Annotated in this window: 52 protein-coding genes (2 of these 52 cut by a window edge); 16 read left to right on the top strand and 36 right to left on the bottom strand. The window is 51.2% G+C overall.

The features are described from left to right. Window positions 1-193: the start of a 4-hydroxy-tetrahydrodipicolinate reductase gene (dapB, locus tag PsAD26_RS02335; protein WP_063309110.1), read on the bottom strand. Its footprint begins 623 nt before the window's first position; 193 of the gene's 816 nt are visible here — the first part of the coding sequence; the start codon lies at window positions 191-193; its stop codon lies off the left edge, out of view. Between the two features lie 915 nt (window positions 194-1,108). On the opposite strand from dapB, the gene PsAD26_RS02330 reads away from it, so the two are divergent. Beyond that, on the top strand, window positions 1,109-1,999 hold the full coding sequence (locus tag PsAD26_RS02330; protein WP_063309109.1) for a DMT family transporter: 891 nt from the start codon (window positions 1,109-1,111) through the stop codon (window positions 1,997-1,999). Window positions 2,000-2,057: 58 nt separating this feature from the next. Here the strand turns inward: PsAD26_RS02330 and pnp are convergent, their stop codons facing one another. The 30 genes from pnp to PsAD26_RS02180 form a co-directional block, all read right to left on the bottom strand. Continuing rightward, window positions 2,058-4,196, bottom strand: a complete 2,139-nt coding sequence (gene pnp / locus PsAD26_RS02325; protein ID WP_063309108.1) for a polyribonucleotide nucleotidyltransferase — start codon at window positions 4,194-4,196, stop codon at window positions 2,058-2,060. Window positions 4,197-4,570: 374 nt separating this feature from the next. Then, on the bottom strand, window positions 4,571-4,840 hold the full coding sequence (gene rpsO, locus PsAD26_RS02320) for a 30S ribosomal protein S15 (protein ID WP_057463067.1): 270 nt from the start codon (window positions 4,838-4,840) through the stop codon (window positions 4,571-4,573). Window positions 4,841-5,149: 309 nt separating this feature from the next. Continuing rightward, a complete protein-coding gene (truB, locus tag PsAD26_RS02315) occupies window positions 5,150-6,127 on the bottom strand; it encodes a tRNA pseudouridine(55) synthase TruB (RefSeq protein ID WP_063309107.1) in 978 nt (325 codons plus the stop codon). Window positions 6,128-6,225: 98 nt separating this feature from the next. After that, window positions 6,226-6,663 carry a 30S ribosome-binding factor RbfA gene (rbfA, locus tag PsAD26_RS02310; RefSeq protein WP_063309106.1) on the bottom strand — a complete coding sequence of 146 codons (438 nt, stop codon included), beginning with the start codon at window positions 6,661-6,663 and terminating at the stop codon, window positions 6,226-6,228. A 107-nt stretch (window positions 6,664-6,770) separates the two neighbouring features. Beyond that, the gene (gene infB / locus PsAD26_RS02305; protein ID WP_063309105.1) at window positions 6,771-9,791 is read right to left on the bottom strand and encodes a translation initiation factor IF-2; all 3,021 of its coding nucleotides are present in this window, start codon (window positions 9,789-9,791) and stop codon (window positions 6,771-6,773) included. Between the two features lie 7 nt (window positions 9,792-9,798). Next, window positions 9,799-10,446, bottom strand: a complete 648-nt coding sequence (locus PsAD26_RS02300; protein ID WP_084403542.1) for an RNA-binding protein — start codon at window positions 10,444-10,446, stop codon at window positions 9,799-9,801. A 130-nt stretch (window positions 10,447-10,576) separates the two neighbouring features. Next, complete coding sequence (nusA, locus tag PsAD26_RS02295; protein ID WP_063309103.1) at window positions 10,577-12,274, bottom strand: transcription termination factor NusA; 1,698 nt, start codon at window positions 12,272-12,274, stop codon at window positions 10,577-10,579. Between the two features lie 118 nt (window positions 12,275-12,392). Continuing rightward, window positions 12,393-12,983 (bottom strand): ribosome maturation factor RimP, encoded by a 591-nt coding sequence (gene rimP / locus PsAD26_RS02290; protein WP_063294306.1) that lies wholly within the window; start codon window positions 12,981-12,983, stop codon window positions 12,393-12,395. A gap of 243 nt (window positions 12,984-13,226) precedes the next feature. Then, window positions 13,227-13,928, bottom strand: coding sequence for a tRNA (guanosine(46)-N7)-methyltransferase TrmB (trmB, locus tag PsAD26_RS02285; RefSeq protein WP_063309102.1), 702 nt, complete (start codon window positions 13,926-13,928; stop codon window positions 13,227-13,229). 66 nt (window positions 13,929-13,994) lie between these two features. Then, window positions 13,995-15,179 carry a methionine adenosyltransferase gene (gene metK, locus PsAD26_RS02280; RefSeq protein ID WP_063309101.1) on the bottom strand — a complete coding sequence of 395 codons (1,185 nt, stop codon included), beginning with the start codon at window positions 15,177-15,179 and terminating at the stop codon, window positions 13,995-13,997. A 148-nt stretch (window positions 15,180-15,327) separates the two neighbouring features. Continuing rightward, on the bottom strand, window positions 15,328-15,738 hold the full coding sequence (locus PsAD26_RS02275; protein ID WP_057463247.1) for a helix-turn-helix domain-containing protein: 411 nt from the start codon (window positions 15,736-15,738) through the stop codon (window positions 15,328-15,330). A gap of 237 nt (window positions 15,739-15,975) precedes the next feature. Then, window positions 15,976-17,586 (bottom strand): apolipoprotein N-acyltransferase, encoded by a 1,611-nt coding sequence (lnt, locus tag PsAD26_RS02270; RefSeq protein WP_063309100.1) that lies wholly within the window; start codon window positions 17,584-17,586, stop codon window positions 15,976-15,978. 45 nt (window positions 17,587-17,631) lie between these two features. After that, a complete protein-coding gene (locus PsAD26_RS02265; RefSeq protein WP_063309099.1) occupies window positions 17,632-18,783 on the bottom strand; it encodes a hemolysin family protein in 1,152 nt (383 codons plus the stop codon). Window positions 18,784-18,825: 42 nt separating this feature from the next. Further along, window positions 18,826-19,332 (bottom strand): rRNA maturation RNase YbeY, encoded by a 507-nt coding sequence (ybeY, locus tag PsAD26_RS02260; protein ID WP_063309098.1) that lies wholly within the window; start codon window positions 19,330-19,332, stop codon window positions 18,826-18,828. Next, window positions 19,329-20,393, bottom strand: a complete 1,065-nt coding sequence (locus PsAD26_RS02255; protein WP_084403540.1) for a PhoH family protein — start codon at window positions 20,391-20,393, stop codon at window positions 19,329-19,331. The genes ybeY and PsAD26_RS02255 overlap by 4 nt, the downstream gene beginning before the upstream one ends. Before the next feature lie 90 nt (window positions 20,394-20,483). Further along, window positions 20,484-21,896 (bottom strand): tRNA (N6-isopentenyl adenosine(37)-C2)-methylthiotransferase MiaB, encoded by a 1,413-nt coding sequence (gene miaB / locus PsAD26_RS02250; RefSeq protein ID WP_063309167.1) that lies wholly within the window; start codon window positions 21,894-21,896, stop codon window positions 20,484-20,486. 156 nt (window positions 21,897-22,052) lie between these two features. Then, window positions 22,053-22,868, bottom strand: a complete 816-nt coding sequence (locus PsAD26_RS02245) for a lysophospholipid acyltransferase family protein (RefSeq protein WP_063309097.1) — start codon at window positions 22,866-22,868, stop codon at window positions 22,053-22,055. Between the two features lie 9 nt (window positions 22,869-22,877). Continuing rightward, the gene (locus PsAD26_RS02240; protein ID WP_057463079.1) at window positions 22,878-23,303 is read right to left on the bottom strand and encodes a Fur family transcriptional regulator; all 426 of its coding nucleotides are present in this window, start codon (window positions 23,301-23,303) and stop codon (window positions 22,878-22,880) included. A 149-nt stretch (window positions 23,304-23,452) separates the two neighbouring features. Beyond that, window positions 23,453-23,938, bottom strand: coding sequence for a ribosomal protein S18-alanine N-acetyltransferase (gene rimI / locus PsAD26_RS02235; RefSeq protein WP_063309096.1), 486 nt, complete (start codon window positions 23,936-23,938; stop codon window positions 23,453-23,455). After that, window positions 23,935-24,615, bottom strand: a complete 681-nt coding sequence (gene tsaB / locus PsAD26_RS02230) for a tRNA (adenosine(37)-N6)-threonylcarbamoyltransferase complex dimerization subunit type 1 TsaB (RefSeq protein WP_063309095.1) — start codon at window positions 24,613-24,615, stop codon at window positions 23,935-23,937. The genes rimI and tsaB overlap by 4 nt, the downstream gene beginning before the upstream one ends. Window positions 24,616-24,746: 131 nt before the next feature. Then, window positions 24,747-25,307, bottom strand: coding sequence for a NifU family protein (locus tag PsAD26_RS02225; protein WP_063294769.1), 561 nt, complete (start codon window positions 25,305-25,307; stop codon window positions 24,747-24,749). Between the two features lie 116 nt (window positions 25,308-25,423). Beyond that, window positions 25,424-25,918, bottom strand: coding sequence for a universal stress protein (locus PsAD26_RS02220; protein WP_063294958.1), 495 nt, complete (start codon window positions 25,916-25,918; stop codon window positions 25,424-25,426). A 93-nt stretch (window positions 25,919-26,011) separates the two neighbouring features. Further along, window positions 26,012-27,316, bottom strand: coding sequence for an ATP-dependent protease ATPase subunit HslU (hslU, locus tag PsAD26_RS02215; protein WP_063309094.1), 1,305 nt, complete (start codon window positions 27,314-27,316; stop codon window positions 26,012-26,014). 11 nt (window positions 27,317-27,327) lie between these two features. Then, on the bottom strand, window positions 27,328-28,389 hold the full coding sequence (locus PsAD26_RS02210) for a hypothetical protein (protein WP_063309093.1): 1,062 nt from the start codon (window positions 28,387-28,389) through the stop codon (window positions 27,328-27,330). A gap of 140 nt (window positions 28,390-28,529) precedes the next feature. After that, entirely contained in the window at window positions 28,530-29,078 is a 549-nt protein-coding gene (gene hslV, locus PsAD26_RS02205) for an ATP-dependent protease subunit HslV (protein WP_057463084.1), read from the bottom strand. Between the two features lie 124 nt (window positions 29,079-29,202). Further along, on the bottom strand, window positions 29,203-29,793 hold the full coding sequence (locus tag PsAD26_RS02200; RefSeq protein WP_063294315.1) for an NAD(P)H-dependent oxidoreductase: 591 nt from the start codon (window positions 29,791-29,793) through the stop codon (window positions 29,203-29,205). 160 nt (window positions 29,794-29,953) lie between these two features. Then, a complete protein-coding gene (locus PsAD26_RS02195; protein ID WP_208860003.1) occupies window positions 29,954-30,559 on the bottom strand; it encodes an rRNA adenine N-6-methyltransferase family protein in 606 nt (201 codons plus the stop codon). 66 nt (window positions 30,560-30,625) lie between these two features. After that, the gene (gene dnaJ / locus PsAD26_RS02190) at window positions 30,626-31,753 is read right to left on the bottom strand and encodes a molecular chaperone DnaJ (protein ID WP_057463086.1); all 1,128 of its coding nucleotides are present in this window, start codon (window positions 31,751-31,753) and stop codon (window positions 30,626-30,628) included. A gap of 353 nt (window positions 31,754-32,106) precedes the next feature. Beyond that, a complete protein-coding gene (dnaK, locus tag PsAD26_RS02185; RefSeq protein ID WP_063309166.1) occupies window positions 32,107-34,023 on the bottom strand; it encodes a molecular chaperone DnaK in 1,917 nt (638 codons plus the stop codon). 292 nt (window positions 34,024-34,315) lie between these two features. After that, a complete protein-coding gene (locus tag PsAD26_RS02180) occupies window positions 34,316-35,809 on the bottom strand; it encodes an FMN-binding glutamate synthase family protein (RefSeq protein WP_063299160.1) in 1,494 nt (497 codons plus the stop codon). A gap of 135 nt (window positions 35,810-35,944) precedes the next feature. Here PsAD26_RS02180 and PsAD26_RS02175 point away from each other — a divergent pair, with 135 nt between their 5' ends. Beyond that, entirely contained in the window at window positions 35,945-36,565 is a 621-nt protein-coding gene (locus PsAD26_RS02175; protein WP_063309165.1) for an alpha-ketoglutarate-dependent dioxygenase AlkB, read from the top strand. Window positions 36,566-36,573: 8 nt separating this feature from the next. Here PsAD26_RS02175 and PsAD26_RS02170 read toward each other — a convergent pair whose 3' ends face one another. The 3 genes from PsAD26_RS02170 to ubiE form a co-directional block, all read right to left on the bottom strand. Then, window positions 36,574-37,236, bottom strand: coding sequence for a helix-turn-helix domain-containing protein (locus PsAD26_RS02170; RefSeq protein ID WP_057463089.1), 663 nt, complete (start codon window positions 37,234-37,236; stop codon window positions 36,574-36,576). A gap of 300 nt (window positions 37,237-37,536) precedes the next feature. Beyond that, a complete protein-coding gene (ubiB, locus tag PsAD26_RS02165; RefSeq protein ID WP_063309092.1) occupies window positions 37,537-39,120 on the bottom strand; it encodes a 2-polyprenylphenol 6-hydroxylase in 1,584 nt (527 codons plus the stop codon). A 6-nt stretch (window positions 39,121-39,126) separates the two neighbouring features. Next, window positions 39,127-39,930, bottom strand: a complete 804-nt coding sequence (gene ubiE / locus PsAD26_RS02160; RefSeq protein ID WP_063309091.1) for a bifunctional demethylmenaquinone methyltransferase/2-methoxy-6-polyprenyl-1,4-benzoquinol methylase UbiE — start codon at window positions 39,928-39,930, stop codon at window positions 39,127-39,129. A gap of 108 nt (window positions 39,931-40,038) precedes the next feature. Here ubiE and mutM point away from each other — a divergent pair, with 108 nt between their 5' ends. The 10 genes from mutM to PsAD26_RS02110 all read left to right on the top strand — a co-directional run bounded on the left by mutM (window position 40,039) and on the right by PsAD26_RS02110 (window position 49,956). Beyond that, entirely contained in the window at window positions 40,039-40,941 is a 903-nt protein-coding gene (mutM, locus tag PsAD26_RS02155) for a bifunctional DNA-formamidopyrimidine glycosylase/DNA-(apurinic or apyrimidinic site) lyase (RefSeq protein ID WP_063309090.1), read from the top strand. A 122-nt stretch (window positions 40,942-41,063) separates the two neighbouring features. Beyond that, the gene (locus PsAD26_RS02150; RefSeq protein WP_063309089.1) at window positions 41,064-42,008 is read left to right on the top strand and encodes an L-lactate dehydrogenase; all 945 of its coding nucleotides are present in this window, start codon (window positions 41,064-41,066) and stop codon (window positions 42,006-42,008) included. A gap of 201 nt (window positions 42,009-42,209) precedes the next feature. Beyond that, window positions 42,210-43,637 carry an NADP-dependent phosphogluconate dehydrogenase gene (gene gndA, locus PsAD26_RS02145; RefSeq protein WP_063309088.1) on the top strand — a complete coding sequence of 476 codons (1,428 nt, stop codon included), beginning with the start codon at window positions 42,210-42,212 and terminating at the stop codon, window positions 43,635-43,637. A 163-nt stretch (window positions 43,638-43,800) separates the two neighbouring features. After that, window positions 43,801-44,445, top strand: coding sequence for a GntR family transcriptional regulator (locus tag PsAD26_RS02140; protein ID WP_057463095.1), 645 nt, complete (start codon window positions 43,801-43,803; stop codon window positions 44,443-44,445). Window positions 44,446-44,646: 201 nt separating this feature from the next. Then, complete coding sequence (locus PsAD26_RS02135; protein WP_063309087.1) at window positions 44,647-45,429, top strand: DeoR/GlpR family DNA-binding transcription regulator; 783 nt, start codon at window positions 44,647-44,649, stop codon at window positions 45,427-45,429. Then, a complete protein-coding gene (locus tag PsAD26_RS02130) occupies window positions 45,426-46,517 on the top strand; it encodes an ABC transporter ATP-binding protein (protein WP_063309086.1) in 1,092 nt (363 codons plus the stop codon). Before PsAD26_RS02135 ends, PsAD26_RS02130 begins: the two co-directional genes overlap by 4 nt. A 61-nt stretch (window positions 46,518-46,578) precedes the next feature. Then, window positions 46,579-47,868 carry an ABC transporter substrate-binding protein gene (locus PsAD26_RS02125; protein ID WP_063309085.1) on the top strand — a complete coding sequence of 430 codons (1,290 nt, stop codon included), beginning with the start codon at window positions 46,579-46,581 and terminating at the stop codon, window positions 47,866-47,868. Between the two features lie 77 nt (window positions 47,869-47,945). Next, entirely contained in the window at window positions 47,946-48,824 is an 879-nt protein-coding gene (locus PsAD26_RS02120) for a sugar ABC transporter permease (protein ID WP_063309084.1), read from the top strand. Next, on the top strand, window positions 48,821-49,678 hold the full coding sequence (locus tag PsAD26_RS02115) for a carbohydrate ABC transporter permease (RefSeq protein WP_063309083.1): 858 nt from the start codon (window positions 48,821-48,823) through the stop codon (window positions 49,676-49,678). The genes PsAD26_RS02120 and PsAD26_RS02115 overlap by 4 nt, the downstream gene beginning before the upstream one ends. Window positions 49,679-49,761: 83 nt before the next feature. Further along, window positions 49,762-49,956 (top strand): hypothetical protein, encoded by a 195-nt coding sequence (locus tag PsAD26_RS02110; RefSeq protein WP_063309082.1) that lies wholly within the window; start codon window positions 49,762-49,764, stop codon window positions 49,954-49,956. Between the two features lie 39 nt (window positions 49,957-49,995). On the opposite strand, the gene PsAD26_RS02105 is transcribed toward PsAD26_RS02110, so the two are convergent. Both PsAD26_RS02105 and PsAD26_RS02100 read right to left on the bottom strand, forming a co-directional pair. Continuing rightward, the gene (locus PsAD26_RS02105; protein ID WP_063309081.1) at window positions 49,996-50,394 is read right to left on the bottom strand and encodes a hypothetical protein; all 399 of its coding nucleotides are present in this window, start codon (window positions 50,392-50,394) and stop codon (window positions 49,996-49,998) included. A gap of 25 nt (window positions 50,395-50,419) precedes the next feature. Beyond that, the gene (locus PsAD26_RS02100) at window positions 50,420-52,270 is read right to left on the bottom strand and encodes a glycerophosphodiester phosphodiesterase (protein WP_063309080.1); all 1,851 of its coding nucleotides are present in this window, start codon (window positions 52,268-52,270) and stop codon (window positions 50,420-50,422) included. Window positions 52,271-52,704: 434 nt separating this feature from the next. On the opposite strand from PsAD26_RS02100, the gene PsAD26_RS02095 reads away from it, so the two are divergent. From PsAD26_RS02095 to PsAD26_RS02080, 4 genes are all read left to right on the top strand, one after another. Beyond that, on the top strand, window positions 52,705-53,973 hold the full coding sequence (locus tag PsAD26_RS02095) for an imelysin family protein (RefSeq protein ID WP_063309079.1): 1,269 nt from the start codon (window positions 52,705-52,707) through the stop codon (window positions 53,971-53,973). Between the two features lie 129 nt (window positions 53,974-54,102). Next, window positions 54,103-55,647 carry a di-heme oxidoredictase family protein gene (locus PsAD26_RS02090; protein WP_084403538.1) on the top strand — a complete coding sequence of 515 codons (1,545 nt, stop codon included), beginning with the start codon at window positions 54,103-54,105 and terminating at the stop codon, window positions 55,645-55,647. After that, window positions 55,647-56,744, top strand: coding sequence for an imelysin family protein (locus tag PsAD26_RS02085; RefSeq protein ID WP_063309078.1), 1,098 nt, complete (start codon window positions 55,647-55,649; stop codon window positions 56,742-56,744). Before PsAD26_RS02090 ends, PsAD26_RS02085 begins: the two co-directional genes overlap by 1 nt. Then, window positions 56,734-57,671: the 5' portion of a DUF1513 domain-containing protein gene (locus PsAD26_RS02080; protein ID WP_063309163.1), read on the top strand. It continues 226 nt past the right edge of the window; only the first 938 of its 1,164 coding nucleotides appear in the window; the start codon lies at window positions 56,734-56,736; its stop codon lies off the right edge, out of view. The genes PsAD26_RS02085 and PsAD26_RS02080 overlap by 11 nt, the downstream gene beginning before the upstream one ends.

The following is a 57,671-nucleotide window of genomic DNA, read 5'->3' as shown; positions in this document are numbered from 1 at the left end:
CAAGATCATCGGTGATTGCAACCCCGAGTTTACCGCATTCTGCGAGTTCGCCAGCATCTGTGCCCAGAAACTGGGAGTGTTTGCGCTCGATCGCGGCTGACACCACAACTCCGTCCATTTCGGTCACTGTGCGTACCAGTGCACGCCCCATTCGGCCTGCTGCGCCTACAACAACCAGTCGCATGTCACTCATCACGTCCCCCAAGTCTACGAAAGCCCCTCAAATTATAGTGTGGAGGGGTATAGCAGGCGCACTAAAGAGTTTCAAACTCATATGGCAGTTGGTGTCCTTGAGTTTGCTCTGTCTCGCGAAGGTGGTTCTCGTTTTATGCATGTTCGCAGACAGCCTGACGTGCGTAAAAATCTGAAAAAACTTATCCCCCTGCCCTCAACCACGCTTATTCTCAGTTTTGTGCTCACGTATTCGGGCAGCTGATGGACCGTCCATCAGTGCGGCGTGGGCTGGGCGGGGCTACCGGATGAAGTAACGCATCACCCGGCGGGTTCGTTGAAACACCCCTTGAAAGTCTTTAGTGCAGGGACCAAGCGGAAGCTGGTCACCCGATGGGCGTCTACACTGGCAGGCGTTTAGCTATCACCTACACTCACATTTGCCTCTGGCCGGCGTGCTTGTTGCTGATGGTGCCTGCTCCCAATGCCTTTCGGAGGAGATCTTGTTTCATACAAAAACGCCCGGGCAAGGCGAGCAGCCAATGCCGAAGAAACTAATTTACTTACAATGCGCAGGCACTGCCTGCTCGCCTTGCTCACTCCCGAACTTTCGGGGTTCAACTCAACACCGCCGGCAAAGCTGCGCGGTGCTAAAACTGCTCCAGCTATGAGGAATTCTCAAGTCCACCTGAATAGAAACCCGCGTGGAGCTCATATTCTTGCGCTAAGATAGCGGATAGCTTACTCAGAGTACGGTGTGTTCACACCATGCACGCATCAGACTCTAAATCTTTGTTTTAACGCGTACTCCTGCTCGAAAACCAAGATCTGTTTTCGAGAATGCGCTCTCATCTTTACAGAACTTAAAAATGCAGCAGGGTTGCGTTTTCACGCGTTTCCGAGACCCTGGCAGCTGCTCCCGCAAGGGGATACTATTATGGATAATATTCGCGGCAGCGCCTGGATGGTGCTTGCAATGCTGGGGTTTGCCATTGAGGATACGCTGCTTAAGACGGCGACGGCTTCAGTGCCCGTTGGGCAAACACTGATGTTGTTTGGTATCGGCGGCACATTCGGCTTTTTGCTGTTGACCTGGAGACGCGGTGAACGGGCTTTTACGCCGGAAGCGTTGAAGGCAACACTTTACACGCGTGCGATTTTTGAGATTACGGGGCGGCTGTTTTTCCTGCTGTCACTGGCACTGAACACGCTTTCCAGCACCTCTGCTATTCTTCAAGCCACTCCAATTACAGTCACTCTGGGCGCTGCCGTGTTGTTTGGCGAGCGCGTGAACTGGCAGCGGTGGCTTGCGATCCTGATCGGTTTCATCGGCGTGCTGATGATCATCCAACCAAGTTCAGAGAGCTTTCAGGTGACCTCAATCCTCGCCATCATCGGCATGATCGGCTTTGCTGGTCGTGATCTGGCAACGCGAGCGGCTCCTCCTGCCCTTTCCAACATGCAGCTTGGGGTTTACGGCTTTGCGGTGCTTATCCCAACTGGTGCAGCTTACTCATTCTGGTCTGGCGGGTTTGTCTGGCCGGATCTCTTCAGCGGATTGGTCATCGCTGCGGGCACTCTTGTCGGCATTGGCGCTTATTATTCGCTGACTGTCGCCATGCGCACCGGGCTGGTATCAGTCGTCACCCCCTTCCGATATTCCCGATTGCTTTTCGGCCTCCTGCTTGGCTTCCTGATTTTTGATGAGACCGCAGACGCCATGACACTGGTAGGCTCCGCGATTATCGTATTGAGCGGGCTGTATATTCTGGCAGGCCACTCACGACTTAAAGCGCAGACCTCTAAGGGGCTGAGGGAGCGAGCTTGAAACGAAAAAAAGGCCGATCCATTTCTGGACCGGCCTTTTTGAACTTAGCTAGAAAAGCTTAGTCTTTTGCAGGAGCTGGTGCAGCTTCTTCGCGAGGAATTTCCTTACCAGTTTCCTGATCGACAACTTTCATGGAAAGGCGAACTTTACCGCGCTCATCAAAGCCCATCAGCTTAACGAAGACTTTGTCGCCTTCTTTGATCACGTCAGTTACTTTCGCAACTTTGCGTGGAGCCAGCTGGGAGATGTGAACCAGACCGTCGCGTGCGCCGAAGAAGTTTACGAATGCACCGAAGTCAACAGTCTTAACGACTGTGCCTTCGTAGATTACGCCAACTTCTGGCTCAGCAGCGATGGAGTTGATCCAGTTTAGAGCAGCTTTAATCGCTTTACCGTCAGAAGAAGCCACCTTAACGGTGCCGTCGTCTTCGATGTTCACCTTCGCGCCGGTCTTTTCAACGATCTCGCGGATAACTTTACCGCCAGAACCGATCACTTCACGGATCTTGTCTACTGGGATCTTGATCACTTCGATGCGTGGAGCATGCTCACCCAGCTCAGAACGAGCTTCGGTGATTGCATTTGCCATCTCATCAAGGATGTGAACGCGACCACCTTTAGCCTGCTCCAGAGCAACAGTCATGATCTCTTCGGTGATACCGTCGATCTTGATGTCCATCTGCAGCGCAGTGATGCCGTTTGCAGTACCTGCAACTTTAAAGTCCATATCGCCGAGGTGATCTTCGTCGCCAAGGATATCGGAGAGAACTGCGAAGCGCTCGCCTTCCTTGATGAGACCCATTGCGATACCAGCCACAGGAGCCTTCAGAGGAACACCAGCGTCCATCAGGGACAGGGATGCACCACAAACGGAAGCCATGGAGGAAGAACCATTGGACTCAGTGATTTCGGAAACAACACGCAGGGTGTATGGGAAATCATGGTGTGCAGGCAGCATTGGGTTAACAGCGCGCCATGCCAGTTTACCGTGACCGATTTCACGACGTCCTGGGGAACCCATGCGACCAGCTTCACCTACAGAGTATGGAGGGAAGTTGTAGTGCAGCATGAATGCAGACTTGGTGGTGCCTTCGAGCTTGTCAACGAACTGCTCGTCTTCACCAGTACCCAATGTTGCAACAACCATTGCCTGAGTTTCACCGCGTGTGAACAGGGCAGAACCGTGTGCACGTGGCAGCATGCCAACTTCAGAAACGATAGAGCGAACAGTGGAAAGGTCACGGCCATCGATACGGGAACCAGTATCCAGGATACGGCCACGAACGATTGCAGCTTCTGCCTTTTTGAACAGGTCAGAGATGACAGTCGCGTCAGGAGCGCCTTCTTCACCAGTTACAAGAGCTGCAACAACTTTCGCCTTCACAGCATCAACAGCGTTTTTACGCTCTGTTTTCACAGTGATGGAGTAAGCAGCGCCAAGCTCTTCAGCAGCCAGTTCCTGAACTTTTCCGAACAGATCAGAATGATCTGGCAGGTTCAGTTCACGTGGCTCTTTAGCAGCTTTTTCAGCCAGCTGGATGATAGCGTCGATCACTGGCTGGAAGCCTTTGTGACCGAACATCACAGCGCCGAGCATTACTTCTTCGGTCAGTTCCTGAGCTTCGGACTCAACCATCAGAACAGCGTCATTCGTACCTGCAACAATCAGGTCCAGATCGGTTTCTTCCATCTGGTCAACTGTTGGGTTCAGAACGTATTCGCCGTTGATGTAACCAACACGAGCGCCACCGATTGGGCCCATGAATGGAACGCCGGAGATGGTGAGTGCTGCGGATGCGCCAACCATTGCCAGAATGTCTGGAGCGTTCTCGAGGTCATGAGACAGAACAGTAAGAACAACCTGAGTTTCGTTCTTGTAACCATCTACGAACAACGGACGGATCGGACGGTCAATCAGACGGGATGTCAGGGTCTCGTGCTCGGAAGGACGGCCTTCGCGCTTGAAGAAGCCACCTGGAATGCGGCCAGCAGCGTATGCCTTTTCCTGATAATTTACGGTAAGTGGGAAGAAATCCTGACCTGGCTTTGCGGTCTTCGCGGACACGACTGTCGCGAGAACTTTTGTCTCGCCGTATGTTGCGATGACTGCGCCGTCTGCCTGACGGGCAACCTTGCCGGTTTCAAGGATGAGCGGACGTCCGCCCCAATCTACTTCCACGCGATGTATATCAAACATATCTTTATCCTAACGTTCGCCTCAGTGCCTGATGGTCGTCATCAAACTTGAGGCTGTCATTTGCCGGCAATGCGCGCACCAACTCCTTGAGTACCAAGGGCGCGATGCCTTTTCAGGTCGAACGATTGCAGGCAAGACAGCGAGAAGCTTTTGTTTGATTGTGCGTACCTTTGACCAAAAACCGGTCTCCACTTTTGGGAGATACGCTGTAAGCTTCTGGCAATCCTGCCAGGTCTTCATTCGCCTGCGTTCATTCTGGAAGAGAACGATCTGATCCAGAATATACCTCTCGCAATTTCCCGAAATACCTTGGAAATAGGAGAGGGTAAGGAAAACGCGGCGAGCTTTCGCTGCCGCGCTTTGAATTCTTCGTCTTAGCGACGAATGCCCAGACGCTCGATCAGGGACTGGTAACGAGCAACGTCTTTACCCTTAACGTAGTCAAGGAGCTTACGACGAAGTGCAACCATTTTAAGAAGACCACGACGTGAGTGGTTGTCTTTCTTATGACCCTTGAAGTGGTCAGTCAGAACTGTAATGCGGTGCGTAAGGATAGCAACCTGTACTTCCGGAGAGCCAGTGTCACCTTCTTTGATCGCAAATTCTTTGATCAGTTCAGCTTTTTTTTCAGGCGTAATCGACATCGATTTTTCCTTATCTAATGGCAGTCATACTGCCTCTTATTAAATACCCATAAGGCATGCGCTCTTTTACAGAGCTATGTGCTGAGCTCGGGCCGTGCCAAGATGTCGTCTAGCAGGGTCAGGCCAACACATAATAACCGGGCAAGCAGTAGCTTCCCAGCGGCGGGACTATGACTGAAAAACTCTCAAAAAACCAGAAGAATCTTGAGAGGCTTGCAGCCATAAATCCCAGTAGAACAGTTTGCCTTTCAGCGATCGTCCCCCGCGATGATTTACATTCACGTGTGGCGCTCCACTTTCAGAAAGGCTTCAGAGATTGAAAACTCGCTTTGGCTTGAACTGACCTTTTGAGACTTCACCAAAGGCAATCAGCTTGCCTCCAGAAACCACATAGATTTCCTCGGGCCCAATCGGTGCATTCGCACCACGTAGTAAAACAGGATTACCACGCTTTACCTTCGCAGCAGCATCAGAGGTGATTGGCACCTCTGCAAACTGATGGAGTGCGACTTCAACTGGCTTGATGTGTCCGATCAGTTCTGAATTTTCGTGGGGGTCGAGAACAGGTGGCTCTTCCCCTTCTTCAACTTCTACCGCCATAGTTTCTTTAGCAGCACGAAGTTCATCCAGAGTAACCATCTGTTCTTCACCGAATGGTCCTACCAGTAACCGGCGCAAGTCAGTGACATAGCCACATGTGCCAAGGCGTTCACCAAGGTCACGGGCCAGTGAGCGAACATAGGTTCCCTTGCCGCATTCAGCTTCAAAAACCGCACGGTTTTCATCTGGACACTCGACCAGATCCAAGCGATGCACCACAATCGTACGTGCATCCAGCTTTACGTCTTCGCCTTCCCGGGCAAGATCGTAAGCGCGGTTTCCGTCAACTTTGATTGCTGAGAAAATTGGCGGAACCTGCTCAATGGCGCCACGGAACTCAGGCAGAACCGCCAGGATCTCATCTTGTGTCGGACGGACGTCGGAGGTCTTGACCGGTTCGCCTTCAGCATCATCAGAGGTGGTTTGCGTGCCCCAGGTCACCTCAAAGCGGTAAACCTTGCGTCCATCCATGATGTATGGAACTGTTTTGGTGGCCTCCCCAAAGGCGATCGGCAGACAGCCGGTCGCAAGCGGATCAAGCGTTCCTGCGTGTCCAACTTTTTCAGGATGAAAAATCCTCTTCAACTGCCCCAATGCATCATTGGAGGTCAGGTTTAGAGGTTTATCCAACACAAGCCATCCGTTTACAGGGAAACGGGGTCTACGTCGCTGCTGTTTGCGCGCCATACTTCTCAGCTCTTAATTCTTTGCATGCGTTGCGCTTCTGAGCGCGTACTCTGGTCTGAAACCCACGACTTCTTCTTTGGCAATCTGCTCTGTAAAGCTTAGTCGCGGTTATCACCTTGATCATCATCGTCATCGATGCCGCCATCAGCAAAGTCCTTGCGGATGCCAGGCTCATGCAGCAGTCGAGTGATTAGATCATCGTCGTCAAAACGCGTATCGGCTACAAAACGTAGATCACAAGTGTATTTCATCGTGACGCGTCGAGCGACTTGTCCACGAAGGTATTTTGCGTTGCGTTTAAGTGCAGCGAGGACAACGTCAATATCGCGACCACCCATAGGCATGACGAGAACGTCAGCCCATCTTAGATCAGGCGACATGCGTACTTCCGGGACCGTGATAATAACACCATCTAGGTCAGGATCGGTGATCCGACCACGTGTCAGAATGTCTGACAGTTCTTTGCGGACAATCTCACCTACACGCAACTGGCGCTGAGACGGCTGACCTGCAAATTCATCGCGTGCTTTTGCCATTTTTATCTCTCAATTTGCTTTGAGTTTGGAACAACAGAGCGCCGACGGGGATAAATCCGCGCCGGCGCTGCTGAATGTTCATTTCGCTCGTTTAGCTCTTCACTCTGTTAGAGGGAGCGAGCGATCTCTTCTACCTGGAAGCACTCGATGACATCACCGACGCGCATATCCTTGTAGTTTGTGAAGTTCATGCCGCATTCAACACCGGATTCAACTTCTTTGACTTCGTCTTTGAAGCGCTTAAGTGTACCCAGCTCACCTTCGTGGATGACGACGTTGTCACGCAGCAAGCGAACCTGTGCGCCACGCTGAACGACACCTTCGGTGACCAGACAACCTGCAACACGACCAATTTTGGTGATGTTGAAGATTTCTTTGATGTCTGCGTAACCGAGGAAGGTTTCGCGACGTTCTGGAGCAAGCATGCCAGACATAGTGGACTTCACATCGTCGATGAGGTCGTAAATCACGCTGTAGTAGCGGATTTCGACGCCTTCGCGACGTGCAGCTTCCTGAGCCTGTTTGTTTGCACGAACGTTGAACGCCATGATTGGTGCTTTGGACGCAATCGCCAGAGTGATGTCGCTCTCGGTGATACCACCAACGGAAGCTGCCACAACACGTGCGCCGACTTCGTCGTTGCCAAGTTCTTCAAGCGCACCCTGGATTGCTTCGGCGGAACCCTGCACATCGGATTTTATGATGAGCGGGAATTCTTTTTTGCCTTCTTCCTGCAAGCCCTTCATCATCGCTTCCAGAGAGCCACGAGACCCAGCAATACGTGCCGCCATCTTGTCGCGCTTCTGGCGGTGACGATATTCGGAAATCTCGCGAGCACGGCCTTCGTTTTCTACAACTGCAACCATGTCACCAGCGGATGGTGTCGCCTGGAAGCCAAGAACTTCAACCGGTTTGGAAGGACCAGCTTCCTTAACTGGCTTGCCATTCTCATCAAGCATCGCACGAACACGACCCCATTCGGAACCAGCAATGACAACATCACCAACCCGGAGTGTACCCTTCTGAACCAGAACAGTAGCAACTGGACCGCGACCTACGTCAAGCTTAGCTTCGATAACGGTACCTTCAGCGGAACGGTTAGGGTTAGCTTTCAGCTCAAGAACCTCGGCCTGCAGCAGGATCATTTCGATCAGCTTATCAAGGTTAGTGCCTTCTTTAGCAGAGACCTCAACATCGATAACGTCACCACCCATGGTTTCTACAACGAGATCTTCACGAAGAAGGTCGTTGCGAACGCGGGAAGGGTCAGCGCCTGGCTTATCCATTTTGTTGATCGCGATGATGAGCGGAACGCCAGCAGCTTTTGCGTGAACAATAGCTTCTTTGGTTTGTGGCATCACACCATCATCAGCAGCAACAACGAGGATCACAACATCAGTGGACTTAGCACCACGAGCACGCATCTGAGTAAATGCTGCGTGACCAGGGGTATCGATGAAGGTGACCTTCTGGCCATTCTGCTCGACCTGATATGCACCGATATGCTGTGTAATGCCGCCAGCTTCACCGGAAGCAACGTTTTCCTTGCGGAGCGCATCGAGAAGGGACGTCTTACCATGATCAACGTGACCCATGATTGTAACAACCGGTGGACGGTTGGACAGATCAGTGTCGTTGTCTTCAACGGTGAAGAGACCTTCTTCAACGTCAGCTTCAGACACACGTTTTACGGTGTGACCCATCTCTGCGGCGATCAGTTCAGCGGAATCAGCATCGATCACGTCGTTGATTTTCATCATCTGACCCTGCTTCATAAGCAGTTTGATGACGTCAACAGCACGTTCAGACATACGCTGAGCAAGGTCCTGAATGGTGATCACTTCCGGAAGCACAACTTCACGCGCTACCTTCTCACGAACAACCTTTTGACCCTTACGTTTTTCTTTCTCACGACGACGGCGCATGGATGCCAGTGAACGATTACGACTTTCATCACCACCAGTGGCGCGGGTAATCGTTAGTTTTGACTTACGGCGGTCATCGTTGCCTTTAGGTGTTGGCTTAGCAGCCACAACAGGCTTTTTAGGACGTAGCGCAGGCTTTAGAGCCTTTTTGCTCACTTCCTTACCAGTTTCCATACTTTCTGCCGGAGCTGCAGAAATTCCACCTGGACGCCCGCCACCTGGACGAGGGCCATTCAGGTTTGGCGGCTTGCCATCACGCATTGGTGGACGACCACCACGATCACCACCTGGACGAGGACCACGATCACCTGCTGGGCGTGGACCACGGTCACCTGCCGGACGAGGACCACGGTCACCACCTGGACGAGGACCACGGTCACCTGCCGGACGAGGGCCACGATCACCTGCCGGACGAGGACCACGGTCACCACCTGGACGAGGACCACGGTCACCACTGCGCTGAGGACGATCACCGGAACGTGCCGGACGCTCTTCGCGCTGTGCAGGTTTTGGAGCTTCAGCAGCTTTTGCAGCCGCCTCAGCTTCACGCTTTGCTTTCGCTTCAGCTTCGGCCTTAGCACGTACAGCAGCTTCTTCAGCTTCGCGCTTAGCGCGAGCTTCGTCTTCTACACGTTGTTTTTCTGCTTCTACAGCGCGCTGTGCAGCCAAGATTTCCTGACGCTTCGCTTCCTCAGCGCGGCGTTTGGCATCTTCGACTTCGCGAACCTTAGCCATTTTAAGCGCTGCGAGACGTGCGTCTGCTTCGCCCTTAGTCAAGGTTTTCAGAACGGCACCACCGCCCTGACCGCCGCCGCCACCGCGACGCTGACCGCCACGTTGGCTGTTATTATTGTTACGGTTGCCACCGCGACCGCCGCCTTCACCGCGCTTCTGAGCATCACCCGCACCACGGCGAGCTTGCTGAGGACCGCGCTCTTGCTGCTGTCCCTGACGCTTTTCCGGGCGTGACTGGGAGGCTGCAGGAGTTGAAGAGGAAGCTGCAGCAGGTGCAGGTGCCGCGGAGCCTTCCTGGCCCGGCACAACTACACGGCGCTTCTTCTTTTCCACGACGACTGCCTTGGAGCGGCCGTGGGAGAAGCTCTGCTTAACAGTGCCCTTCTCAACACTGCCTCCGCGTTTGAGGCCCAGCGTTTTCTTTTCCCCGCCGGTGGGATTGTCGTGGTTGTCTTTGGTATCGCTCATATTGCCTTCAGTCCTGCGCCACTGCACCCTTTGTACCGTCGTCGTCAGCCATGACAGAAACTTCCCGGAATTGCGCAAGGCGTTGCGCGTGCTTCACGAAGTTTCTGCCTGCCTCGCCGGCCAGCAGTACAGCATGTATAACGTTATCCCGATCCAGATGCGTACTCATCTGTTCCGAGGTAAACAGGCGGATCACGCTGAGACGATCCACCTTGCCAAATCTAGAAGCGGCTAGGGCCGCCAACTTACGCACACCATCTTCAGAGGCTTCAGTGGCGTGCACCAGAGCAAGAACACTCTCCTTTTTGAGAGCTGCCTCGACTTTCGAAAAACCAACATGTAGGTTGCCAGCTTTTCGGCTCATGGACAGTGCGCCCAGAGCTGCCTGCTCCAGCAGTTTGTCGGTGTGGTCGGCCAAACCGTCTTCAGCGTTTACCTGCTCCTTAAAGCCTCTCGAGAAAGCGCGCCTTTTTATCGCTTCCTGCAAAACAGACTTCTTTGCCGACACCCAAACCCCACGTCCCGGGAGGGTGCCTTTCACATCAACTACAACAGTTTTGTCAGGAGCCATAACGAATCTGAGAAGGTCTGTCACCGGTAGAACTTCACGCGTTACCGCGCAGGTACGTTCTGTCGGCTCATTTTTTCTCGGCACTTCGTATTCCCAACCCTACTATTGTTGTTATTTTTCATTCAGTTACGGGGATGTAGAAACCCGCAGCCTTATGCTGCAACTTCAACACACCCCCGTATAAAACTTTTTTCTGCAGTCAAGCGGCTACAGATTATTCAGAGGACTGCTCGCCTTTTGCGTCTTCTGCACCGCTCTCTTGCGCCAATTCCTCGTCGGCGTCAACCACAGTCTCTTCAAATGTTTCGCCTTCGAAGTCTTCTTCTTCGACTTCCAGCTCTTCTTCAGAGACTTCCACAAGGTCTTCCGCAGAGATCCATCCAGCAGCAACACGTGCTGACATCACGACAGCTTCCGCATCAGCACGAGACAGATCGAAACTGCTCAGAGTACCTTCCACGCGAATGGTTTCTTTATCCTTGCGTTCCGTCCAGCCAACAAGGTCGTCAGCTGCACAGCCTGCGAGGTCTTCCATGGTTTTGATTTCGTCTTTACCCAATGCAACAAGCATTGCGGATGTAAGACCTGGGACCTGAACCAGCTCATCGGAAACACCAAGCTGACGACGCTCTTCTGCGAGTTTTGCTTCCTGCTCTTCCAGGTACTCACGTGCACGAGCTTGGATTTCGTCGGCTGTTTCTTCGTCGAAGCCTTCAATGGACGAGATTTCGTCGAGGTCAACGTACGCGACTTCTTCTACAGAAGTAAAGCCTTCTGATGCGAGAAGCTGAGAAACCATCTCGTCAACATTCAAGGTGTTCTGGAAGAGATCGGAACGAACCTGGAATTCTTTCTGGCGACGCTCGGACTCTTCCGCTTCCGTCATGATGTCGATGCCCCAGCCTGTGAGCTGAGAAGCAAGGCGTACGTTCTGACCACGGCGACCAATTGCCAGAGACAGCTGATCGTTAGGAACAACAACTTCGATACGCTCGGAATCTTCATCGAGAACAACCTTAGCAACTTCAGCAGGCTGAAGCGCATTTACGATGAAGGTTGCCGCATCATCATTCCAAGGAATGATGTCGATTTTCTCACCCTGAAGCTCACCAACAACAGCCTGAACACGGGAACCACGCATACCAACACACGCACCAACCGGATCAATGGAACTATCATTAGACAGGACTGCAATCTTAGCGCGGGAGCCTGGATCACGAGCAACAGCTTTGATCTCGATAACGCCATCATAGATTTCTGGCACTTCCTGCGCGAACAGTTTTGCCATGAACTGAGGGTGTGTACGAGACAGGAAGACCTGTGGACCACGCTGTTCGCGGCGCACATCAAAGATCAGCGCACGAATACGGTCACCATTGCGGAAGATTTCGCGCGGGATCAATTCATCACGACGAACGATTGCTTCACCCTTACCGGTGTCGACAACAACGTTGCCATATTCAACGCGCTTCACAACAGCATTGAGCACTTCACCAATACGGTCTTTAAACTCATCGTACTGCTGATCACGCTCAGCTTCGCGTACCTTCTGAACGATGACCTGCTTAGCGGACTGAGCAGCGATACGTCCGAAGTCGAGCGGTGGCAATGGATCTGCCATGAAATCGCCGACTGTTGCATCCGGGTTGCGCTCCTGCGCATCAACCAGAGCAATTTCAGTCGAAATGTTCTCGACAACCTCAACAACCTGCAGCAAACGCTGAAGACGGATTTCACCGGTTTTCGGATTAATCTCGGCACGAACTTCAGTCTCGGTGCCATAACGGGAGCGAGCGGCTTTTTGGATTGCATCCTCAAGAGCAGCAATCACAATGCTACGGTCGATCGACTTTTCGCGGGCGACCGCTTCAGCGATCTGCAGCAGCTCCAAACGGTTTGCGCTGATAGCCATTCCTCGTCAACTCCTTCCACGCCCTGCCTTCCTTCACACCAGCAGGAACATCAAAACAAAAGGGTGGCTCTTTAAAACCGGAACCGCCCATAACCCATTGCGCAACAAGAACAGCTAATCAGTGATTGAGGTAACTGTCGTCGTCCGTAGGCTCCCCACGGGCTGCTTTTGCGGCTTTATCGGCTTTCAATGCCGCATCGACCAGTTCATCAGTCAAAACCAATACGGCTGACCCAATCTCATCCAACGGAAGACGAGCTGCCTCATCCTGACCTTCCTGTACATCGGTCATTCTGATAAGCGCGCATCCATCTTCCACACCGATGATGTGTCCACGATATCTCTTACGCCCAGCTTGCGGCACAGACATTTCGATTTTCGCAACATGTCCGACCCAGCGCTCGAAATCGCCTGCGCGAACGAGTGGGCGGTCAATACCTGGAGATGAAATTTCGAGATGGTAGGCACCAGAGATTGGATCGTCCACATCCAGCGCCGGGGAAACTGCGTGGCTGATTTCTTCACAATCTTCAACAGCCATCGTCCCATCCGGGCGCTCTGCCATGATTTGAAGGGTGCAGCCATTGTTTCCGTTTACACGGATGCGCACCAGCCGATAGCCCAGATCAGCAACGACCGGCTCGACAATTTCAGCTACGCGGGCTTCTAGGCCCTTTTCCTTTATAATCCGGGGATCGGTTTCGTCCACTTGGTACCTATCGTCTTAATGCAAAGACATGCTTAGTGTCTTTGGCAGTTATTTCGGATACCTGAATTTCGACAGTCAGGCATCACTACCGACTTAGCTAATAAAAAAGAGCGGGTCCTTTCGGGGCCCACTCCTCAATGCTCTTAACTGAGCCGATAGAGAACTCTTGCTCTGCAATATAGTCATTTGACCACTGTATGCAACAGAAAATCAAAGATGAGCGCAGACAAAAGCGAGTCCCCTTTAGGTTTTCGTCTCTTGAACCCGTAAAAATGTCAGGTAACGGCCAATTCTACCTTCACGGTGCGCCTTGCGTTCGTACCGCGTACCTGGCCAATTACTCCATGGTGTACGCCAGTCAGAAGCACATTCGGCACCCCACTCAAAAGCCGGATGCCTGCGACAATGGGACAGCGTCCAATCCACATAGGTGTCGATATCGCTGGCAAATCGATATTCACAGCCCGGCTTTAGAGCACGTGCAATGCGCGTCAGATTGATCTGGTTCACAAAGCGACGCTTCCAGTGCTTCTTCTTTGGCCATGGATCTGGGTAAAGCTGATAAGCCATATCCAATGATGCAGCCGGAAGCCAGTCGAGCAACTTACCCGCGTCATCATCATACAAGCGGATATTCTTGAGACCATGTTCTTCAATGCTGGAGACAGCCTTGATAATGCCAGAGCTAAACGGCTCACACCCGATAAATCCGATTTCAGGGTTTTCTCTGGCGCGATGAATTAGGTGCTCAGATCCCCCAAAGCCAATTTCAAGACATACGCTCTTTACTGGGACGGGGAATAACTCTGCCAGATTTTCTGGAGGTGTTTGTGTCAGGTCCAACGCCACTTGTGGCATAACATCCTGAAGCAACTGCGATTGTCGCGGACTTGCTGGTTTTCCGACGCGGCGGCCGAAAAAAGAGCCTTTGTAGTGATCTACCATCGTTCTCATAAACACAAGCTGGCCAGAGGTTGCCCCGGCCAGCTGTTCATTCTCTAGCGTTAGAGGTTAAGCGTAGGCTCTCTCTACAGCATCACGTAGGTTATGGACAAGGTCGATTTTCTCCCAAGAGAAACCACCATCACCTTCAGCTTCGCGGCCAAAGTGGCCGTAGGCTGCTGTACGTGCGTAGATTGGCTTGTTCAAATTGAGGTGCTCGCGAATGCCGCGCGGGGTCAAGCTCATGACTTCACGGATTGCAGCTTCAACGCGCTCGCCTTCAACACGGCCCGTACCATGCAGGTTGACGAAGACAGATTGCGGTTCAGCGATACCAATCGCATAAGCCAGCTGAATGGTGCACTTGTCTGCTAAATCAGCGGCCACAACGTTTTTCGCGAGATAGCGAGCAGCATATGCAGCAGAGCGATCAACCTTGGTTGGATCTTTACCCGAGAACGCACCGCCACCGTGTGGAGCTGCGCCGCCGTATGTATCCACGATGATCTTACGACCTGTGAGACCACAGTCGCCATCAGGACCACCGATCACGAACTTGCCGGTTGGGTTGATGTGCCAGATGGTGTTGCTGGTCACCCAGTCACCCGGCAGTGCTGCGCGGATGTACGGTTCGACAACAGCACGCACATCGTCAGAGGTCATGGTTTCATCCAGATGCTGAGTGGACAGCACGATCGATGTTGCCTCTACCGGCTTACCATCCTCATAGCGAATGGAAACCTGGCTCTTCGCATCTGGGCCGAGCATCGGCTCGTTGCCAGATTTGCGAGCATCTGCCAGCAAACGCAGGATCTTATGGGAGTATAAGATTGGAGCAGGCATCAGCTCTTCAGTTTCGCGACATGCGTAACCAAACATAATGCCCTGATCGCCGGCGCCTTCGTCCTTATTGTCAGCAGCGTCTACGCCCTGAGCAATATCAGCGGACTGGCCATGCAAAAGAACCTGAACATCCAGGTCTTTCCAATTAAAGCCGGCTTGCTCATACCCGATATCCTTTACAGCAAGGCGGGCAATGTGAGCCAAATATTCTTTTGTGAGAGAGGCCGGACCGCGGGTCTCACCTGCAATAACAAGCTTATTTGTTGTTGCAAGCGTTTCACACGCTACACGGGCTTCTGGCATTTCCTTGAGAAATGCGTCTACAATCGTGTCTGAAACGCGATCGCAGACTTTGTCGGGATGGCCTTCTGAAACCGATTCCGACGTGAACACGTAGTTCTGACGAGCCATTGGCAAACGTCCTTCTGGGAAGAAAAATATAATTGAAGCGACGGCATATCCGTCGCTTCTGGTGTTACATCAAACAAGGAATGTCGATTACGTCAAGAGATTTAGATCAAAATTGCCGGAGAATTGCGAAATTTTACGGATCACAAACTTAATCTTCATCCCCAGCAAGACTCTTGACGAGCTCTACAACCTTTTTGCGAACTTTCGGGTTTTCTATGCGAACGAAAGCCTTATTGAGAGCCAAACCATCAGAAGATGACAAAAAGTCGACGACGTACGTGGTTTGTGGGTTATCACCAACGCCAGGCGTCTCATCCGGGGTTCCTGGAGCATCTTCGAAGAAAAAGGCGACAGGCACTTTCAGAATGGTAGCAATGTGCTGCAAGCGGCTTGCACCAATCCGGTTGGTCCCTTTTTCATACTTCTGAATTTGCTGAAATGTAATACCAAGGCTTTCGCCAAGTTTTTCCTGACTCATGCCAAGCATCATGCGGCGCAAACGTACACGGCTGCCGACATGAATATCGATAGGGTTTGGTGCTTTTTTGCTGGGCATTATCAAAGGCCCTCTTCTTTGGTTTTTTACGGTGCCTTACCGTGGGTTTTTATTTAAACGAGAGCGCATTTCAGCAACTCTCGCAAGAACGCAATTCATCAAACCTGCATTTCGACAATTGCCAAAACAACCTCTGACGGAGGCATCGGTGGCAGGCCCATAAGGTTTTTTTGAGGCCAAATCTGACGATCCAGACGAAAACCTTTACGTGTATTAGATGACGACATTTGCGTGCATTCGTCAATCTCTACGGGTAGGTAATAATTTCTCCATCACCAATAGGAGACTAACAACTACTAGAATAATTCCCCAAAAAATTGAATCACCCACCCTCACGTAAGGCGTGGATCTTAGTATTTTAGGCAATTCACTACTGAAACTACCTTTTTTATTTAGAACAACTTCTGCGAGTATTCTACCATTGGAATCTACTAGACTGGAAATACCAGTATTTGCAGCACGCACCAACGGCACGCCTTGTTCAACTGCTCTAATTCTTGCCTGAGCCAAATGTTGATATGGACCTGCTGTTTCGCCAAACCATCCGTCATTCGTTAGATTTACGAGCAAGTTAGGTCGCTCAGATTCTGGAAGAACAGTTTGCGGAAAGATTGCCTCATAACAAATCAGGGGCTGGAAACTAAGTGAATTTTTTAAATCTATTTTTTTGTGTCGTGTCCCTGCAGTAAAATCTGCTGGAGCCGGAACGAGGCGCTCCACACCAATGGATTGTAGAAGCCAGCGCTTTGGCAAATATTCCCCGAACGGAACCAGACGCACTTTGTCATAGATATCTATGAGTGCACCTTCGTCTGACACAACAAAAGTACTGTTAAAAAAGAGATTCCCGTTCTCGGACAGTTCGCGGCGAATACCACCTGTAATCAACATAGTATTTTGGGGAAGCATGGCTCCGATGGCCTCCAGAGCCCCAGGTTCCTCATCCAGCAGGAATGGAAAAGCTGATTCAGGCCAGATAATGAGCGTCTCGGTATCCAGTTTCAGTTCAGAAAGTGCCTGCTGTGTTTGCTGCAGATAGAGCGGTAGGAGCCTTTGCCTGTTCTCGGGCTTCCACTTGTCCGCTTGAGGTACATTGGGTTGTATTACCAACACCTGAAGCCCCTCAACCGCCTGTTGAGAAGCCTGCAACCTATTCGTTCCGTATGCAACCACGCCGGCCCATATCAGAACACACGCGGAGATATAGGCAGCAGCAGCCTTACGCCTCTGGTCAATCAGCACAACAGGCATCGAAAACAGGAACAATACAAGAAAACCGACACCGTAAATTCCCAAGGCAGAGAAGCTTTGCATCAGCGTCAGGTTTTCGGCAAAGGCATAGCCCCATACATTCCAAGGGAAGCCTGTGAGCATGTGCCCACGCAGCCAGTTGGAAAGAGCCAAAGCAACCACAAAAAGCAGAATACGCGAGACCCCACGCGTCCAAAATAAGGAGGCTCCACCCAGCACCAATGACGGGATCAAAGCAAGACCACCGGGCAGTATGACCAGCGCGAAAGGGATCATCCAAGCGTAGCTCTTGGCATCAACCAGAAACGCTTCTGCAATCCAGAACAATCCGATCAGGAAGAACCCGAAGAAAAACGCCCAGGAAACACGAAAGAACGCAAAAAAACGGGCTTTACGTTGACCTACGGTTTGATAAGTAACTCCATCGAGAAGAATGATCAGTAATGGCAGTGCCACCCAAAGGATGGGAAAGGCGCCGTACGGAGGAAACGCAAAGGCAGATGCAATTCCTCCTGTAAAAGCAAGAAATCCGCGTCTCCACCCTGATAATTCCCGAAGACTGCTTATCAGAGTTCGAGACTTATCAATGGCAGAGACCATTCCCCACTCCCGAATATCATAGGTAAAAATTCAAATTTGCGCTGCTTATTCTGCAGCTTCCGGCCTGCGTGGGCGTATTCTCTGAACTGCCACGCGCTGATCAACTCGGCGCTTGGAGATACGAAGGCGTTTAATGCGGCGTAAGTCAGCATCAATTACTTCGAACTCGAAGGCTGGCAAGGTTTTATCTATGATCAGCTCTCCGCGGACCGGGACCCTGTCCAGAATAGAGAACAAGAGACCACCAAGGGTATCCACTTCTTCCGTCTGCTCTTCGACGAGCTTGAAATCCGCTCCGAGCTCTTCCTGAAGGTCTTCCAGATCAATTCGAGGATCAACTACCCAAACACCTGGGCTGACATTCATGATAAGTTCTTCTTCGTCCTTATCATGCTCATCTTCAATGTCGCCGACTACAGTCTCAACGATATCCTCAAGGGATACCAAGCCGTCGGTTCCACCGTATTCATCGATCACAAGCGCCATCTGCACACGGGTTACCTGCATCTTCTTCATCAGGTCAGAGGAAGACATGGATGGAGGTACAAAGTGCAGAGGCCGGATCAGGCCTGTCGCGTTCAATGGCGTTGAGAGATCAACACAAGACAGATCGAGCAGAGACTTTTCTTCTGTCGACTTCTCGGAAGAGTTCTTTTCTGGTTTCACCAAGGTCAAAGGCACATCCGTCTTCTTGGCTTTTACAGCCAGCTCGACGAAATAAGACATCAAATCCTTGATGTGGACCATGCCTCGCGGATCATCCAGATTGTCGTGATAAACAGGCATACGAGAGTGACCAGATGCCCTGAACAAGGCCATCACCTGACCGATTGTCGTTGTATCTTCCACAGCCTCAATATCGGCCCGTGGAATCATGACATCTTCAACTCGAGATTCGCGCATTTGGAGGATATTTGTCAGCAGCTCGCGCTCTTCTTTAGTAAAGGCAGCATCAGCACCTTCACTATCGCGGGCGAGTTCATCTTCCAAATCTTCGCGCAATGAAACAGCCGCGCTTCTTCGGAAACCTCTAAACGGGTTCAGTTTTGATTTCAGCCTGGTCAGGACACCAGGCTTCATCGCTTGTGGCTCAGAGGTATCTTCGGCAACAGCTGTGCCGGTACTACTTGCAGGCTCTACAGTTTCAGCCTGAACGGAGGTGCTTGCACCTTCTGTACTTCGAGGTTCCGGGCTCATCTCTCTCTCGTTGTTCCCCATATTCACCGTGAATACCGGGGGTTACTTATCTGCCGATAATGGCGCATCTTTGTATGGATCGGGGATTTGTAGGCTCGCCAAAATCAGGCGTTCTTCCGCTTCCATTTCTTCCGCTTCCTCATCTATTTGGTGATCATATCCAAAAAGATGAAGGGTTCCATGAACAATAAGATGAATCAGATGGTGTTCAAATGGAATTTCAAGCTCTACAGCTTCGCGCTTTACCGTCTCTTTTGCAATAATAATATCACCTAATAGCGGGCCGAATGGTGGCTCTTCGCTATCATCTCCCGGAAAAGACAAGACGTTCGTTGGCTTGTCCTTCTCGCGCCACATCTTATTCAGATCCTGAATATGGGCATCATCGGTGAAGACGAGAGAAACTTCTGTGTTTTCTATTACACTCAGCTCACTTGTTTCAAAAGCGGCTGCGATTGCCTTTTCAGCAATCGCTTCCAATAGTTCTTCACTCTCCCAATCGCCTGCTTCAATCAGCAGGTCGATGTGTACCGGGCAAGCTGTGTTCATTCCTGGGAGCCTTGTTCTTCATTTTCCTTGGCAGCCTCTTCAGCTTGCCTGCGTTCTTTGGCTTCCAACCGACGGCGACTCTCGCTGTCGTACGCGCCTACGATACGCGCCACTAGCTCATGACGAACAACATCACTTTCTGTGAAGTCCACACGAGAAATGCCTTCGACGCCACTCAGAATTTTCAAGGCTTCACGCAGACCAGACATCTGGCCCGGAGGCAGATCGACCTGGCTCGGATCCCCTGTCACGATCATCTTGGAGTTTTCACCCAAGCGCGTCAGGAACATCTTCATCTGCATTGTTGTCGTATTCTGGGCTTCATCGAGAATAACGATCGCGTTGGAGAGCGTACGACCACGCATGAATGCGAGGGGTGCGACTTCAATCATGCCACTTTCCAAGCCGCGTTCCAGCTTTTCCGGTGCCATCATCTCATTGAGACCATCGTAAAGCGGGCGCAAATACGGATCGACCTTATCCTTCATGTCGCCCGGCAAGAAGCCGAGGCGTTCACCAGCTTCAACAGCTGGACGAGACAGGATCATCCGATCAATCTCACCACGCTCCAACAATGCAGCTGCGTAAGCAACCGCAAGGAAGGTTTTACCTGTACCAGCAGGGCCAACGCCAAATGTCAGGTCAGAACGATCCATTGCCCGGATATAGGCATCCTGAGCGGCGGTTCTGGCGACCAGCGTTTTGCGGCGCGTTGCGATCTGCGCGAATGCCATACGGGATTTGGGTTCCATCGTTGGCAAGGAGAGCTGAGCTTCAGCGACCTCTGCCAGACGGATAGCGCCATCAACATCGCCAGGTGTGATGTCGTGACCACCCTGAAGACGCGTATAAAGCGACTCCAGAGCAAGCTTAGCCTGCTCTGTTGACGTTTTATTGCCGCGAATGGTGACCTGATTGCCGTGCGCGACTGCCTCAACACCTAACCGCTGTTCAATCAGCGCAAGGTTCTGGTCGAACTGACCGAACAGATCGCTCACAAGCCTGTTGTCTTCGAATGCCAATACCACATGCATCATATCTGATGCCGCAATGGGGCGCATGGCCGTCCTTGAAGCGGACGTTGTCTGGGCTCTGCCCTTCAAATAATGCCTCCGTTCGCTTTTACGCGAGAATCTGGGAGCATCATGCACCTAAACAAGGCGGCCTTCCAGACTATTTGCGCTGGCAGCGACAATTTCTACTGATCTGATTTCACCATACAGGTCCAACGGCGCATTTACATGAACTGGCTGGAGCCAAGGTGAACGACCTGCAAGTTGACCTTCTCTGCGGCCTTCCTTCTCAAACAGTACATCAATTGTTTTGCCAATCAATGACGCATTGAAGTCTTTTTGCTGGGTGCTGAGCAGATCTTGCAATTCAGCCAAGCGCTCGGATTTCACCTGCTCGTCGATCTGCTCTTCTAATGTTGCACCCGGAGTACCCGGACGCGGGCTGTATTTGAAGGAGAATGCGGAGCCATAAGTGACGCGGCGGATCAGATCCAGAGTGTCTTTGTGGTCTTGATCAGTTTCACCTGGAAAACCAACGATAAAGTCGCCGGAGAGAGCGATATCATCACGCGCTTCACGAATACGGTCGATCAGACGGAAATAGTCATCACGCGTGTGTTTGCGGTTCATTGCTTTCAGGATCGCATCGGATCCAGACTGAACTGGCAAATGCAGATAAGGCATCAAAATATCGAGATCGCGATGAGCTGCAATCAGGCTGTCTTCCATATCCCGTGGGTGGGACGTGGTGTAGCGCAGGCGCTCAATGCCGTCGATCTTTGCCAAGCGGAACAGAAGCTCACCAAGGCCCCATTCACGGCCATCAGGACCTTCACCGTGCCATGCATTGACGTTCTGGCCGAGCAGGGTCACTTCACGGACACCAGCAGCTGCCAAGCGCTCGGTTTCCATAACAATCTGCTCAACCTTACGGGAGACCTCAGCACCGCGAGTGTAAGGCACCACACAGAAGGTGCAAAACTTATCACAACCTTCCTGAACGGTCACAAATGCAGTTACTCCGCGCTTACGGACTGCTTCCTTGGAAGGTGTTGCAAGGTGCTTGAATTTTTCCTGAATATCAAACTCGGTCTCGACGACCTTTGATCCGTTGGATGCACGGTTCAACAACTCTGGAAGGCGGTGGTAAGACTGAGGACCAACAACAAGGTCAACGATAGGCGCTCGACGGGAGATCTCCGCACCTTCAGCCTGAGCGACACAGCCAGCGACAGACACCATCATCTGCTTGCCGTCTTTGGCTTTCGCTTCCTTTAACTTACGGATACGGCCAAGTTCGGAATATACCTTTTCTGCCGCCTTTTCCCGAATGTGGCAAGTATTCAGGATAACCAGATCCGCATCATCCGGGCTTTCTGTTTTGACGTAACCATCGTTGGTCAGTGCATCGTTCATACGATCGGAGTCGTAGACGTTCATCTGACAGCCATAAGTCTTGATGAAAACCTTACGGGTCGCTTCGTTCTTTTCGAGCGCCTCCGCAGTATTTTCGGATTGGCTCAGGTTTTCGTTCTCTACTAGATTATCCATTAAATCCTCAAGTGGATCTGCTGCTGGAGTATCTTCTTTTTTTAATGCCCAGCAATTCGAGCGCATCTGCCTGATTCATCAGCAACGTCAGCCCGTCATTTTCAGAATTTGGAGAGCTTTACTCTGTTTTACGCAGAAAGAGAAGCCTTGTCTTGATCAGGCTTGAGCCTGCTCTTCTCGTTTGGGACCATTTCCCTGCAATGCTTCAATGGTCATCCCTCTGACTTGCTCTTCCAAGTCCCGTGTTAAGCGTTTGCGATTGGTTGCTTTTTCGATAGGAACAGGAGTTCCCCATGTCAAATCAACGTCCAACCCGCCTTCTTTGACGACAGACCAGAGATGACCGGCCAGTTCCATGTCTCCATACCAGGCAACATGAGCGCGCCAGAAACGCCCCATTGGCATGCCTTGCAGGCGCGTATAGGCAATTGAGAGAGGCTGCACATAAGCAACGTCTTTCTCGCCTACATTCATTGCGTGATGAACGGCTCCAACAAGTGCAGACCGGAATGGCAATACTTCGTTGCCATTGCTGGATGTACCTTCGGCGAACAACACCATCGCATCGCCTTGAGCCATACGCTGAGCGACTTCCTTGGCGACACGCCCAGTGTCAGTTCTGCGTTGTCGATTAACAAAGACCGTCCGCTGGAGCTTGGCAAACTGGCCAAAGACTGGCCAACCGGCAACTTCAGACTTAGCAATAAAACTCAGTGGCTTGGTACATCCGATAACGACAATATCCAACCAGGAGCAATGATTAGACGTGACGAGAAGAGGGCGTTCCAACGCCATCTCTCCATGCTGCCGGATGCGCAGTCCAATCAAACGAGAGGCAGCCTTGTGCCAGAGCAGAGGGATTTGCCGCTGTATTGGCCAACCTAGCTTCATTGCTACCCACTGTGGGGGAACGAGGGTCAGCGTTAAGAGTGTTAGTGCGGCAAGTATGCAAACTGCTCTGACAGTTGCCATGCACGGCCCCTATTTTTCGTCTAACGGAATACCGTAGAGCTCTAGGCGATGATCAACCAGTTTGAAGCCCAGCTTACGCGCGACTTCTTCCTGCATTTTTTCGATTTCTTCACTGCGGAACTCAATCACGTCGCCCGTGCGCAAATCAATCAGGTGATCGTGGTGTTCATCAGAAACGGTTTCGTATCTGGAGCGGCCATCGCGGAAATCGTGGCGTTCAATGATACCGGAATCTTCGAAAAGCTTCACTGTGCGGTAAACAGTTGAGATAGAGATCTTCGGATCGATCTTGGAGGCTCTTCTGTAAAGCTCTTCCACATCTGGGTGGTCTTCAGCAGACTGAATTACATCAGCAATCACGCGGCGCTGTTCTGTCATCCGCATACCCTTATGAGCACACATTTCAATCAGCGTCATTTTTTCTTCTGCCGTCATTTGCCCCAATTCCTCAAAATCACACAGGCACCACAGTTCCAGTCTGCGTTGGTATCCTAGCCCTCAAAACTGTGAGAGAAAAGAACCAGTTTCACTGTTACGCGGTTTGAGCGTGAGCTAAAAGCCTCATCTCACATGCGTAGTGTCGCTTAAACGAGATCGCAACGCATAACAAGCGCTGTTCCACTGCCTTCGCTAGCCGCATAATACGCTTTTCTTTCTCCAACCTGCTTGAAGCCCAAGTTTTTATAAAGCTTCAGTGCGGAGCTGTTCGTGTCATCCACTTCCAAGAACAGTGCTTCGGTACGATCAGAGTAAAGCTGGAAGATGGCGGCTTCCATAAGTTTCCGTCCTATCCCCTTTTTTTGATGCTTTGGGGAGACTGCAATAGTCAAGACTTCGGCCTCACCTGCAATCGAACGGATCACGACAAAGCCCAGATCGGCTTTTCCAGTCACACCAGATGTGCGGGCAGACAGGAAGAAAACGCCTTTTTGCTCAAAGATTGCGGCAAGTTCCGCTGTACCCCAATTCTGCTTGAAGCACTCGGCATGAAGTTTCGCCAGTTTAGGCAGGTCGTCTTTCTCAGCACGCTCGATAACCGGCGGCTTTTCTGATGTCCACCAGGACTTCATTGACGACGAACCTTTCCTTTCTCACCCGGAATAGCATCAGGAGCCCGAAGATAGAGCGGCATCGGAGCTTTATCCTGACGCTTTGCACCTTTACCGAGCTTTGCGATGTAGTCAATCGATGCAGCAGCGGCATCATTGCAAACGCGAGACTTATCTACGCCTGCAGCATTGGCGACAGCCTGTGCAGCAGAGCCTGCCAGAAGAGTCTCTGCATCGAGATTGTGTGCGAGGTCCTTGACGGTTGAAACGCGAGCCTCTCCAATCGGAGCTCCAGTTTCATCAAAATTTTGACAGTAGACTTCATTGCGACGCGCATCGAGAACCACCAGAATTGGTTTTCTGACGGGAGCAGCGTCCAAAGACTCGTGTGCAATTGCGGCTAATGTTGTGACCGAAACAACAGGCTTTTCGAGAACGAGACCAAACCCACGCGCGATGGAAAGGCCGACACGTAGACCTGTAAAACTGCCCGGACCAACATTCACAACAATGCGGTCCAGTGAGTTAAACGTTGTCGAGGAGTCGGTCATGACACTCGCAACCATGCCCATAATGCGTTCAGCATGACCTCGTCCAAGATCTTCGCATTGGGAGACAATATCCGGCGCTCCGCCTTCATCGGTTAAAACGGCGGCAGCACAGGTACTTAGTGCGGTATCAATAGCAAGCAACTTCATAAGTTCGGCTTATCGTTAGGGCAGCTGGTTGTCGAGCAACCAATTCGTTTAACACCCGGAGTATTTTCTGGCCTTGCAGCAAAAAGGGCAACTGGTGCTGCCCTGTTTCAGAAGATTTACATTAGCAAAAACTACATTTGTCTAACTTCTTGAACTTCTGGGATGAAATGCCGCATCAGGTTCTGAATCCCATGGCTCAGTGTTGCCGTTGAGGATGGGCAACCAGCACAGGCGCCGCGCATGCTCAAATAAACGATACCCTCACGATATCCCCTGAATGTTATGTCACCACCATCTTGAGCAACTGCAGGGCGTACGCGGGTTTCGAGCAGCTCCTTGATCATGTTTACAGTCTCTTCGTCTTCTGCGTCGAAGAACTCTTCTCCTGTATCGCCATCACCAGCTTCCTCACCTTTCAGGATCGGGGTGTTGGCCATAAAGTTTTCCATGATCGCACCAAGAATGGCCGGGCGCATATGCTGCCAGTCAGTCTCATCCTTGGTTACTGTGATAAAATCATGACCAAAGAAGATGCCAACAACGCCTGGAATAGTAAAAAGCTTCTCCGCCAGCGGTGATATTGTGGCTTCTCCTGCCGAGCGAAAATCGCGAGTGCCTTCCGACAAGACTACGCGGCCAGGCAAAAACTTGAGTGTTGCCGGATTTGGTGTCGCTTCGGTCTGAATGAACATGGTTTTGTTTCCGATTTTTATGCCAAAGAGCTTTCGCAAGCAGTCGCAGCACAGTTTACACTACTTAACGCTTCAGCAATGACTGTTTTCAAGTTCTATATGATAGGTAAACCTGATCAGGCAAGAGCATCTAGTGCATCATCGTCCAAATTACCTGGTACGATGGTCGTCGGAATCGGGAATGTTCCAGCCGATTTGCCCGCAATAGATGAAACAAGAGGCCCTGGGCCTTCTTTGCTGGTTCCTGCCGCCAATACAAGAATCGCAATGTCTGCATCTTCTTCAATCAGGTCAATGATCTCATCTGACTGGTGACCTTCACGCACAACCAACTCTGGCTCTGTCCGTGCAGCCGCTCTCACTCTTTCGGCAGCTTTAGCCAAAATGGTGTCTGCATTATCACGCGCTTCCTGGCGCATGATGTCCTCAACCCCTAGCCAATGCTGGAAGTTTCCGGGTGCAATGACAAAGAGCAAGAGAACGACACCGCCGGTACGGGCCGCACGCTTTGAGGCATAAACGATGGCTCGACCACATTCTGGAGTGTCATCGACTACAACCAGAAACTTTCGGTCGTGACCTTCTTCATTACTTTTGCGAATAGCTACCATGTCGGCATGCTGCCACTTGAGGTGGTATGCGGCAAGTATTTTTCCTTGCCACATTCCGTTAGGTTTTCTTTTTCCGACTGATTTTTTCGTCAGTTAGAGGATGAACTGAGACAAATCGACATTCTTGGCCAGTTCGCTCACATTCGATTTCACATAGGCCGCATCAATTGTAACCTGCTCACCAGACTTGTCTGGTGCGGCGAAGGAAATCTCATCCAGCACACGCTCCATCACAGTCTGCAAACGGCGAGCCCCAATGTTTTCAACCGTCGCATTCAAATCAACAGCGATTGTTGCAATCTCATCGATTGCATCCTCGGTAAATTCGATGCTCACGCTTTCCGTTGCCATCAATGCAACATACTGCTTAATCAGGCTGGCTTCGGTTTCTGTCAGGATCTTGACAAAATCTTCTTTAGTCAGCGCTTTCAGCTCAACACGGATCGGAAGACGGCCCTGAAGCTCAGGCAGAAGGTCTGATGGCTTTGAGACATGGAATGCACCAGAAGCAATGAACAGAATATGATCCGTTTTCACCGGGCCATGCTTTGTTGATACAACAGTGCCCTCGATCAGCGGCAGCAAGTCACGTTGAACGCCTTCGCGGGAGACATCACCGCCGTTACGGCCATCTTTCCCGCAGATTTTGTCGATCTCATCAAGGAAAACAATACCGGAGTTTTCCACCAGCTCAATTGCCTCTTGGACAACCTTCTCTTCATCAAGAAGCTTGTCGGACTCCTCCGCCAGAAGCAGCTTGTGGCTATCTTTGACGTTTGTGCGCTTCGGCTTGGTCTGACCACCAAATGCTTTGCCCAACATATCGGAGATATTCATGACACCGACACTGCCCCCTGGCATGCCAGGAATATCGAAGCTTGGCATCTGTGGGTTGGCACGCACCTCAACTTCAATTTCTTTATCGTCGAGGTCGCCTTCGCGCAGCTTTTTGCGGAATGTATCACGGGTAGATGGGCTTGCATTGTTGCCGACCAGCGCATCCAGAACACGCTCTTCAGCAAGAACATGTGCTTTTGCTTCGACTTCTTTACGGCTTTGCTCGCGTACGAGAGCAATGCTGGATTCGACCAGATCACGAACGATCTGCTCTACATCGCGGCCAACGTACCCTACCTCGGTAAACTTGGTTGCTTCAACTTTTGTGAAAGGAGCATTCGCAAGTTTTGCAAGACGACGAGAGATCTCAGTTTTACCAACACCGGTTGGACCTATCATGAGAATGTTCTTTGGCTGAACTTCTTCGCGCAGCTCTTCATCCAACTGCTGACGACGCCATCTGTTGCGCAGTGCAATCGCAACTGCACGTTTTGCGTCATGCTGGCCGATGATGTAGCGATCGAGTTCACTAACGATTTCCCGAGGAGAGAAATTTGTCATTTTCTTACTTTCTAGTTCCGGATAGGTGGCAGATATGTAGTAAGTGTAGTTCCTGCAAGAGGGCGCATGACGATCCGTCGCGCCACGTTCCAGCCTGAACCGAGTAGCAAAACAAAACTCCCAAGCAATACAAGGGAGATAGCAGTTAGCTGCGATGCAGAAAAGTCAGCAGACTCCAGCAAATAGGCTAATGCGAAGCCTAGGTAACTCAGCGCCGCAACCAGCATTGCACGACGGTCAATGATGAGAGCAACCGCACCAAATGCCAGGACAACAGCAATGGAGACCAAGGCATAAGCTTCTGTTTGCTGCTCAAGATACATTCCACTCAAGATGGAATGAACGATAAGGGGGGCGGCAAGCAGGTGAAGCCAAAAAGCCTTGTCTGTGTTGAGTGTTTCCCGCTTGGTGTCTTTGGTGTCAAAATACATCGCGCAAGCGAATGCAAACAGACCGCAGACCAGCGAAACCCAGGACAGATAATCAAGAATCTTAGTGTCAGTTACCAATGTCAACGCGCCTACGATCAAGCCCATGATCCCTGCAACAATGACAGTCAGTGTGATCGGGACTTTAAAACGCCAGTAAAACAAAGAAGCGCCCACTAAAGCAAAGATCGAACTCAGGATGACCTGAATGGCTTCGGAGTCATTGTTCAATACATCAGGTGTGAACAGGCCAAATCCAACAAGCGCAATTGAACCTCCAAACAATCCTGTCAGCAGAATTGAAGGAAGCGCGAGCTTCTTAATCTTGGTGAACCATTCAGCCAGCCCCCATGTAATGATGGCAGCAGCGCCAGCAACAGCAGCTGTAGGAAGACCGCCTTGAGTGAGCGGCTCACCGAGCCCAATGCCATAGCCAGCAAAAAGAATTAGGATACCGAGGCTAATGAAAATGTCATGAAAGCCGCGTGTAAACCTTACTTCTTCTGGGTCGTGAAGGCTCTCAGATGTTTGTTGGTTCTGAATGTTTTCTGCTTGAAGAGATAAATAGGAGACGAGCTTATCAGCTTGATCAGCGCTGATAATTCCTGCGGAGATGGCTCCGGTAAGAGATGCTCTTGATATCATTAGTTCCTCGTCAAATCCAAATGGAACAATAAAAGCTTCAAGTATCCTTGGCTTAGCAAATTAAGCTGATCTAAAAGTGTCTTGAACACAGAACTGGAGATCGAAAATTATTGATCTCCAGTCGTATCTTGTCGCCAAAGTTACTCTTCGTCGAGCACTTCAACCGTAACGTTGCTGTTTGTGTAGACGCAGATATCTGCTGCAATTGTCATGGACTTGCGGCAAACCTCTTCTGCGGTCAGATCCATATCAACCAGCGCACGTGCTGCGGACAGCGCGAAGTTGCCACCGGAACCGATGCCCATGACGCCATTTTCCGGCTCAAGCACGTCGCCGGTTCCTGTCAGCACCAAAGAGTGCTTTTTGTCGGCAACCAGCATCATGGCTTCCAGACGGCGAAGGTAGCGGTCTGTACGCCAATCTTTCGCCATCTCAACGCATGCGCGCATCAACTGATCAGGATATTGTTCGAGCTTGGCTTCAAGGCGCTCAAACAAGGTGAACGCATCAGCAGTCGCACCTGCAAAGCCAGCAATAACCTTACCGCCTGCCAGTGGGCGGACCTTGCGTGCAGTGCCTTTGATGACCGTTGACCCAAGAGACACCTGACCATCTCCAGCAATTACGACTTTGCCGCCTTTGCGCACGGTCAATATGGTTGTGCCGTGCCACTGTTCAGGTTCACTCATTCATTTTTCTCCAGAGTTCTATCGGCAACGGAGCAAACTCCCGCGCAACTCAATTTCAAATTTGTGTCTGCGGTATTATGTATGTAGTCCTTTCCGCATTGCCAATGCGGCGAGCTAAAAAAACTCAGTTATCCTGTAGCTTTACGTGACTTGCCTCACTGACGAAGCGGTCAACAAGCTTATGCAATCGCTTGATCTGGTGATCTTTTGTGAGGTCGCCATTTTCATCAAAGGACTTGCCCGCGAAGTTAATAGAGACCATTTCCGGCAGGACAAGGCATCCTAAAGACACTTCCATGATCGTCCTCAGGTGCATGAGGCCTCTCAAAGAGCCATGCGCACCTGGAGAAGCCCCACCGACGGCATAGATCGACTTGTGGAAGAGCTGAAGCGGTTCTTCCTCTGGCAACTGGATGCGACTGATCCAGTCCAGCGTATTCTTCAGTAATGGAGTGATGGATGAGTTGTATTCCGGGCTGGCTATGAAGATACCATGATGGGTCTCAATGAGCTTCCTGAGTTTGAATGCATTTTCTGGAATGCCCGTATCATCTTCCAAATCACCATCGTAAATAGGCAAAGGATAGTCAGCAAGGCTGATTGTGGTTACTTCTGCATTGGCGATCGTCAGGTGTTTCGCCATCAGCTCTGCCAGCATTTTATTGTAGGACCCTTTACGGGTTGAACCTGAAAAAACGAGTATCTTTGGCTTCATAGGGCTATCCTCACCACATGGCTCTGCATTCTCTTGTCCAAGAGCTGCACGATCTCAGATTGAAGTCGGCACGAAGAGTACCTCATACTACCCAAGCGTAAGGTTTATGGAAGATACGCGTTTTTAGGTGATTGGCTGCTAAACGCCTGCCTTTGAGAAATCAAAAGGGCTTTCGGAAAATCCAGACACGAGCCGGAGGAATGTTCTTCACGATCCATCCAGTTTTCGACCAGCTGAACATTTTGGATTTCAGTGATACCGGAGACGCGAGAGAATATGAGAACTGAATGAAGGGAGCACCGGGTCTCATAAGGGCAAAGGCATCACGAATGCACTTCAAGCGAAATTCCATCGGTCTGGACACAAGCGGCAAGCTCGAAACCACAGCGCACAGCGAGTTCGGGGCAATATGCTCAAGGCTGGGACGCATGTTGTAAGCATCACCTTGAACCACATTCAGTCCCTCAAATTTGTCACTAAGATGCTCACAGAAATCTGTGCTGTACTCCAAGCAGGTAAGGCGGTCTTTTGAGATACCTGCTTCCAGAATAGCTTTTGTAACCGGGCCTGTGCCAGGTCCCAACTCTAAAACCGGATTATTTGACTGAACGGGAACGAACTCTGCCATTCTCTGGGCGAGAACAGGGCCTGATGGCGCAACTGCTCCGGTCGTGAGTGGTGCTTCCACCCACGCCCGAAGAAATTTGGAAGGCTCACGAAATTTGTTCAAGGCATTTTCTGCCCGTGACCTCGTTTCGTGAAACATTCAACTCTCCGTAGCATCAACAAAGGGTACTACTGAGATATTACTGATTGGTGGCAATTTAAAGAGCTATGCCTTGAAATTCTCCAAAAAATCTTTTGCCTTTGCAAAAAAGCCCGTAGATTCAGGATGATTTTCACCAGAAGACTCACCTTCAAATTCTGAAAGAAGCTCTTTCTGCCTCTTCGTGAGATTTGCTGGTGTCTCCACGGCAACTTGGATATACATGTCACCCTTCTGGCTAGACCGCATAATCGGCATGCCTTTACCGCGTAGCCTGAACTGCTTTCCGGTCTGAGTGCTTTCAGGAACCTTCACACGCGCAGTGTTGCCATCCAAAGCCGGAACTTCGAATTGACCACCCAGAGCGGCAGTTGTCATTGAAATCGGCACGCGGCAGAAGATATCAGCACCGTCACGCTGGAAAAACTCATGCGGACGAATGGATAGGAAGATGTAAAGATCGCCTGCGGGACCACCGCGAGCACCGGCTTCACCTTCGCCTGACAAGCGAATACGCGTGCCATCTTCGATGCCTGACGGAATATTCACGGAGAGCGTACGCTCTTTCGTTGTCCGGCCAGTACCGCCACAGCTGTCACATGGGTCGGTAATGATCTCACCACGGCCCTGACAGGTTGGACAGGTGCGTTCCATGGTGAAGAATCCCTGAGCCGCTCTAACGCGTCCAGCACCACCACAGGTTGGACAAGTGGACGGACGAGTTCCGGACTTTGCGCCGGAGCCACTGCACGGCTCACATGTTACTGAAGTTGGAACCTCGATCTCGACGGACTTACCTTCGTAAGCTTCTTCAAGAGAGACTTCCAAGTTGTAGCGTAGATCTGCGCCACGTTCGCGGCCAGAACCACGACGGCCACCACCGCCACCAAAGAACTCATCGAAGATGTCTGCCATGGAGGAAGCAAAGTCGCCTGGACCCGCTCCACCGCCACCACCAAAGCCGCCGTTTTCAAAGGCTGCATGGCCAAATCGATCGTAGGCAGCGCGCTTTTGCGGGTCTTTCAGGGTTTCGTAAGCTTCGCTTACTTCCTTAAAGTTTGCTTCCGCTTCATCATTACCAGGGTTTCGGTCTGGATGGAATTTCATCGCGAGTTTGCGATAAGCGCTCTTAAGTGCCTTCTCGTCGACCTCCCGTGCTACCCCCAGCACCTCATAGTAGTCGCGTTTAGACATTATGAAATAAGCTCCAAAGACGTGATGTCTATCTGCGTTCTGAAGCCTCAGGAGAACATCAGCTCAGTCCGAGGTCACTGTGGGCAGTCGAGATCAATTCTTGCTTCGCAACGAACTCACTCGTGAACTGCACTCATCTTCAAAACAAAACTGTTTACTGTTCAGTCGGTGATTGAGGTGCAGCTTTAAGCGCAGCGCACACATTACCAACTACCCATATGTAGGAAGCAGCTCTCTCAAATGCAATTGCACCCAAAAGGCTCTTTTCGACTAAAATCTTCCATACAGTCGGGAAATACTTGAATAAAGTTAACCTCGCAAGCCCATAGGAGCTTGCGAGGTAAAAGTATTAGTTAGCTGGACTTTTTGTCGTCGTCGCGAACTTCTTCGAAGTCTGCGTCAACCACATCGTCAACTGGCTTTGGCTCACCATCGTCTTCAGCACCCTCTCCGGCTTCCTCTGCCTGAGCGTCCTTGTACATAGCTTCGCCAAGTTTCATGGAAACTTCTGCAAGAGACTGGGTTTTCGCAGTGATATCTTCCAGATCTTCACCTTCCAGAGACACCTTCAATGCAGCTAAAGCGCCTTCGATTGCAGACTTGTCTTCGTCTGAAACCTTATCGCCATACTCTTTAACGGATTTCTCTGTTGAGTGGTGAAGTGCTTCACCCTGGTTTTTGGCTTCAACCAGATCCTTACGCTTCTTATCGTCTTCAGCGTGAGATTCTGCGTCTTTCACCATCTGCTCGATATCAGCATCGGACAGACCACCAGATGCCTGAATACGGATCTGCTGTTCTTTGCCAGTGCCTTTATCAGTTGCAGACACATTCACGATACCGTTTGCATCAATGTCGAAGGCGACTTCAACCTGAGGAACACCGCGAGGTGCTGGCGGGATGCCAACCAGATCAAACTGACCAAGGATCTTGTTGTCCGAAGCCATTTCACGCTCGCCTTGGAAGACGCGGATGGTCACTGCAGTCTGATTGTCTTCAGCTGTAGAGAATACCTGGCCCTTCTTAGTAGGGATGGTGGTGTTACGGTCGATCAAACGAGTGAATACGCCACCCAGTGTTTCGATGCCGAGGGACAGAGGTGTAACGTCCAAAAGCAGAACATCTTTAACGTCGCCCTGAAGAACGCCTGCCTGAATTGCAGCACCCATCGCAACAACTTCATCAGGGTTTACGCCCTTATGAGGTTCTTTGCCAAAGAACTGCTTAACGATTTCCTGAACCTTTGGCATGCGAGTCATACCACCGACGAGAACAACCTCATCGAGTTCACCAGCTGCAAGGCCTGCGTCTTTAAGAGCCGCTTTCATTGGAGCAACAGTACGCTGAACCAGATCGTCAACGAGTTGCTCAAACTTTGCGCGAGTCAGTTTGAGGGTAAGGTGCTTAGGACCGGAAGCATCTGCTGTAATGAACGGCAGGTTGATTTCAGTCTGGGATGCGGAGGACAGCTCGATTTTTGCTTTTTCAGCTGCTTCTTTCAAGCGCTGCAATGCGAGTTTGTCGTTCTTAAGGTCGATGCCCTGCTCTTTTTTGAATTCATTCGCAAGGTAGTCAACCAGACGCATGTCAAAGTCTTCACCACCGAGGAAGGTGTCACCGTTGGTGGACTTCACTTCAAATACGCCATCGCCGATTTCCAGTACGGAAACGTCGAAGGTACCGCCGCCAAGATCGTAAACCGCAATGGTTTTACCGTCGTTCTTGTCCATGCCGTATGCAAGAGCAGCGGCGGTTGGTTCGTTGATGATACGCAGAACTTCAAGGCCAGCGATCTTACCGGCATCTTTAGTTGCCTGACGCTGTGCATCGTTGAAGTATGCAGGTACCGTGATAACAGCCTGAGTAACAGTCTCACCCAAGAAGCTCTCAGCGGTTTCTTTCATCTTTTGCAGTATGAAAGCGGAAACCTGAGATGGGGAGTACTTTTCACCTTCAGCCTCTACCCATGCGTCGCCGTTGTCAGCTTTAACAATTTCGTATGGAACCAGCTTTTTGTCTTTTGCGACTGTTGGATCATCAAAACGACGACCAATGAGACGTTTAACAGCAAACAGGGTGTCTGTTGGGTTGGTAACAGCCTGACGTTTCGCTGGCTGACCTACAAGCTTCTCACCATCATCAGAAAACGCAACCATAGAAGGGGTAGTACGCGCACCTTCTGCGTTCTCGATTACTTTGGCGTCTTTGCCGTCCATTACAGATACACACGAATTTGTCGTGCCGAGGTCGATACCGATGACCTTTGCCATGTTTTCATTCTCCTTTCGGCAGACCGCCCGAACCCCAAAGGCCTTCGGATAATGTCGGATCAGCATCCGACCGGTCCCCAATACATTGCACTTGCGTGAGTTGTCGCAAACACGCAAGAAAACTTCAATTGGCTATATAAGAGGGGTCCCTTGCCCCTGCAAGGGACAGGACCCGATATATCGACACAAGATCTATCCGAAGCCATTTTCTGAGTTAAGAAATTGAACTTTTCTTTGGAAAACCACAGAAAACACCTCCATTGCATCCCGGTTTTCTGCGTAACCCTCATTTCTAAGAGGGTGTTTGTGGATAGAGCTCTTCAAGAGAGACGGAGTGTCCACTTTCCTGGACGATGCGCACGTGCTCTCGTGAAAGCTGCCTTGCAGCATCGACCCCACATGCATGAGCAATCATATCAACCTCCATCCGCACGCTATGACAATAAGCAGCGACTCGGTGGCTCTTTTCTGTTGGGTCAAGACCAGTCTGAAGTGCTTTATTATGGGTGGTGATACCTGTCGGACAGGTATTTTTGTTACACCGCATTGCTTGGATACAGCCCAGTGCGAACATGAAGCCCCTAGCAGTTACTACAAAATCAGCCCCTGAACACAACACTAGGGCAACGGCGGACGGGATAATTCGCTTTCCAGAAACAATGATACGGATACGGTCACGCAGATCATGCTTTCGCAAGACATGATCGACAATTGGAAGTGCCTCAGAGATCCTTAGACCTACGTTGTCCATGAGAGGCATTGGCGCTGCACCCGTACCACCATCTGCCGAATCGATGGTGATAAAGTCAGGTGCATGCTCGATCCCACGATGGTTGATTTCACGACAGAGCTCTTCCACCCAAGCGCTTGAGCCGATCACTGTCTTGAAACCTACAGGCTTCTTGGCAATGCTGCGGACGCGGCTGATGAAGTCTAAGAGCTCACCCGTATTGCTGATCTCAGGATGACGATTTGGAGCGTGAGATGGTTGCCCGACTTTGAGCCCACGAATTTCTGCGATCTCAGGTGTCACCTTTCCACCAGGCAAGAGACCACCTTTTCCGGGTTTTGCGCCTTGAGCGAGTTTGATCTCGACCATTTTGACCTGAGCGTTGTCCGTTATTTTTTTCAGCTTGTCTTCATTGAGCGTGGAGTCATCATTCCGGCAACCATTTTTTGCTGTCCCCATTTGAAAGACAATGTCAGCACCACCTTCTAAATGGTACGGAGATAAGCCACCTTCTCCAGTATTCATCCAGCACTTTGCCATCTTCGCACCTCGTGAAAGAGCGAGGACCGCAGGTCGGGAAATAGCGCCGTAACTCATGCCAGAGATGTTAAAGTAACTGGGAGGCACATAGGGATTTTCGACGTAAGGACCGATGAGAAGCGGCTCAGGCTCATCGATTTCCTTCTCCAATTTTGCGAAGGGGGCATTCACGAACAGTGCCGTTCCGGGTAAGTTGAGGTTTTTTGTGGACCCGAACGCCATTGTATTACCTTCTGCCTTGGAAGCATGATCCACCCAGGTTCGCTCTGCCCGGTTGAACGGCATTTCCTCCCGATCCATAGCGAAGAAGTACTGACGGAAAAACTCACCTAAATGCGAGAAGAGCGCTCGGAATCGACCCACGACAGGGAAGTTATGCCGAATGGCATCTTTGTGTTGGCGTCGATCAACAACATAAAGAACGATAGCGGTAATAAGTGCGATCAAGATCAGGAGTGAAACAAACGCTGCAAAAATATTTAGTACAGTCGAAAGTAACGTAGGAAGAAGGTGCATTTGTGGATCTCCTTAACTGGGAGCCGCTATTTTGAAGATTATGGGTTAAATTCACTTTCGGCAAATCTCTCCAAATTTTCCGTTTTTGTAAGCGGTCTTTTCAGCAAATATGTCCAGATTAGAAGAGGTCTTGAGATGCAATTGAGCGATGGCTTTCCTAAAGGTTTCAAGTACCTGCCCGGATACTTCTCTTCTGAGGAGCAGAAGGAACTTATCGATACGCTGAGGCATCTCATCAAAGAAGCTCCATTATTCACTCCAGTGATGCCGCGAACGGCCAAGCCTTTTTCCGTTCGGATGAGCAATCTTGGTGCATTGGGATGGGTGTCTGACAAGGGTGGCTATCGCTACCAACCACTACATCCAGAGAGTGGCCAGGCTTGGCCTGATATCCCTGAAGTTCTACTGAGGCTTTGGAACAAGGTTGGTGACTGCTCGGCAGCGCCAGAAGCCTGCCTCGTGAACTACTATGCAGAAACAGCTAAAATGGGCATGCATCAAGACAGGGATGAAAAGACGTTTGAAGCCCCGGTTGTGTCAGTCAGTCTTGGAGATACAGCAATGTTCAGACTCGGCGGTGTGAAACGCGGAGGCCCGACGCAATCACTTAAGCTTAATTCAGGAGATGTTGTTGTACTCGGAGGAGAGTCGCGGCTTTGCTACCACGGCATTGACCGTATTCTTGGCGGGAGTTCGAGCCTCCTTAAGGACGGAGGCAGACTGAATCTGACACTCCGCCGCATCTCGCCATTTTAGTCAGAGTATCAGGCCTCTTCGAGCGCGCCAGCCATAAAGAAGGCACGAATGCCGCTGGACACGAAACGAATAGTGCCTTCGACTATCTCATCCTGATCCATTTCTTCATCGTAAGGGCCTTTGGAAGCCCCAGTCACAACGTAAAGCGCCTCTAACGTTGCGCTGTGCATGAGCATCATCAGCAACTGAGCACGAGGGCCCGTTGGAATGTCGCTCTTGGTGGCTTTCGCCAGAGCCTTCGTGATCCTAAGGATAATTCTTGGTGGCTCCCATGAATGCATTATCTTCTGACCCGACTCCGGGTCAGAGAAGACCTGACGAATGAGAACAACAAACGGAACCAGCTTTCCAGTGTCTCTTGAGATCCCTTGTACAATCAAGGGTTCCATGAATGCGCGGGTTATCTCTTCCAGGTCGGGCTCGCGCCCACCAACTTCAAGCGCATCCAGACGCTGCATGCGCATATCGTCAATTTCGCGAAGGCGGCGCATAAAGACCGCTCTGACAAGATCATCTTTGCTGCCAAAGTGATAGTTGACTGCTGCAACATTAGCGTCGGCTTTTTCGGTGATCATTCTTACAGAAGTTTCCGCAAGACCATGTTCAGCGAGCAAGCGTTCTGCTGCATCAAGTAACCGTTCACGGGTCCCCAATTCAGAACTGTCTGGCACAGCGGCACCTCCAGGAAGATAGTTTACAATTGCTTTGAGCACTCTCTGAAGGTTTTGAGTAGACCCTTAGAAATCTCAAATACTTCTCTTAAGCTACCTTGCTTTTAGCACGTTTTAGTGAGCAACAACCCGCCTACAATTCATATCATCAATTGCAATGACTATATAAAACTTAGATAATTTTATGCAGTAACTTAGTATAATCCAATTATTTCTAGAATTTTCAGCTGTATCCGGCTAACCAATAAAAAAACGGGAGCGTAACAACTCCCGTTTTTCATAGTTTCAACTCAGAATATCTTAGAGATAGATGCCGTAAGCAATTGCTGAAAGAGCGATTGCTATGACCCAAAGTGCGACACGTCCAGAACGGCTATGCTTCGCTTCCGATCTACCAATCGCATCTGCGGTTGCCTCATCGAATCTCAGGCCGTTGTTTGCCATCGCTTCCAGCTGATTGGAAAACTTGCTCGCACGGTCAGCAATAATCGGTAAATCACTTGCCAAACGACCCAAAACAGTCACGCCTGTTGCCAGGTCTGTGATGCGCCCCATAGGGCCAAGATTTCTCTGAATCCAACCGGTTACAACAGGGTCAGCCGTGTTCCACATATCCAGATGCGGGTTCAGTGAACGGGCGACACCTTCTGCCAGAACCATGTTTTTTTGCAGCAAAATTAACTGAGGCTGAGTATGCATGTTAAACATCTCAGTCACTTCAAACAGCTGTGTCAGCAAACGCGCCATTGAGATTTCACTGGCATCATGCCCATGGATCGGCTCACCAATCGCCCGAATTGCTTGTGCGAATATATTCACATCCTGATCTGCAGGCACATATCCAGCTTCAAAGTGAACTTCGGCAACTCGCAGATAATTGCGAGTTATGAATCCATATAGAATTTCCGCCAGGAAGCGTCGCTCAGACAGTCCCAGACGTCCTGTGATCCCTAAATCGACCGCGACCAGAGTCCCGTCCGGCTCAATGAAGAGATTGCCCTGATGCATATCCGCGTGGAAAAAACCGTCACGTACGGCATGGCGCAAGAAAGTCTGGATCACATTATTGCCCAGCTCCGCCAGGTCATGACCTGCTTCCTCGATACCTTCCAGATTGGAAAGCTTTACGCCGTCGATCCACTCCATGGTGAGCACGGAACGAGAGGTACGTGGCCAATCCACACTGGGAACGCGAAAATCTTTGTCGTCCTTGCTGTTTTCACCCATTTCAGAAAGAGCTGCGGCTTCCATGCGCAGGTCCATTTCCAAAATGACAGCGTGCTCATAGGTCTCGACCATCATAAGCGGACGAAGACGGCGGCTTGCCGGACTAAAACGCTCAGCAAGGCGGGCAGCAAGGTAAAAGCTCTTTAAGTCTCGCTTAAACCCGCGCTCGACACCGGGGCGCAGCACTTTAACGGCTACTTTTTCCAGTTCACCATCGCGGTTTCGGAAATACGCAGGATGCACCTGTGCAATCGAGGCAGCAGCAACTGGCTCACCAAATTCTTCGAAGTGATCTTCGACTGTTTTGCCCAGCTGTTCTTCGACTGTTTTGCGCGCGTACTGCGTCAGAAATGGTGGAACATTGTCCTGAAGTGCAGACAGCTCCTTTGCGGCTTCCTTACCAACCACATCCGGGCGTGTCGCAAGAAACTGCCCCAACTTAATGTAGGAGGGACCAAGGCGGTTCAGCGCATCTGTCAGGCGTGCTGCAGCATCTTTTTTCTCAATGCCACGACGCTCAACCATACGTACGACACCAATAGCCAAGCGCGGTCCGGGAGGGAGATCTGGCAGAGAAACGAGTCCGAAAACACCTTCGCGGGCCATAACATAACCCGCGAAAACCAGACGCATAAATGGCACAATATTTGCGATCATAACTGGTTAGATTTTCCAGCCGGAGTGAAGTGCAGCGATACCGCCGGTGTAGTTTCGATAAGTGACACGCTCAAAACCTGCATCACGTATCATCTGCGCAAAACGTTCCTGATTTGGAAACTTGCGGATAGATTCTACGAGATAGCTGTATGGGTCTCCATCACCTGTCACCGCCTGTCCGATTTTTGGAATAGCGTGGAAAGAAAACAGGTCGTAGACCTTATCAAGTGCTGGCACGTCTACCTGTGAGAATTCAAGGCACATAAAGCGGCCGCCGCGTTTGAGCACACGGTGAGCTTCTTTCAGTGCTTTGTCGATCTGAGGGACGTTACGGATACCGAATGCAATGGTGTAGGCATCGAAGTGCTTGTCCGGGAAAGGCAGCTCTTCTGCATTGCCCTGAATAAACTCGATGTTTTCAGAAAGACCAGCTGCGCTTGCGCGATCTTTACCGACACCCAGCATTGATCCGTTGATGTCACAGACGGTGGATTTGATTGTGCGATTGGAGCGTTCAACAACGCGGGTTGCAATGTCTCCAGTACCGCCAGCCACATCCAGATGTCGCCATTCACGGGCGCCATTCTTTGGTGGGTTCATGCTGGAAACCATCGCATCTTTCCAGAGACGATGCATTCCGCCAGACATAAGATCGTTCATCAGGTCATAGCGGGATGCCACTTTGTGGAAAACATCATCCACCAGATCCTGCTTTTCACCTTCGCGAACTGTGCGAAACCCGAAGCTAGTTGCCATTTCAGTCGGGTCTGTTACGGATGCCTGCTCAGGGGTTGAGAACTCACGCGCCATAATCAAATCACTCCATTTCGCGGGCGAACATAGTACAGCTTGTTACAAAGCGCTATTCTAGAACGCAATCTTTGCCCAGCAGCAAACCACTGTACCAACGGATATCTTATGCCTGAATTACCGGAGGTTGAAACAGTCCGTCGCGGACTAGCTCCTTTTTTTGACAATGCAACAATTTGCAGAGTTGAACAACGCCGACCTGATCTTCGTTTTCCTTTTGGCGATGATTTTGTAAATCGCCTGGAAAATCGCAGAGTTGTTTCCTTCAGTCGCCGCGCAAAATATCTGCTACTTGATCTGGACAGCGGTGATGTTTTGGTGATGCACCTCGGCATGTCGGGCTCCTTCCGCTGGATCGAGACTGATGATCAAGAGCCAACGCAAACCGTTGAAATGTATCATGCAAAAGGTAAGCACCCTCAGCATGATCATGTCATCTTCCATGTTCGGCCAGCTGATCAGGAAACGATCATAAAGATCATTTACAATGATCCGCGCCGGTTTGGATTTATGGTGCTCATTCCACGCAGTGAGCTGGCAACACATCCGATGTTTGTCGATATGGGGATCGAACCACTCGGCAATGAACTGGATGGAGCCTACCTCGCCAAGCTGTTTGAGAACCGGAAAACCTCTCTCAAGGCAGCTTTGCTCAATCAGAAGTTCATTGCAGGATTGGGTAACATTTATGTGTGTGAAGCACTCTGGAGAACGGGGTTAAGTCCCTTCAACAGCGCATCCACGCTTGCAGGCAAATCTGGTAAGCCACTCAAAAAGGCCGATGAGCTTTCCAATCACATCCGGGAAGTCTTGCAGGAAGCGATAAAATCCGGCGGATCTTCCTTGAAAGATCACCGACAAGCGGATGGCTCACTCGGATATTTCCAGCACAATTTTTCTGTCTATGATCGCGAGGGAGAAGCTTGTCGGACACTGAAGTGTGATGGCGTCATTGAACGGAAGGTTCAAAATGGGCGTTCAACGTTCTTTTGCCCTAAATGCCAGAAGTAAGAATGAGAGCTGATCTGTCACGCTTGAGGGAATTGCATTCCCCAGAGCAACTGTCTAGGAAACAGGCATAATATTAAAAAGCCGGCGGGATGCCCTGCAGACGGCGAGAAAAGGATAGCCCTATGAAAATCGGTGTAGTTGGTGTTGGCGCTGTTGGAAGTACTGCAGCCTACGCCATGGCCATGAACGGTGTGGGCAACGAAATTGTACTCGTCGATTACAATCCGAAACTCGCTATTGCTCAAGCTGAAGATATTCTTCACGCAACCCCGTTTGCACGCCCGATGAGTGTTATTGGTGGTGATTACAGTGATTTGAAAGACGCTGCCGTTGTCGTGATTGCGGCTGGTGTTAACCAGCAACCTGGTGAAACCCGCATTGAGCTGTTGGCACGCAATGCTGGCGTGTTTGCGAAAGTCATTCCTGAGGTGCTGAAATATGCGTCGAATGCGATCCTGATCATCGCAACCAATCCGGTTGATATCATGACCCAGGTTGCGACGGAGATTTCTGGCCTGCCTCGTAATCGTGTCATCGGCTCCGGTACAATTCTGGACACTGCACGGTTCCGTACTTTACTGGGTAAACATCTGGGCATTACGCCAACGTCGGTACATGCAGATGTGCTTGGTGAGCACGGTGACAGTGAAGTGCTTGTCTGGTCTGGCGCCAAAGCTGGTAATACGCCGCTGTTTACCTTTGCAGAGCAGGTCAACAAGCCAATCACCCAAGATGTTCGTGACCGTATCGACCATGGTGTTCGTTACGCTGCCTATTCGATCATTGAAGGCAAGGGGGCAACCAACTACGGCATTGGCGCAGGGCTCTCCCGTATCGTGAAGGCTATCGTGACAAATGAACACGCCGTCATCAGCCTTTCCATCGTCAATGAAGAGATCGTCGGCGTGAGGGACACAGCCCTTTCAGTGCCGCGAGTGCTGGGTGCTGACGGTATTGAAGCTACGCTCCTCCCAAGTCTGGATGAGTTGGAACGTAGCCAGCTGCAAGCTTCCGCGGTGGCGTTGGAAACGGCGGCAAAAGAAGTACTTTCCAAGCACCTGAAATAGTGAAGATCCTGCAAAAGCTTTATTTCGGCAGTTTTATTAGGCTTTTGCGGAATTTTCTTATTCTCACCTTGGCAAAAACCTGTTTTTCACCTATGCCACAGACCTAGTTTCTGATGCACAAGCGCATACAATCGCCAAGTTAGCTATTGGATTAGGTTTGTTGCGCGCGTCTGTGCACCACTTGCAGCGCGGAGAGTATTGATGACACAGGCGGATATCGGCCTTGTTGGACTAGGCGTCATGGGAGCCAATCTGGCTCTTAATATCGCAGACAATGGCTATAAAGTAGCGGTATTCAACCGTACTGCAGAGGGAACCCAAGCTTTCATGGAGAAGGCTGGACACCTCAAAGACATGTTTATTCCGTGCTACAGCACAGAAGAGCTGGTAGCGAACATCAAAGCCCCTCGTCCTATCATTTTGATGGTTCCGGCAGGCGAGCCAGTTGATCAGCAGATTTCTGTTCTGAAAGACCACCTGAAAGACGGTGACATTCTGATTGACGCAGGCAACAGCGACTTCCACGACAGTAACCGCCGCTACAAAGAACTGGCCGACACGCCATTCACCTTTGTTGGCATGGGCGTTTCTGGTGGTGCGGAAGGCGCTCGCTTCGGTCCATCCATCATGGTTGGTGCTTCTGAAGCCGCTTATGCGCGTATCGAGCCTATCCTGAAAGCAATCTCAGCAAAGCACAATGACGAACCTTGTGTTGCTTTGATGGGTCCTGAAGGTGCTGGCCACTTTGTGAAGACCTTGCACAACGGCATTGAGTATGCCGACATGCAGATGATCGCTGAAGTTCACGAGGTGCTAACCGAGACACTTCGCATTAGCATTCAGGAACAAGCCGAGATCTTCTCCAAGTGGAATGAAGGCCCGCTGGCGTCTTACCTCATTGAGATCACCGCAAACGTCATGGGTGTGATTGATGAAGAGAGCGGCAAGCCAATTCTGGATGTTATTCTGGATACTGCTGGCCAAAAAGGTACTGGTCGCTGGTCCGCTGTTGAAGCACATATGCTTGGCGTTCCGGCAACTGGTATTGATGCAGCTGTTGCAGCTCGCTGTATGTCTGCAAGCCGTGCACTCCGTCAGGAAGTTGCAGAGCTTTACCCGCAGTCTGATGCAGTTCTGACTTGGGAAATCAAGCAGGAAGGCATCGACGCCTGTGAGCGCGCACTGATCGCTGGTAAGATTGCGGCTTATGCTGAAGGCTTTGCTGTGCTGGCTGCTGGCGGCAAGGAAAACGGCTGGGATTTGCCAATGGGTGACATTGCTCGCATCTGGCGTCAGGGCTGTATTATCCGCTCACGCTTCCTGGATGAGATTGCGCAGGCATATGACCAAAATCCTGACCTGAAATCTCTCTACCTGGCTCCTGCTATTGCTGAACGTATGAAAGATGCTGTTCCTGGTCTGCGCGATATGCTGAGCCTGAGCATCACCAACGGCGTACCAACACCTGCTCTTTCAGCAGCGCTTGGTTCGTTTGACATGATCCGTCAGAAGCGGACTGCTGCCTACGTGATTCAAGGTCAGCGTGACTTCTTCGGTCAGCACGGCTTTGAACGTACGGACAAAGAAGGCTCTGGCTTCCACGGCCCTTGGCCTGCTGGTGGCGCGTAAGCTAGATACAACTTAGGCATGCTAGTTATTAACTAGGCTGTGCTATGCCTGATTGAAATTTGATGCAGAAACTGGCAGGACCCCTATGTGGCCCTGCCCGTCCTTAAGAAGGCTGGCATGTAGAAGCTACAAACTGAGCCTTTACTAATCCCGGGAATAAGATGTGACTGCCAATTCACCCAACGGAGCTGAGATTTACCGCCGTCTCATTAAAGCGATTGAGAGCCGTGAACTGAAACCCGGCAGTCGCTTGCGTGAAGCAGAACTGGCAGAGAAATTCGGCGTCAGTCGTACACCTATCCGGGAAGGCCTGAAGCGCCTTGAAGCGCAAGGACTTGCCGTTCATGAACCAAACCGCGGCATGGTCATTCCTAGTCTGGACCACAACCAGATCAGCGAACTGTACTACCTACGTGAAGTGCTGGAAGGGACTGCGGGTCGACTGGCTGCGCAGCATGCCTCAAGTGCTGAAATCGAGATTCTTCAAGAAATGGTCGAATCCGACATGCAGAACCTTGCCGATGCAGAGCGCTTGATCAAGACCAACCGCGAGTTCCATCGCCGCTTCTATCTCGCATCCCACAACCGCTATCTGGTTGAGCAAATTGACCATATGCGTCTATCTTTGCTGCTGCTGGCAGGCACAACCCTGACCGATGATGATCGTCGTCGTCTGGCGATTGAAGAGCATGCAGAGATTGTGGATGCAATTTCCAAGCGGGATTGTGACCGTGCTGATAAAGCTGCACGCCACCACATCGCAGAAGCCCATAAGGCTCGCTTAAAATTCTTCACTCAGCTCACCTGAGTCTTGTTTAAATTTGGGTGATTTGGAGCGCGTTCTGCTAACAGGACGCGCTTTTTTGCATATGTGAGTCGGTATAAGTACCTAAAAAACCAATCAAAACAAGCTTCACTTTTATTAGTCTGAGATATCACATAAGTTTCATATGAACATAGTAGACGTTCATATGAACAGCATATTTGCAGATTGAAGCAGACTTTTGTGATGGAAACAGCGCTCAGTACAAGACAATCAGAGATTATCTCTCTCGTGCGTTCCAATGGTTTCGCGAGTGTGGACTCGTTGTCGGAGCAGTTTGCGGTTACCACCCAGACGATCCGCCGAGACATAAATCGCTTGAGCGAACTGGGGTTATTGAGGCGGGTTCATGGTGGTGTGGAGGTTCCGGCGAACCGGGGCAACATCACCTACAAGGCCCGAAAAATCCTTAATCTTGAGGCAAAGAACGCAATTGGGTACTCCGTCGCTGAGTACATCGACGATGGCGCAACACTTGCTTTTTCCATCGGTACAACGCCTGAAATTGTTGCAGAAGCTCTTGATACCCACGAGGGATTGAAGATCTTCACCAACAACATGAACGTAGCGATTGCAGCGCTGCGGAACACTTCCAGCGAAGTTACGATTGCCGGAGGTCGATTGCGCCATGGCGATCTGGACGTTCTTGGTTCAAGCGCGGAAGGTTTCTTCAGAAACTATAAGTTCGACGTCGGCATCTTTGGCGTTGCTGGCGTGGACAGTGATGGCACCCTTCTAGACTTCAACGAGGACGAAGCTGCAGCTCGTCAGGCCATCTTGGCAAACTGCCGTCAATCCTTTCTTGTTCTAGACCATTCTAAGTTTGGTCGCCTCGCCCATGTGCGTGCTGGCTTCCTGACTGACGTCACAAAGATCTTTTGCGAAGAAACCCCGCCAGCTTCAATCCTTTCAATAATTGAGAAGTCATCTGCAGAGCTCGTGATCTGCAAACAGGAGCCTACTCTATGAGCAACCTGAACCATCCAGCTCGCCTAGAACTTTCAAACCTGACCAAGTCCTGGGGAGATTCAACGGCAGTCAACAATGTCAACCTGTCCGTGGATGGTGGAAGTTTTACGGTTCTGTTGGGACCCAGTGGATGCGGCAAATCCACGACGTTGCGCTTGATTGCCGGGTTGGAAGAGGCAACTTCCGGGCAAATCACAATAGGCGGGCGGGATGTAACTTATCATTCCCCCGCCCAGCGCGACATCTCCATGGTGTTCCAGAACTACGCACTCTTTCCGCATATCTCTGTGGCGGAGAACATTTTGTTTGGCCTGAAGGTGCGCAAAGTAGGAAGAGCGGAGCGGGATGAGCGGTTGAAGACTGCAGCCGATCTTCTCGGTATTTCTCAGTTGCTGGACCGAAAGCCGTCGCAGCTTTCTGGCGGACAACAGCAACGGGTTGCTCTTGGACGTGCCATCGTTTCTCAAAAGCCTGTTTGCCTGATGGATGAACCGCTCTCCAACCTTGATGCAAAGCTGCGGCAAGAAATGCGCGTTGAGCTGAGAGCACTGCAGCAGCAGCTTGGCCTGACGATGGTTTACGTAACCCACGATCAGACCGAGGCTATCACCATGGCGGATCAGGTGGTGCTGATGAACAAGGGCAAAGTTGAGCAGGTCGCAACACCGAAAGTCATCTATGAGCGCCCTGCCAGTGTGTTTACAGCGCGTTTCATTGGCGTGCCTCCGATGAACATCGTGGAGCTGGACAGAGTTCGTGCTGTTACCCCCACCACTGCTCAGTCTTTGCTGCCTGATGCGCCTGAGGGATGTCTATTAGGCCTGCGTCCAGAGGACATCAGATTAACTGGTGAAAACGGTGTTCCCGCCCAAGTGTTGAGCCTTGAATACATGGGAGCAGATACGTTGGCTAACTGCTCTGTCGGTGGTGAAAAGTTGCTCGTTCGCGTGAAAGGCAGCACTGACTTAAGCCCGGGGCAGAACATTGGCCTGACCTGGGATGAAGAAATTCCTGCAAGTTTTCAGCGAGATACCGGCAAACGCCGGGAAGAATTCAAGCCGGTCGAGGTGCAATTCGAGCCGGCTTGAAAAACGCGCATCAGCGCATTGGAGTGCCCCAATTACTAGGGCAATTTGAGGATATAAACCTATGAAATCCATTTTCAAGTCTTTAGGTCTGGCAGCTTCTGCCGCTGCTCTATCCCTTGGTACTGCGATCAGCGCTCATGCGGTTGATCTGCAATTCTATTTTCCTGTGGCTGTTGGCGGTACGGCCGCAACAACAATTGAAGAGCTGACAGCAGAGTATGCGGCTGCTCATCCTGACGTGAATATCAATGCTGTTTATGCGGGTTCTTATCAGGATACTGTTTCCAAAGCTCTGACCGCAGCGCGTGGCGGCAACCCTCCACAGCTCTCCGTGATCCTGTCAGTCGACATGTTCACTCTCATTGATGAAGACGTGATCATTGCGTTTGATGATGTTGCTAACTCAGATGAAGACAAGAAGTGGCTGAATAGCTTCTACCCTGCCTTCATGGAGAACTCGCAGACTGGCGGAAAGACTTACGGTATTCCATTCCAACGCTCTACTCCGGTTCTCTATTGGAACAAGGAAGCCTTTAAGGCGGCGGGTCTGGATCCAGAAAAAGCACCTGCAACATGGGAAGAGATGGTTTCCATGGGCCAGAAGCTGATCAAGAAAGACGCTTCCGGCAACGTGACCCAGTGGGGTGTGCGTATTCCTTCCTCTGGTTTCCCTTACTGGCTGTTCCAGGGCCTGACCACCGAGAACGACGCTATTCTGGCAAACGCTGATGGCAACAAGACCAACTTTGACGACCCAAAGGTTGTTGAAGCTCTGCAGTACCTTGTCGACCTTTCTGGCAAGCATGGCGTGATGGCTCCCGGTATCATCGAATGGGGTGCAACTCCGAAGGCATTCTTCGAAGGCAACACCGCTATGATGTGGACCTCAACTGGCAACCTAACCAACGTACGCAATAACGCACCGTTCGACTTCGGCGTTGCTATGTTGCCAGCAAACAAACGTCGCGGCGCACCTACTGGTGGCGGTAACTTCTACATCTTTAAAGATTCCAGTGATGAGCAGAAGAAAGCTTCCGTTGACTTCGTGAAGTGGATCACCGCTCCAAAGCAGGCTGCTAAATGGTCGATGGCAACAGGTTATGTTGCGCCGTCTCCAGCCGCTTGGGAAACTGATGAGATGAAGGCTTATGCAGCTGACTTCCCACCTGCTTTGGTTGCTCGTGAGCAGCTGAACCACGCGGTTGCAGAACTCTCCACATACCAGAACCAGCGTGTCACCCGTATCTTCAACGATGCACTGCATGCTGCGATCACCGGCAAGAAAACACCGGAAGAAGCCCTGAAAAGTGCTCAGGCAGAAGCAGACCGTATTCTCTCTGAATACCGCTAAGCCACTCTGATTTCACGTGATCCAGCGAGGCGCAGTTCTGCTGCGCTTCGCTCCAGCATTTTCCAAGAGGTTACCAGATGACCAAACGTATGCAGTGGATTTACGCGTGGCTGTTGCTGACACCAGCAATGGTGATGCTGTTCGCGTTCACCCACTTCCCGGCCATCACCACCATCATCAATAGTTTCTTCTCCACGCCTCGTGGGCGCAGACCTGCCAAGTTCGTAGGGCTGCGGAACTACGAAGAGCTAATGGCGGACCCAACCTTCTGGAAAGTGCTGGTCAATAACCTTTGGTATGCGATGGCAACCATTCCAGCTTCCATCGGCATCTCTCTGTTGATGGCAATCTGGGTGAATGACAAGCTGAAAGGGCGCAGCCTTGTGCGCATGTCGTTCTTTGCGCCCACTGTGTTGCCTCTGATCGCGGTCGCAAATATCTGGCTGTTCTTTTATACGCCGGGCTTTGGTTTGATCGACCAGCTACGCATGGGTGTTTTCGGCCTCCCCGAGAACTCATGGCTTGGCCAGCAGGAAACTGTACTGATCTGCATGATGGTTGTGACTATCTGGAAAGAAGCCGGGTTCTTCATGATCTTCTACTTGGCTGCCTTACAAGCTATCCCTCCCTCTTACAAAGAAGCTGCCGATATTGAAGGGGCGAGCCGCTGGACCTTCTTCTGGAAAATCACCTGGCCGCTGCTCATGCCAACAACTTTGTTCGTATCTATCAACGCTGTTATCAACTCTTTCCGCCTGGTGGATCACATCTTCACCATGACAGGTGGAGGGCCAGATAACGCTTCGTCTTTGTTGCTCTTTTATATTTATGAGGTCGCCTTCAAGTACTGGCAAACCTCTTATGCCGCCACGCTGACTGTCGTGATGCTGGCTATTCTCTCGATCATCGCGATCGGCCAATTCTTCTTTATGGATCGTCGGGTGCATTACAGATGAGCGACTTATCTCTTTCCAACACTGTTGAAACAGCCCGTCCACGTCAGTTCGATTTTGATCGTGCTCTCAACACCTTCGGGGCATGGACACTCGCTATTCTCTGGGCATTGCCGTTGCTTTACGCGATCTGGACGGCGTTTCATCCTGCAGCTTACGAGGCAAACTTTGAACTGTTTGCCCCGCTTACACTGGAGAACTTCACTAAAGCATGGTCAGCAGCTCCGTTTGCTCAATACTTCCTGAACACGACCATGCTGGTGACGATCATTTTGATTGCACAGTTTGTCTTGGGCACACTCGCGGCTTATGCCTTTGCACGCTTTGAGTTCCCCGGCTCGAGCATCCTGTTCACTCTGGTGCTTTTACAGCTGCTTGTGATGCCGGATATTCTGATTGTCGAGAACTACAAGATGATCCGAAATCTGGGCCTGATAGACACAATCGTAGCGATTGGCCTCCCCTATATGGCGTCTGGATTTGGGATCTTCTTGCTACGCCAGACGTTTAAGACCATTCCACGTGAGCTGGACGAGGCTGCGCGGGTAGAAGGTGCTGGTCCGCTACTCGTGCTCTGGAAGGTTTACGTGCCGCTGGCAATTCCGACCTACCTCGCTTACGGGCTTGTTTCGGTCAGCCACCACTGGAACAATTTCCTCTGGCCTTTGATCATCACCAACTCGGTAGAGACGCGCCCTGTTACGGTTGGGCTCTCTATCTTTGCTGCGGTTGATGGTGGTGTGGAATGGAGCGTTATCAACGCGGCGACACTTATGACATCAGGCCCGTTGCTGATCGCTTTCCTGCTGTTTCAGAGACAATTTGTGCAGAGCTTCATGCGCGCAGGGATTAAGTAGGGAAATCGTAATTCCTACCCCTCAAATTTAAATGAAATAGGTGACCTTTGAAGAGGTTCACGACAGTCTTTTGAGGGGAATGAATGAAACTTACCGCGATAACAGCCAGTATCTTTGCAGTATTACTCGGAATTTCGGGGTGTGCCGTGGTTTCAGTCGGAGGGGCTGCGGTCTCTGTTGCTACAACTGCAGTAACAACAACTGCAAAGGTTGGAACAAGTGTCGTAGGAGGAGCGGTGGATCTTGCTATTCCGGACGATAACGAAGACGATGGGTAATAGACCTGTTACTTCAGGTAGATAGCGTAGTATTTCAGATTAATCTACGCTAACGGTTTCAGTACTCGCCAAAACGACTTCTATTGCGCGATGCAACTCGGACATTTGATCTTCATCGAGAACTTCAACGAGCTCACTGCGCGTTTCGACATCCAATTGCTCAAGTGAAAACTTGTCAGCAGGAAGCTCCACGAGAGGTTCAGCACTGGCAGAAATCGGCAGAATTGGGCTATCCAGGCGCTCTGCTTTGACGCGAGCATCTTCCAAAATGACATGCACGAGGCCGCGGCGGTCGTCGGGGAGATTAACCTCAGCAACGATCGCATTGACGGTGTTGCGGTCTCCCAGCAGCAATACTGGCGGCTTGGAAGTCGCAGAATTGGTCATCGAGAGGGCAGTCAGCAACACGCCCATAAACACTACTAGAAGATACGGCATATACTAGATTCTTACGGTCTAAGTGTCAGTTCAAGCTCAGATTATACAGGACAGAAGTATGAAGTAATAACCGCTCGAACTGGTTCATTTCTTTATATTCTTCCAGGGTGTTACGCGCCAGTGCAGGATCATCCGTGATAATTCCATCTACGCCCATGGAGATGTAGCGCAACATGGTAGACGGATTGTTAACCGTCCAGACGAAAACCTGCTTACCGGTCTCTTGTGTTCTTCTGATGAAGTTCAAAGAGGCGGAGGTGGAGGAGACGGCTACGAAGTTTCCTTTGAGTTCGGAGAAATTACCGATAGATGTGGCGGTAAGAAGGCCGATGTTCCAATTTGGTTCTAATTTTCGCATTCTAGAGAGGGCTGATCGTTCTAACGACATGATTGCTATGTCGTTTTCCATGTCAGCCTGCGTGATGATGCGGGCGACCTCGTTTTCGAGGTGTTCGTTGCGGCTGCGGGGATAATATTTGAGCTCAATGAGGAGAACTGCCTTCCCCCTCACAATCTCAAGCGCCTCACGAAGCGTTGGGACGCGCTCGCCCTGGAACTCCATTCCAAACCATCCGCCCACATCGAGAGACTGGATTTCTTCCAGTGTCAGATCCCAAACATTGGCTGGCTTGCTGATGAGGCGCATGAAGTCGCTGTCGTGGGCGATGACCACGGAGCCGTCCGCAGCTTCCTGAACATCGACCTCAATCCAGTCGGCTTTGTCCTCAATTGCTCGCTCCAACGAGGCTATGGTGTTTTCCGGCGCGTGGGCGGAGGCCCCGCGGTGGGCGATGATCAGGACATCTTTTTGTGGCAGATCGGCTGAGACCCAATACGTCCCTGTCAGCACCACGATGGTTCCGACCACTCCAATGAGAGCGGCAAGGCGCATAGGTGTCAGTGGGTTGGCCCACTTACTCTCCAGCTTTGGCGTATGCGGCACCTCAGAAAACGTGTGCCCTTTTCCATCGGCAACGAACAAAGCTGCCTTGAAAAGCAACGCCATAGTGCCAGACATCACGCCACTGATCAGCGTGTTGCCCACCAACAGGAGCACGACGAGACTGCCCAAGATCGCTGCCAATGTCTCGGGGGAGTTCTCCCCAAACGAAATGGCGTAGGAGCCGATCAGTTCCAGCGAGATCAGGAAGAACGCATGGATGAGGATGTCCAGAAGCAACCACAGCGAGACGGCACCTGCAAAGACAGGGCGGAGGCCACGTGAGAGGAACCGGGCCCGCGAAAAAGCGGAGCCAACAGGATGATCTCTCAGCACCACGAGCGGCAAAGACAGCCCCCAGACGAGGATCGCGTAGAGTGGCATAACGATAACCAGTGCCACTCCAATTCCGATGAAGAAGGCAGCCATCCAGAACTCAACGGGTTGAAACTGGAGATAGTAGCTGAAGTCATGCTCTTGCAAAAAGATCAGTATACTCAGTGCGATAATGACAAGACCTGGGATCATTGCCATCACTAAGCGTTGTGTCAGCCGCCATGTAAACATACCAAGGCGGGGGAACATGCTGAGCGTTGAGAACAGAGCATTACGTGCAGCAGGGAACGCGCTTTCCTGCCTGTCCAGCACCGCGAGCAGAGCGACCTGCTCAAGCAGTGCCATGGCGATGAAGACGACGACAAAGAAGAATGCACCGAGCAGTCCAATCGGCGACAGAAAGAAAGACGCGATCTCATAATCGGCCAGCACCGCATTGCCGGAAAGGCCAATAACGAAGTTGCCGATACCAGCAACAATAGGTGTGATTGCAACTGCACCGAGAAAAACGAAGGCATAGTGAACCAGCAGCAAGCGAAATGCGTTTGCTTTCCAGCCACGAAGTATCAATTGAGCAAGCGTGTTTAATCGAGCTGCCATACCCTGTTCTTATCGTTGTTGGTGCAGACAGACTGGCTGATTGATGCCAATTAAATGCAATGTACCTGAAGAAGGTTCCGTAAGAGCGCATAGGTGCTGCGAAGTCAAGATATGCCAAACAAACGGTAACAGTTGAGCGGTGGATTCGCGTATTTTCACGATATTATCCCATTTATTTATGCGAATGATTTGCAACTGCAAAAGTGCGGAAAAGCTTTTAATGACAATAAGTTGCAACTGAAACTCATATTTAGAAAAACTCTAAATTACTGAAAGTGCACGTTTTTAAACTTGACAACAATAGTCAGGAATATGAAATAGCCGCAGTTTTCTCACGCTTTAGGGCGTGACAACATTTGCAAACTGAATTCGTGCAGCCCGGATTTTCCGCTCGCAGCGCGAGGCGAATTCACTGCACATTTAAGGGGATTACAATGAGCTTTATCCGTGGCGCTTTGCTCGGCACTGTAGCACTCGGCAGCCTTTCTACTGTTGCTGTCGCTGCAACTCCTTCTGACGTTCTTGCAACCTACGGCGATATTGCCCAGGCAGCGTTTGAAGACTCTCTGACAACTGCGAAGACCCTTCAGGGTGCAGTGGACGCGCTTGTCGCAGAGCCAACTGAAGACAACCTGAAGGCCGCACGCCGCGCATGGATTGCAGCTCGTAACCCATACCAGCAGACAGAAGTTTACCGCTTTGGTAACGCGATCGTTGATGACTGGGAAGGCAAGGTCAACGCTTGGCCGCTTGACGAAGGTCTGATCGATTACGTTGATGGTGCTTACGGCAATGAGTCCGAAGAGAACCCATTTTACGCAGCGAACATCATTGCAAACACTAAATTGACCGTTGCTGGCGAAGAAATCGACGCAACCGAAATTACACCTGCCCTGCTTGCTGAACAGCTTCAGGAAGCTGGTGAAGTGGAAGCAAACGTTGCGACCGGTTACCACGCAATTGAATTCCTGCTGTGGGGACAAGATTTGAACGGAACGGGGAAAGGTGCTGGCAACCGTCCTGCTTCTGACTTCGACACTGCAAATTGCACCGGCGGCAACTGTGAGCGCCGTGCAGACTACCTTCAGGCTGCAACGAAGCTGCTTATCACCGATCTGGAAGAGATGGTTGCAGCATGGAAAACCGACGGCGCAGCACGTAAAGAGCTGGCTGACAAAGGCGAAGCTGCAGGCATCGCAACCATCCTGACCGGCATGGGTTCCCTGTCTTATGGTGAACTGGCTGGTGAGCGCATGAAGCTTGGCCTGATGCTGAACGATCCTGAAGAAGAGCATGATTGCTTCTCTGACAACACCCACATGTCCCACTACAACGACGTGGTTGGCATCAACAACGTATTCCAGGGTAAATACACCCGCGTTGACGGTTCTGTTGTTGAGGGCGCTTCCCTTAAGGACTTGCTTGCAAAGGCAGATTCCGCTGTTTCAACTGAGCTGGAAGGCAAGCTGAATGCTTCCCTCGGCACCTTTACAGCCATGAAAACCCGCGCTGAAACCACTGAATCCTACGACCAGATGATTGGTGAAGGAAACACAGAGGGTAACGCAGTGGTACAGGCTGCTATCGATAGCCTGGTTGACCAGACATCTTCCATTCAGCGTGCTGTTCAGGTGCTGAAGCTGGAAAATATTGCATTCGAAGGCTCCGACAGCCTCGACAACCCTTCTGCAGTATTCGAATAAGATATCCAGTCCCGCACGAGACACCTCGTGCGGGACTTATCCCCCTCGCCTTTTGTTTGCGTTGTTATGTGCGTTCATTTGCGTGTTTTAGCGTTTTTGCGAAGGCCTATGTAAATACAGGCACCCGTTATGCCAGGAATGGTTCCAGCCACACTTCGCCGTCGTGCAGGAGTGATAGCCACTACCGCCGCTTTTACCAGCTTCCTCATTCCCGCCGCTTCTGCTGTTGATGTGAACCAGCGAGCCGACCTCAGTGACGGGGATAAAGCGAAAGTCAGCCGGGTTTTGAAGGCGCCGACTGATTTCTCCAAAGCTGAAAATTTTGAGTTGATGCAAGCGGGAAAAACAACGACCCGGAAGCCTCTCAATCGCGCTGTCTTTACCTACCCAAGTGCCAACCTCCCTTTCGAGCAGCATCAGGACTTCCGTCTGGGTGAGAGCCTGTTCCAAAAGTTCTGGGTGTCGACCCCAAGTTCTACGCGCGCCTCTGATGGTCTTGGCCCTCTGTTTAACGCTCGCGCCTGCGAAAGCTGTCACCCGAAAGCAGGGCGTGGTCGCCCGCCGGTTGATGACGAACGCCCAGTTTCCATTTTCATGCGCCTCTCAGTTACCCCTTCCACGCCGGAAGAGCGGGCTCTGATTGAGAGCGGTGAAGTGCCTCTCCTTCCCGAGCCGACCTATGGTGGCCAGCTGCAGAACTTTGGCGTGCCTGGCGTTCCCGGAGAAGGCGAGATGAAAATCACCTATGAAGAGATCAAGATTGATCTTTCTGAAGGTGAGACAGCCTCTTTACGCAAACCGACCTACACCATTGAAAACCTGGCTTATGGACCGATGTCTGAACATGCGCTGATTTCGGCTCGTGTTGCGCCGCCAATGATTGGCCTTGGCCTGCTGGAAGCGATTGCAGACACCGACATCACCTCTCAGGCTGATCCGGAGGATGCCGACGATGATGGCATTTCTGGCCGTGTAAGCTGGGTGAACCCTGCAGACCCTGACACCAAGCAGGTTGGCCGCTTTGGCTGGAAAGCCCTGAACGCGACCGTGCAATCTCAATCTGCTGGCGCTTTTGCAGGCGATATCGGCATTTCGACACCGTATGACCTGCGCAATTATGGAGACTGCACCGAAGCCCAGACTGCGTGCTTTGAGCAAGCGCATGGCGAGCAGGCGCATCTTGGTGTTTCAGAAGCGCCTGACCCGGTTCTGGACCTTGTGGTGTTCTATTCTCAAAACCTTGCCGTGCCAGCGCGTCGTGATGCGAATGACGCCCAAGTGCTTGCTGGTAAAAAGGTATTTTACGAGACAGGCTGTGCAAGCTGCCATACGCCTAAATATGTCACCAGCCGCACAGCTGAAAACCCGGAGCATCAGTTCCAGCTGATCTGGCCTTATACAGACCTGCTGTTGCACGATATGGGCGAAGGTTTGTCTGATGGTCGTCCAACAGGTTCTGCCAGCGGAAATGAATGGAAAACACCGCCGCTTTGGGGTATTGGACTGACAGAAACTGTCAATAATCACAGGTTCTTCCTGCACGATGGACGTGCACGTGGCCTGCTGGAAGCTGTGCTGTGGCACGGCGGTGAAGCAGAAGCTGCCAAAACCCGTGTAGTTGAAATGCCTGCTAAGGATCGAGCTAATCTGATCCGGTTCCTGGAGTCTCTTTGATGCAGTTTAAGCGTGCTGTCACTCTCAGCCTGGCCATTGCCTCGGCAATTGTTGTCTCTACGCCCTCTTTTGCGGCAGATACCACTGACTATGCTCAGTTCCCGCGCTCCAGCGTAGAGCAGTATATTCGCCCGGCGACCAAACAGCTTGCCAGCGCGTTGACCAATCTTGAGAAACGGACTGGTGATTTGTGCACCAGTTCCACGACTGAAAGCACCACTGCCTTTAATGCGGCTTTCAGCAAATCCGTTGCCGCACTCGCTGGCGTTGACTTTTTACGCTATGGGCCAATGGCGCAGGACAACCTTGCTCAACGCCTCGCCTTTTTGCCGGACAGTCGCGGTGTGGTTCGCCGCCAGATCAACAAGGTGGTTGCCAAGCAGGATCCTACTGTTCGCGATCCCGCTTCCCTTTCTGTCAAAAGCGTTGCCTTGCAAGGGCTGACTGCTCTTGAACGCATCTCTTACGCCAGTGATGGCACGTTGACGCTTGGTTCTGGCAAGGACGCTGTTTACCTTTGCGATTATGCCGAGAGCATCAGCATCAATCTGGTTGGTGCCGGATTGGAACTTGAAGCCGAATGGTCTGATCCTGACGGTTTTTCCAAGGTGCTTCTGGAACCAACCAAAGATGGTGGTGTGGTGCACACCCACAAAGAAGCTGCGGAGATGGTGTTCAATGCCATCACCACGGGTCTGATTGTCGACAAAGACCAGTATCTGCTTGTTGTGCTTGGCAAGACCGAGAAGAAAGCCAATCCAAAGAAGGCTCCCTTTGCCCGCAGCGGTAATGCTGTCACTTACCTTTCAGCCAGCCTTGCGGGTTTGCAAGGCGCTTTGAATGCAGGTGGCTACGCGAAGGTGCTGGAAGACGAGCAGGACTGGGTGGAAAGCTCGCTGAACTTTGAGTTTTCTAATGCGCAGCGTGTGCTTGCGAACTTGCCAAAACCACTTCAGGACACTGGCAAAGAGCCAGAGGTGCGCGAGCAACTGCGTTATCTCATCACCATTATCGATGGCATCAAGATTGTGATGGCAGAAGACCTTGCTGGCTATGTTGGCCTTGCAGGAGGCTTTAATGCGCTTGATGGCGACTAAGCCCCTTGCTCTGAGCAGACGGCAGTTTTTAACCGGCCTTGCTGCCTCTGGTATTGCCTTAAGTGCCAGCAGTTCTCTGGCTTTTGCCAATGGCCTGCCTTTTACTGAGGCCGCAGACCTGCAACTGTTTGCCAGTGCACTACGCACGCCATCGGGCAGTTATGCTCTTGCTGTGTTTAGCGAAGATGGCGAGGTGCTGTACCAGACAGCGTTGCCGGATCGCGGGCACGCCATTTCCTTTGACCGCAACTCTATGCGCCTGCTTTCGTTTGCACGGCGGCCCGAGACTTTTGCGGTGCTTGCGGACCTGACGGGTGCCCGAGAGCCGGTTGTTTTCACCTCACCAGAAGATCGCCATTTCTATGGGCACGGGGTATTCTCCCCCGATGGCCGTTTGGCTTATGCGCCGGAAAATGACTTTGCCAACGTGCGCGGTGTGATCGGCGTTTATGATGTTTCTGGTGACCAGCCAAAGCGGATTGGCGAGTTCGAGAGCTATGGCGTTGGTCCGCATGATTTGCTGATGTCTCCGGACGGCTCGCAGCTTGTTGTTGCCAATGGCGGGATTGAAACTCACCCTGACATGGGGCGTGAGAAGCTGAATCTGGACACGATGAAGCCCACTGTGGCTTTCATTGACACCGCAACAGGTGATTTGCTTGCCAAGCAGGCCCTGGGTTCTGACTTGCACCAGCTTTCCCTGCGCCACATGAGCTTTGACGGCAATGGTGATGTGTGGGTTGGTGGACAGTTTCAGGGCGCGAAGGATGCAACGCCTCCGCTGATGGTGCATCTGGGGCTTGATAAGGCTGCCACGACGCTGGAGATGCCTCTGGAGCTCACAAAAGGCCTGCAGAACTATGTTGGCAGCGTGGAGATGAACCGATCCGGCGATGTGATTGCAGCCTCCTGTCCGCGTGGTGGCAA

The organism is Pseudovibrio sp. Ad26, assembly GCF_001623285.1.
Classification (GTDB): domain Bacteria; phylum Pseudomonadota; class Alphaproteobacteria; order Rhizobiales; family Stappiaceae; genus Pseudovibrio; species Pseudovibrio ascidiaceicola.
This window is presented reverse-complemented; position numbering and strand designations above follow the sequence as displayed.

Excerpts from the sequence above, each read along its gene's own strand:
- lnt (WP_063309100.1), bottom strand. The coding sequence starts at position 17,586 with ATGGTCTCTGCCATTGATAAGTCTCGAACTCTGATAAGCAGTCTTCGG.
- rimI (WP_063309096.1), bottom strand. The coding sequence starts at position 23,938 with ATGAAGTCCTGGTGGACATCAGAAAAGCCGCCGGTTATCGAGCGTGCT.
- hslV (WP_057463084.1), bottom strand. The coding sequence starts at position 29,078 with ATGAGTGAACCTGAACAGTGGCACGGCACAACCATATTGACCGTGCGC.
- metK (WP_063309101.1), bottom strand. The coding sequence starts at position 15,179 with ATGGCTCGTCAGAACTACGTGTTCACGTCGGAATCGGTTTCAGAAGGC.
- PsAD26_RS02120 (WP_063309084.1), top strand. The coding sequence starts at position 47,946 with ATGACCAAACGTATGCAGTGGATTTACGCGTGGCTGTTGCTGACACCA.
- nusA (WP_063309103.1), bottom strand. The coding sequence starts at position 12,274 with ATGGCTATCAGCGCAAACCGTTTGGAGCTGCTGCAGATCGCTGAAGCG.
- trmB (WP_063309102.1), bottom strand. The coding sequence starts at position 13,928 with ATGGTAGATCACTACAAAGGCTCTTTTTTCGGCCGCCGCGTCGGAAAA.
- infB (WP_063309105.1), bottom strand. The coding sequence starts at position 9,791 with ATGAGCGATACCAAAGACAACCACGACAATCCCACCGGCGGGGAAAAG.
- PsAD26_RS02135 (WP_063309087.1), top strand. The coding sequence starts at position 44,647 with ATGGAAACAGCGCTCAGTACAAGACAATCAGAGATTATCTCTCTCGTG.
- hslU (WP_063309094.1), bottom strand. The coding sequence starts at position 27,316 with ATGACAAATTTCTCTCCTCGGGAAATCGTTAGTGAACTCGATCGCTAC.
- PsAD26_RS02115 (WP_063309083.1), top strand. The coding sequence starts at position 48,821 with ATGAGCGACTTATCTCTTTCCAACACTGTTGAAACAGCCCGTCCACGT.
- PsAD26_RS02180 (WP_063299160.1), bottom strand. The coding sequence starts at position 35,809 with ATGCACCTTCTTCCTACGTTACTTTCGACTGTACTAAATATTTTTGCA.
- miaB (WP_063309167.1), bottom strand. The coding sequence starts at position 21,896 with ATGGATAATCTAGTAGAGAACGAAAACCTGAGCCAATCCGAAAATACT.
- PsAD26_RS02125 (WP_063309085.1), top strand. The coding sequence starts at position 46,579 with ATGAAATCCATTTTCAAGTCTTTAGGTCTGGCAGCTTCTGCCGCTGCT.
- dnaJ (WP_057463086.1), bottom strand. The coding sequence starts at position 31,753 with ATGTCTAAACGCGACTACTATGAGGTGCTGGGGGTAGCACGGGAGGTC.
- mutM (WP_063309090.1), top strand. The coding sequence starts at position 40,039 with ATGCCTGAATTACCGGAGGTTGAAACAGTCCGTCGCGGACTAGCTCCT.
- pnp (WP_063309108.1), bottom strand. The coding sequence starts at position 4,196 with ATGTTTGATATACATCGCGTGGAAGTAGATTGGGGCGGACGTCCGCTC.
- truB (WP_063309107.1), bottom strand. The coding sequence starts at position 6,127 with ATGGCGCGCAAACAGCAGCGACGTAGACCCCGTTTCCCTGTAAACGGA.
- PsAD26_RS02200 (WP_063294315.1), bottom strand. The coding sequence starts at position 29,793 with ATGAAGCCAAAGATACTCGTTTTTTCAGGTTCAACCCGTAAAGGGTCC.
- PsAD26_RS02240 (WP_057463079.1), bottom strand. The coding sequence starts at position 23,303 with ATGACGGCAGAAGAAAAAATGACGCTGATTGAAATGTGTGCTCATAAG.
- PsAD26_RS02330 (WP_063309109.1), top strand. The coding sequence starts at position 1,109 with ATGGATAATATTCGCGGCAGCGCCTGGATGGTGCTTGCAATGCTGGGG.
- PsAD26_RS02225 (WP_063294769.1), bottom strand. The coding sequence starts at position 25,307 with ATGTTCATTCAGACCGAAGCGACACCAAATCCGGCAACACTCAAGTTT.
- ubiE (WP_063309091.1), bottom strand. The coding sequence starts at position 39,930 with ATGGCGCGTGAGTTCTCAACCCCTGAGCAGGCATCCGTAACAGACCCG.
- PsAD26_RS02210 (WP_063309093.1), bottom strand. The coding sequence starts at position 28,389 with ATGATATCAAGAGCATCTCTTACCGGAGCCATCTCCGCAGGAATTATC.
- PsAD26_RS02100 (WP_063309080.1), bottom strand. The coding sequence starts at position 52,270 with ATGGCAGCTCGATTAAACACGCTTGCTCAATTGATACTTCGTGGCTGG.
- rbfA (WP_063309106.1), bottom strand. The coding sequence starts at position 6,663 with ATGGCAAAAGCACGCGATGAATTTGCAGGTCAGCCGTCTCAGCGCCAG.
- PsAD26_RS02130 (WP_063309086.1), top strand. The coding sequence starts at position 45,426 with ATGAGCAACCTGAACCATCCAGCTCGCCTAGAACTTTCAAACCTGACC.
- PsAD26_RS02220 (WP_063294958.1), bottom strand. The coding sequence starts at position 25,918 with ATGGTAGCTATTCGCAAAAGTAATGAAGAAGGTCACGACCGAAAGTTT.
- PsAD26_RS02195 (WP_208860003.1), bottom strand. The coding sequence starts at position 30,559 with ATGTTTCACGAAACGAGGTCACGGGCAGAAAATGCCTTGAACAAATTT.
- PsAD26_RS02265 (WP_063309099.1), bottom strand. The coding sequence starts at position 18,783 with ATGAGCCCGGAACCTCGAAGTACAGAAGGTGCAAGCACCTCCGTTCAG.
- dnaK (WP_063309166.1), bottom strand. The coding sequence starts at position 34,023 with ATGGCAAAGGTCATCGGTATCGACCTCGGCACGACAAATTCGTGTGTA.
- tsaB (WP_063309095.1), bottom strand. The coding sequence starts at position 24,615 with ATGAAGTTGCTTGCTATTGATACCGCACTAAGTACCTGTGCTGCCGCC.
- PsAD26_RS02175 (WP_063309165.1), top strand. The coding sequence starts at position 35,945 with ATGCAATTGAGCGATGGCTTTCCTAAAGGTTTCAAGTACCTGCCCGGA.
- PsAD26_RS02105 (WP_063309081.1), bottom strand. The coding sequence starts at position 50,394 with ATGCCGTATCTTCTAGTAGTGTTTATGGGCGTGTTGCTGACTGCCCTC.
- ybeY (WP_063309098.1), bottom strand. The coding sequence starts at position 19,332 with ATGAACACAGCTTGCCCGGTACACATCGACCTGCTGATTGAAGCAGGC.
- gndA (WP_063309088.1), top strand. The coding sequence starts at position 42,210 with ATGACACAGGCGGATATCGGCCTTGTTGGACTAGGCGTCATGGGAGCC.
- PsAD26_RS02245 (WP_063309097.1), bottom strand. The coding sequence starts at position 22,868 with ATGGCAACTGTCAGAGCAGTTTGCATACTTGCCGCACTAACACTCTTA.
- ubiB (WP_063309092.1), bottom strand. The coding sequence starts at position 39,120 with ATGATCGCAAATATTGTGCCATTTATGCGTCTGGTTTTCGCGGGTTAT.
- PsAD26_RS02090 (WP_084403538.1), top strand. The coding sequence starts at position 54,103 with ATGCCAGGAATGGTTCCAGCCACACTTCGCCGTCGTGCAGGAGTGATA.
- PsAD26_RS02085 (WP_063309078.1), top strand. The coding sequence starts at position 55,647 with ATGCAGTTTAAGCGTGCTGTCACTCTCAGCCTGGCCATTGCCTCGGCA.
- PsAD26_RS02110 (WP_063309082.1), top strand. The coding sequence starts at position 49,762 with ATGAAACTTACCGCGATAACAGCCAGTATCTTTGCAGTATTACTCGGA.
- PsAD26_RS02150 (WP_063309089.1), top strand. The coding sequence starts at position 41,064 with ATGAAAATCGGTGTAGTTGGTGTTGGCGCTGTTGGAAGTACTGCAGCC.
- PsAD26_RS02095 (WP_063309079.1), top strand. The coding sequence starts at position 52,705 with ATGAGCTTTATCCGTGGCGCTTTGCTCGGCACTGTAGCACTCGGCAGC.
- rpsO (WP_057463067.1), bottom strand. The coding sequence starts at position 4,840 with ATGTCGATTACGCCTGAAAAAAAAGCTGAACTGATCAAAGAATTTGCG.
- PsAD26_RS02255 (WP_084403540.1), bottom strand. The coding sequence starts at position 20,393 with ATGCGCCCCATTGCGGCATCAGATATGATGCATGTGGTATTGGCATTC.